Origin of the sequence: Pseudomonas sp. UBA4194, assembly GCF_002379585.1 — a bacterium.
Lineage (GTDB): Bacteria > Pseudomonadota > Gammaproteobacteria > Pseudomonadales > Pseudomonadaceae > Aquipseudomonas.
The window spans coordinates 1-57,671 of the sequence record NZ_DFUE01000086.1 but is presented as its reverse complement, the minus strand read 5'-3'; the positions used below and the strand labels follow the sequence as shown (position 1 = coordinate 57,671).

The following is a 57,671-nucleotide window of genomic DNA, read 5'->3' as shown; positions in this document are numbered from 1 at the left end:
GCTGGCTTGCAGGCGCTGGGCCTGGCGCAAGGATTCGCGCAGGATGCGCCGGTCCAGGTCGTTGAGGCTGGCCGGGTCGACCCGGTTGGACCAGGGCAAGTTCTGGCGCGTCTGCAATTGATGCTGCTGCATACGGGTCTGCTGGATGAAGTGATAGGCCTCTTCGTAGGCGGCGCCGTCCAGAGCGTCGATCACTTCCTTGCCCACCAGCTGACGCAGGCGCTCCAGGGTATTGCTGGCCTCGATGCCATTGGCCAGGGCCAGCAGACGCGCGCCGTCGACGAAGGGCGTCAGGCCTTGCACCTTGAGGTCCAGGGTGGCCGCCTTGTCGCTGCCCTGGCGGGTCAATACGAAGTCGCGAAAGCGTCCTACAGGGGGCCGCTGGCGCAAGGCATTCTCTGCCAGCATGCGCTGGAACAGGCGGTTGTCGGCGACCTGCACCAGCACGCTCTGGCGCAGTTGGGCGCACGGCTTGTCGTCGCCCCACACCGTGCGCAGGTCAAAATAGATGCTGGAGTTGAGCAGGTTCTCCGGTGTGGCCTCGCGAATGAACGCCGCAAAGCGTCGCGCCCATTCAGCCCGCGACAGGCACAGCTCGGGGTTGCCGGCCATGATGTTGCCCTTGCACAGGCTGAAGCCGCACTGGGCCAGGCCCTGATTGATGTGGTGAGCCAACGGCAACAGCTTGCCGCGGATCTCGGCGGCGTGGGCCGCGTCGTCGGCCTCGAACAGGATGCCGTTGTCCTGGTCGGTGTACAGGGTTTGCTCGCGGCGGCCCTCGCTGCCGAAACACAGCCAGCTGAAAGGCACACCGGGGTCACCGCGCTCTTCCAGGGTCAGCTCGATAACGCGGCACACGGTGTGGTCGTTGAGCAGGGTAATGATCTGGGTGATCTGGGTCGATGACGCGCCATGGGCCAACATGCGTTCCACCAACTGGCTGATCTCTCCGCGCAACGCCACCAACTGTTCGATACGGCCGGCGTTGCGAATGGTGCGCGCCAGGTGCACCAGGTCGACCCGCTGCAGGGAAAACAGGTCTCGCTCCGACACCACCCCACACAGGCGGCGATCCTTGACCAGGCAGACGTGGGCAATATGCCGCTCGGTCATGGCCACGGCGGCGTCGAACGCACTGGCCTCGGGGCTGAGGTGAAAAGGCTCGGGAATCATGTAGCGGGCAATGGCGGCGCCGAAATCGGTGGCGGCATCGGCCACCGCCTGGCGCAGGTCGCGCAGGGTGAAGATACCTTGTGGCGCCTTGCGAACATCGACGATCACGATGCTGCCCACTTGCTGTTCGTGCATCAGCCGCACCGCTTCACGCAGCGGCGTATCGCGGTCGCAGATCACCGGGTGGCGCATGGCGAGGTCGCCCAGGCGGGTATTCAGCGAGTACTGGGTGCCCAGGGTTTCAACGGCCCGGCGCTGCACCTGTTGGTTGACCTGGTCGAGCAGGCTGCTGACCCCGCGCAGGGCGAAGTCGCGAAACGGATTGGACAGGGCGAACAGCTTGATGAATGCCGGCTTGTTCAGTTGCAGGCAGAAGGTATCCTCAGCCGCCAGGTGCTCGGTGCGCGTCGCCCGCTCACCCAGCAGCGCAGCCAGGGGGAAGCACTCACCGCTGGCGATCTCGAAGGTGGTTTCGGTACCGCGTCGGGCGCTGTGCGGGCGCTCGCCCACCACACGACCCTGTTTGACGACATAGAAGTGTTCGATAGGCCCGTCGGCCGGTTTGATGATGCTTTCGCCGCTGGCGTAGAAACGCAGCTGGCACTGCTCCACCAGAAACGCCAGGTGGGCGTTCTCCATTTGATTGAAGGGTGGGAAACGTTGCAGGAACTGCATGGTCCCATGGATGTTCTGCAACACCGCTGTTTTCCCGGCCTGGGTAAAGGCGTCGGTTTTGCTCATGACCACTACCGGCTATTTGTTCTTGTCGTGACGCCATGGTCGGCTTCGCGGCGGCGGGTGCCCATTGGACGTAAGTCTAAAAAAACCGCTCAGGCTTGGCATCCCACGCTGCATGCCGCACCTTATGCATCCAGCAAGGTGCGCCCAACGAGCCTTTGTCCGGCACCGGCCGATGCAGTGCACAGGTTGGCCTTGAATAAGAGACACGTATGTCCGAGCAAGATTTATTGAGTGATGACGAGCGTGAAGCGCTCAGCGAACTCAACCTCATCCCCGACCTGCCGCCCCAGCGGGCCTTGGTGGTGGACGACGACAAGGATTCGCGCGAGGTGCTCGCCGAGATCCTGCAGTTGCAGGGGATCGAGTGCCTGACTGCCGACAGCGCCATGACTGCCATGGCTCAGTTGCGCGGCAATAAAACCATTGGCCTGCTGATCACCGACCTGCGCATGGGGCCGGAGTCGGGGCTGGATTTGATTCGCGAGGTACGCGAGTCGGAGCGTGCGGCGTTGCCGATCATCATTATTTCCGGCGATGCCAATGTGAAGGATGCGATCGCGGCGATGCATTTGAGCGTGGTGGATTTTCTGCTCAAGCCGGTCGACAGCCGATTGCTGGTGGAGCTGGCGCGCAAGGAGCTGGGGCTGGCGTAGACCTGCCGGCCCCATCGCGGGTAGAACCCGCTCCCACAGAGACCTCATTGGCCAGCCATTGCCACCAATCCATCTGGAAGCACCATTGGCCAGCCCTTGCCACCATCCATCTGGAAGCATTGGCCAGCCTTCTGGGAGCAGCAGTGGCCAGCCCTTGCCACCAATCCATCTGGGAGCAGCAGCCAGCCATTGCCACCATTCCTTGTGATGGCAACTGTAGCCAGCAAACGACGCCAATCCCCTGTGGGAGCGGGTTCTACCCGCGATAGGGGCGCTGCGGTCTACAGCCCGTTCGCCGCCTTGAACTCCCGCCGCCGACGGTGCAACACCGGCTCGGTATAGCCATTGGGCTGCCGCGCGCCCTCTACCACCAACTCCAGCGCCGCCTGGAAAGCGATATTGCTGTCGAAGTCGGGCGCCATCGGCTTGTACAACGCATCGCCGGCGTTCTGCCGGTCCACCACCGGCGCCATGCGCTTGAGGCTTTCGATCACCTGCTGCTCGCTGGCAATGCCATGACGCAGCCAGTTGGCCAACAGCTGGCTGGAAATGCGCAAGGTCGCGCGGTCTTCCATCAGGCCGATGTCGTTGATGTCCGGCACCTTCGAGCAGCCCACGCCCTGATCGATCCAGCGCACCACGTAGCCCAGAATCCCCTGGGCATTGTTGTCCAGTTCGTTCTGGATCTCTTCAGCGCTCCAGTTCGTGTCAGCCGCCAGGGGCAGGGTCAGGATGTCATCCACCGACGCCGGCGTGCGCTGAGCCAGTTCGGCCTGCCGCGCGAATACGTCGACCTTGTGGTAATGCAGCGCGTGCAGGGCTGCCGCGGTGGGCGAGGGCACCCAGGCGGTGTTGGCACCGGCCAGCGGGTGGGCGATCTTCTGCTCCAGCATGGCGGCCATCAAGTCCGGCATGGCCCACATGCCTTTGCCGATCTGTGCCCGGCCCTGCAGGCCGGTCTTCAAACCGATGTCGACGTTGGAGTTCTCGTAGGCAGCGATCCACTTCTCACCTTTCATGGCCGCCTTGCGCACCACGGCGCCGGCCTCCATGGAGGTATGGATTTCGTCGCCGGTACGGTCCAGAAAACCGGTGTTGATGAACACCACACGTTCGGCAGCGGCCTGGATGCAGGCTTTGAGGTTGACCGTGGTGCGCCGTTCCTCGTCCATGATGCCGACCTTGAGCGTGTTGCGCGGCAGCGTCAGCACCTCTTCGATACGGCCGAACAGTTCGTTGGTGAAGGCGGCTTCTTCCGGGCCGTGCATCTTCGGCTTGACGATGTACACCGAGCCCGTGCGGCTGTTGTTGCGCCGGGTGTTGCCGTTCAGGCTGTGCATCGCCCCCAGGCTGGTCAGCAAGCCGTCGAGAATGCCTTCCGGCACCTCATTCCCTTGGGCATCGAGAATGGCATCGATGGTCATCAGATGACCGACGTTGCGCACGAACAGCAGGGAGCGACCGTGCAGGCTGACTTCGCCGCCTTGAGGCGCGGCGTAGTGACGGTCCGGGTTCATGGTGCGGGTAAAGGTCTGGCCGCCTTTGCTGACTTCTTCGGCCAGATCGCCTTTCATCAGGCCCAGCCAGTTGCGATAGATCACCACCTTGTCATCGGCGTCCACTGCGGCCACCGAGTCTTCGCAGTCCATGATGGTGGTCAGGGCGGCTTCCATCAGCACGTCCTTGACCCCGGCCGCATCGGTCTGGCCGACCGGGCTCGTGGCATCGATCTGAATCTCGAAGTGCAGGCCGTTGTTCTTCAGCAGCACCGCAGTCGGTTTGGCGGCATCACCCTGGTAGCCGATCAACTGGGCATCGTTGTTCAGCCCACTGTTGCTGCCGCCCTTGAGCGTCACCACCAGCTTGGCGTCGACGATCTTGTAGGCGGTGGAGTCCACATGGGAGCCAGCGGCCAGCGGCGCGGCCTGGTCGAGAAAGGCGCGGGCGAAGGCGATGACCTTGTCACCGCGGACCTTGTTGTAGCCTTGGGTTTTCTGCGCGCCGTCCGCCTCGCTGATCGCATCGGTGCCGTAGAGCGCGTCGTACAGCGAGCCCCACCGGGCGTTGGAGGCGTTGAGAGCGAATCGCGCGTTCATCACCGGCACCACCAGCTGCGGGCCGGCCATGCGTGCGATTTCGTCGTCGACATTCTGCGTGCTGGCCTGGAAGTCCGCGGCTTCTGGCAGCAGATAGCCGATGTCCTGGAGGAAGGCTTTGTAGGCGGCGGCATCGTGTGCCTGGCCCTGTCGCGCCTGATGCCAGGCGTCGATGCGCGCTTGCAGGTCGTCGCGCTTGGCCAGCAAGGCTTTGTTCTTGGGAGCGAGGTCGTTGATGATCTTTTCGGCCCCGGCCCAGAACTGCTCGGGACCCAGGCCAGTGCCGGGGATGGCTTCGTCGTTGACGAAGTCGAACAGGACCTTGGCGACCTGAAGGCCCCCGACTTGAACGTGTTCAGTCATTGCTTGCCTCACTCTGCTTGGAAATCCGCTCTGTAACAGCCATTCACGGTAGGTTGTGCGGGGTATGTAGTGCGCAAATTCGGATACTACATGATGCGCTGGGGTTGTGAAAATCCGGCTTGAATCGTTTTGCTCGTGACCCTGCTCGATCATCGAGTCACAGGGTGAAATCACATGTTCTAAAAAGTGTATGCAATTGTTCCATAAAAACGCTCAAACCGTACACAGGTTTCTGGCTCGCGCCTCTTGGCTACACTGCAAGGTGTAACCTGTATTGCCTACGCTGTTCAGCCCGCCATCAGGAACCGCCCCAATGGATCAACTTGTATTGACCGTTTACGCCCAGGACAAACCCGGGCAGCTCGACCGCCTGGCCCAGTGCATCCTGACCCATGAAGGCAACTGGCTGGAGAGCCGGCTGTCGCGCATGGCCGGGCAGTTCGCCGGCATCGTCAGCGTGGCGGTGGCGCCGGCTGCCGGGGCGGCGTTGCGGGCTTCACTGGCCGAGCTTGCCGGCCATGGCATTCAGGTGATCGTCGCCGATGGCGGCGTTCAGCCAAGCGCGGAGTGGCGACCGATCGCCATGGAGCTGGTGGGCAATGACCGCCCCGGCATCGTGCGTGACATTACCCGCTTGCTGGCCGAGCACGGGGTGAACCTGGAACGGCTCGTGACCGATGTACGGCCCGCGCCGATGAGTAACGAGCCACTGTTCCATGCCGAAGCGGTGTTGGCGGTGCCGCTGGATGTGGAGATGGGGGCGTTGCAGGGACAGCTGGAGGCGTTGGCCGATGAATTGATGGTGGAGCTGGTGTTGCAGTCATCGGGTTGAGGCGTGGGGCGCGAGCACTGACAGCCGTGAAAATGTTATCCCAGAAAAACCTGAACCCACCTGTGGATAACCTGTGGCGACGCCTCTGCAGCCCGCGCCGGCTGCGGGCTTCAAACGTCTGATCAAAAATCGAACAAATTCAATCGCTTGTGCACAAACGGCGTGGACCAGCCTGTGGATAACCTCTGAGCCAACCGCTGCAGCCCAGGCAGTGCAAGGCCTGCAGTCGGTTGGTCGATTTTTGATCAGCTGCGACGACGCATATTCAGCCAGATATCCACACTGTAAACCGCCAGGCCGGCCCAGATGAAAATGAACGTGACCAGGGTGGCAGGCGCCAGGTGCTCTCCATAGACATTCACGGCCAGCAACAGCACCAGGGTCGGTGCCAGGTACTGCAGGAACCCCAGGGTGGTGTACGGCAGGTGCCGCGCCGCCGCGTTGAAGCAGATGAGCGGCACCAGAGTGATCGGTCCGGCGGCCATTAGCCACAGTGCTTCACCGGTGCTCCAGAACGCAGGCTGAGCGCTGACCGCATCACCGTGCCAGAGCAACCATCCAGCCGCCAGGGGCACCAGCAACCAGGTTTCGATGACTAGGCCGGGCAGGGCGGCCACCGGTGCACGCTTGCGGATCAGGCCGTAGAAACCGAACGTCAGGGCCAGTGCCAACGACACCCATGGCAGGCTGCCGACCTGCCACAGTTGCTGGAGCACGCCGGTTGCGGCCAACGCCACTGCCAGCCACTGCAGCCGGCGCAAGCGCTCGCCGAGAATCAGCAAGCCCAGCAGTACGTTCACCAGGGGGTTGATGTAATAGCCCAGGCTGGCTTCGAGCAGCCGATCGTTATTGATCGCCCACACATAGACCAGCCAGTTGGCCGCGATCAGGCTACCGCTGCCCACCAGGATGGCCAGGCGCACGGGATGGTCACGCAACTCACGCCACCAGCCGGGGTGTTTCCACACCAGCAGCAGCAACGAGCCGAGCACGGCCGACCACAGCACGCGCTGGGCGATGATCTCGACGGCGGGGTAGTGGGAAACGGTCTTGAAGTAGAGGGGGATGAAGCCCCAGCAGATGTAGGCGCTCAGGCCCAGAATATAGCCCCGGCGGGGGTTGGCGGTGTGCATGGCATCCTGCTTTGTGTGCGGTTTTTATTGGGGAGGAACTGTTGCATATTTGCGGGAGCGGGACAATTCGGGAGGAGGGGATGAACGGTCCCCTCTCCCTCAGGGAGAGGGTTAGGGTGAGGGGACCCTTCACCACCGACCCAACCCCTAGAACAACTTCAAAGGCTCTTCATGCAACGCTGCCAATTGCTCCCGCAGCGCCAGCACCTGATCGCCCCAGTACCTTTCCGTCCCGAACCAGGGAAAACTGCGTGGAAACGCCGGGTCTTCCCAGCGTCGCGCCAGCCAGGCGCTGTAATGCATCAGGCGCAGGGCGCGCAGCGGTTCGATCAAGGCCAGCTCGCGCGGATCGAAATCGTGAAACTCTCGGTAGCCATCCATCAATTCCGACAGCTGACTCAGGCACTCCTGGCGATCGCCGGCCAGCATCATCCACAGGTCCTGCACCGCCGGCCCCATGCGGCAGTCATCGAGATCGACGATATGGAACACTTCGTCGCGGCACATCATGTTGCCGGGATGGCAATCACCGTGCATGCGAATGTTCTTGTGCGGCGTGGCCTTGTACACCTCTTCGACTCGCTTGAGCAGGTCGCGGGCCACTGACTCGTAAGCTGGCAGCAGGCTGCGCGGTACGTGATTGCCTTCCAGCAGGGTGGTCAGGGAATCGTGGCCGAAGTTCTGCACACCCAAGGCTTCACGGTGCTCGAACGGACGAGTCGAGCCCACTGCATGCAGGCGCCCGAGCAATTGACCCAGGCGGTACAGCTGGTCGAGGTTGCCGGGCTCCGGCGCGCGTCCGCCGCGGCGTGGGAACAGGGTGAAGCGAAAGCCAGCATGCTCGAACAGGGTTTCCCCGTTGTGCACCAACGGCGCGACCACCGGTACTTCGCAGTCGGCCAATTCGGCGGTGAAGGCGTGTTCTTCGAGGATGGCGGCGTTGGTCCAGCGATCGGGGCGGTAGAACTTGGCGATCAGCGGCTGGCTGTCTTCGATGCCCACCTGATAGACGCGGTTTTCGTAGCTGTTGAGCGCCAATACCCGAGCGTCGCTGAGAAAGCCGATGCTTTCGACGGCGTCCAGGACCAGGTCAGGTGTCAGTGTTTCAAAAGGGTGAGCCATGCGAACTCCTGCGCGCGGCAGGCTGCCGCGTCCGGCCACCCATGGTAGCGCAGACGCAGCGACAATGGGCGCCGAATCAGGCGCCGATCACCCCACCGTCTTCACGGCTGATGGCAATCACCGACGAGCGTGGCTTGCCGTTCGGCAGGTGCTCGGGGAAGGTCGAACCGCCGGCTTCACCGGGATGCTGGATGCCGATGAACAGGGTGCGTTGATCAGGTGCGAAACTCACCCCGGTCACTTCGCAGCCGACCGGGCCGACCATGAAGCGGCGGATCTCACCGGTAGCAGGGTCGGCGCAGAGCATCTGGTTGTTGCCCATGCCGGCGAAGTCACCCTTGTTGGTGGTGTCGCCGTCGGTCTGCACCCACAGTCGACCGGCGTCGTCGAAGGCCAGGCCATCCGGGCTGTTGAACATGTTCTGCGGATTGATGTTGGACGAGCCGCCCTTGGCCTGGCCGGGGTGAACGCTGGGGTTGCCGGCGACCAGGAACAGGTCCCACTCGAATGTCATGGCGCCGTGCTCGTCACCCGCTTCGCGCCAACGCAGGATCTGCCCGTAGACATTCTTCTCGCGGGGGTTGGGGCCGCCGACCGGCTGACCGTCATCGCCGCGTTTGACGTTGTTGGTGAGGGTGCAATACACCTGGCCGTCTTTGGGGCTGACCACGATCCACTCGGGGCGGTCCATGCGCGTGGCTTGCATGGCGGTGGCTGCCAGGCGTGCGTGAATCAGCACTTCCGCCTGACTGGCGAAGCCGTTGCTGGCGTCCAGGCCATGTTTGCCGTGGGTCAGTTCCAGCCACTGGCCGCGGCCCTTGGGATGGTCGGTATCGCCGTCGCCGTTGTCGAAACGGGCCACATACAGGGTGCCGTGGTCGAGCAAGTCGCGGTTGGCCTTGGGGTTGTGGTGGTCGATACGGTCACGGCTGATGAACTTGTAGATGAACTCGCCGCGCTCGTCGTCGCCCATGTACACCACGGCATGGCCATCCCTGGTTTCGGCCAGGGCCGCGTTCTCGTGCTTGAAACGGCCCAGCGCGGTGCGCTTGACGGGCATGGCAGTAGGGTCGAACGGATCGACTTCGACCACCCAGCCGTGGCGGTTCAATTCATTGGGCGTCTTGGCCATGTCGAAGCGCGGATCGTGGGGGTGCCAGTCGATCTCCTTGCTCGCTGCCACCACACCGTAGCGCTTCTGCGCCGGGGTGAACGCCAGGTTGGCATCGGTGCTGCCGAAGCAGTCGGTGAAGTTCTCTTCGCACGTCAGGTAGGTGCCCCACGGAGTCTTGCCGTTGGCGCAGTTCTGGAACGTGCCATGGACCAGCTTGCCGGTGATGTCGGCGGCGGTCTTGAGCAGGGCATCGCCGGCGGCTGGGCCGCTGACCCGAATCGGCGTGTTGCCGTGCACACGGCGGTTGTACTGCGAGCCCTGGACGAAGTGCCAGTGGCCGCTCTTGCGCTGGATCTCGATCACCGACAAACCTTCGCAGGCCAGGGCCTTGTGCACCTCGGCGGCAGACTTCGGCGCGCCGCCATGGGCGTACAGGTAGCGGTAGTTGGTGTATTCGTTGTTGATCGCCAGCAATGCGCGGTTGGCATCATTGGGGAAGGGGAACAGGCTCATGCCGTCGTTGTTGTCACCGAACTGCACTTCCTGGTCTTCGGCGCTGCCGTTGCCGCTGGGGTCGAAGGCCGGGCCACCGGCCTGCAGCGGCTGGCCCCAGCTGATCAGTACGCTGGCTTTGTAGCCAGGCGGCAGGCTGATGTCGTCGGCGGTGGCTGCGGCGATACTGGCAAAGCCCAGCAGCGTGCTGTTGCCAGCGCTGACGCTGGCGGCCAGGGCGCTGCGGGTCAGCAGGTTGCCGCCCAGAAACAGGGCCGCGCTGCACAGGGCGCCAGCGCCGATGAAGCGGCGACGGCTCAGCCCGGTGATCTTTTCAAGGTCGGTGGCTTGGTGTTCTTCTAATAGGCTCATGATGATCTCCCTTCAGGTCAGCGAGTACCTTAAGGAGGGATTGTGACGATCCGATTGCAAAAAGGTTGCGCAGTCGTTCAAACCGCGCATTTTCATTGTCGGCCGTCATGTGGGCGTTGTGTCACGGCCCCGCGTCAGCGGGCCACTTCACCAATGTCCAGCGCCTTGGGCAGCAGCTTGTTGGCGTAGAACAGGTCAGCAGTGGCCTGCTGCGCCTGGATGACGGTGTTGTCCACAGGCAGCACCGGTGACGGCGGACGGTTATCCACATAGCGTGCCACCACCGCCCGTGGCAGGCCCATGGACTGGGCCAGCAGGTCGATACTCTGCTCGGGCTCACTGCGAGTCAGCGCCTCGGCTGCGCTCAGCTCCGCCAGCAGGCTGTGGATAAACTCGCCATTGGCCTTGGCGAATTCGCGTCGCGCGGTATAGACGGGACCGCCGAGCCCCAGGCCTGTGCCATCGGCCAGCAAGCGTGCCTGGCCATCGCTCAGGGCCAATGACGAATAGGGTTCCCAGATCGCCCAGGCGTCGACGCTGCCTTGCTCGAACGCCGCCCGGGCATCGGCCGGGCTCAGGTACACCGGCTGGATATCCCGATAGTTCAAGCCAGCCTTGTTCAAGGCCCGCAGGATCAGGTTGTGGGCGCTGGAGCCTTTCTGGAAGGCAACCTTCTTGCCCTTCAGATCCACGACCTCGGCGATGCCGCTGCTGCCCTTGACCAACAACGTCTCGGCCTGGGGCTTGGCCGGTTCCGCGCCGACGTACACCAGGTCGGCCCCAGCGGCCTGGGCGAACAGCGGCGGAATGTCGCCGGTAGAGGCCACGTCCAGGCTGCCGATGTTCAGGGCTTCGAGCATCTGCGGCCCGGCGGGAAATTCGATCCACTGCACGTGGGTGTGAGCGAAGCGTTTCTCCAGCAAGCCGTGCTGCTTGGCCAGCACCAGGGCGATCGAGCCTTTCTGATAACCGATGCGTACGTCGGCGGGGTCAGCCCAGGCCGCTGCAGTGGCCGCCAGCAGCGCCAGCGCCGCGCACAGGCGAGCGATAGTGTTCATGTGGTCGTCCCTTATTGCGCCGTGGAGGGCTTTTCCCAGAGGTTGATGCCGCCTTCCACTGCATACCGATCGATCTCGGCCAGTTCCTCGGCACTGAATGTCAGGTTATCCAACGCGGCAACGTTCTCGATGATTTGCTCGGGGCGGCTGGCGCCGATCAAGGCGCTGGTCACGCGGGGATCGCGCAGGGTCCAGGCCAGTGCCAGCTGCGCCAGGCTCTGACCGCGGCGTTTGGCGATTTCGTCGAGCGCACGCACGTGGGCGAGGTTGGCCTCGCTCAGATGGCTGGGCAGCAACGAGCCGCCGCCCGGGCGATTGACCCGCGCGTCAGCGGGTACACCTTGCAGGTATTTGTCAGTCAGCAGACCCTGGGCCAGAGGGGTGAAGGCGATGACACCGGTACCCAGCGCGTCGGTGACCTGCAACAGGTCCTTTTCCACCCAGCGATTGAGCAGGTTGTAGGCCGGCTGGTGGATCAGCAGCGGCACTTTCCACTCCTTGAGCAGCGCGGCGATCTCCTGGGTCTTGACCCCGGAGTACGAGGAAATTCCGATATACAGGGCCTTGCCCTGTTGCACCGCGGTGGCCAGGGCGCTGGCCGTTTCCTCCAGCGGCGTATCGGGGTCGAAGCGGTGCGAATAGAAGATATCCACATAGTCCAGGCCCAGGCGTTGCAGGCTTTGGTCCAGGCTGGCCAGGATGTATTTGCGCGAGCCGCCACCTTGACCGTAAGGGCCTGGCCACATGTCCCACCCGGCCTTGCTGGAAATGATCAGTTCGTCGCGGTAGTGCTTGAAGTCTTCGCGCAGCAGGCGGCCGAAATGGGTCTCGGCACTGCCATAGGGCGGCCCGTAGTTATTGGCCAGGTCGAAGTGATTGATGCCCAGGTCGAAGGCGGTGCGCAGCAGGCTGCGCTGCGTGTCGATGGGGGTGCTGTCGCCAAAGTTGTGCCACAGCCCCAGGGACAGCGCGGGCAATACCAGGCCACTGCGGCCGACGCGGCGGTAGGGCAGGCTCTGGTAGCGGTTTTCGGCAGCGATGTAGGTCATGAAAGCCTCGTCATGCAGTGTGAAACAGCGCCGGAATCAGCGCGCGGTGATGTCGGGCAGGCCCAGATGCTCGCGCAACGTGGTGCCTGTGTATGCGGTACGGAACAGGCCGCGACGTTGCAGCTCGGGCACCACCTGCTGGGCGAAATCCTCGAGTCCGCCGGGCAGGTGCGGCACCAGCACGTTGAAGCCGTCCGCGGCATCGCTGTGAAACCATAGCTGCAATTGATCGGCGATCTGTGCCGGCGTGCCGATCAGGTTGAAATGCCCGCGGCCGCCAGCGATGCGCCGGCCCAGTTGCGCCAGGTTGAGGTGCTCGCGCTGGGCCAGCTCGCTGAGCAATTGCTGACGGCTGCGCTGGCCGCTGTCGGTCAGGGGCAGCTCGGGCAGCGGTCCGTCCAGCGGGTAGCCGGACAGGTCGAAGTTGCCCAGCATGCGGCCCAGCAGGGCCACTGCGACTTCAGGCTGCACCAGGTCCTGGAATTCTTCGAATTTGGCGTGAGCCAGTGCCTCGGTTTCGCCGACCACGACGAACACCCCTGGCATGATCTTCAGTTCATCGGCGGTGCGGCCGAAGGTGGCGGCACGGCTCTTGAGGTCGGCGTAGAACGCTTGCGCGGCGGACAGCGAAGGCTGTGCGGTAAAAATCACATCGGCGGTGCGCGCGGCCAGCTCGCGGCCGGCGTCCGAGGAGCCGGCCTGCACCACTACCGGCCGACCCTGGGGCGAGCGGGCGACGTTGAGCGGCCCCTTGACCTTGAAATGCTCGCCGACATGGTTCAGTTCATGGCGACCGGCCGGATCGTAGTATTGGCCGCTGGCCTTGTCGCGGACGAAGGCCTCGGCGCTCCAGCTGTCCCACAGGCCAGTGACCACCTGATGGAATTCTCGCGCCCGGCTGTAACGCTCGGCGTGGCCGATGTGTTCGTCGCGGCCGAAGTTGCCGGCTTCGGCGGCGGCATCGGAGGTCACCAGGTTCCAACCGGCGCGGCCGCCGGACAGATGATCCAGCGAGGCAAACTTGCGTGCTACGTGGTAGGGCTCGTTGTAGCTGGTGGTGACGGTGCTGATCAGGCCGATGCGTTCGGTGACCACGCTCAATGCCGAGAGCAGGGTCAAAGGCTCGAAGTGATCCGAGCGAGCCATCTGGCTGGCGCTGTCGCCGGTGGCTGCCGCGACGCTGTCGGCCAGAAACAGGGTGTCGAAGCAGGCCGCTTCGGCCACCTCGGCCAGGTGCCGGTAATGCCGGAAGTCGAGCCCGGCATTCGCCGGCACCTGGGGATGTCGCCAGGCAGCGACGTGGTGCCCGGTGGCCATCAGAAAGGCACCCAGTTTCATCTGTCTGCCACTCATGTCAGAAATCCTTGCGCAGTTGCACGCCGAAATAGCGCTCGTCGTCACGAGGCACGGCGCGGTAGATGTAGCCGCTGCCGCTGGCCAGCATTGGCGAGTACGACTTGTCGGCCAGGTTCTTGCCCAGCAGCGCGACACGCCAGCCGTTGTTGTAGTCGGCCAGGGCGATGCTGGCATTCCAGATGCCGTAGGCACCCTGCCGGGTGTCCGGATTCTGGCTGATGTCGTACTGCACTTCGCTCTGCCAGCTGTAATCGGTCCCCAGCTCCACGTCCAGGCCATTGGCCAGGGGAATGCTGTAGTCGGCGCGCACGTAGCTTTTCCAGTCGGGGCTGTAGGGCAGGGTCTTGCCGTCGACGTTGCACGACGCCGCCGCGCCGGCCGGGCAACTGAACTGGTCGATGCGCGCCTTGGTGTAGGCCAGAGCGCCGGACAGTTTGAGGTTCGGTGTGGCCTGCAGGGCGTAGTCCAGTTCGACACCTTCGGTGCTGACGCTGCCGGCGTTGATCAGGCGGGTGACCACTTGACCGGCCACGGTGTCGAAGAAGTTGGCCTGATAGTTGTCGTAATCGCTGTGGAACACCGCCAGGTTGGTGGTCAGGCGATTGTCCCACGCACTGGCCTTGATGCCTGCTTCCCAAGTGTTGGAGGTTTCCGGCTTGAGGGCATCGGTGTCGCGCGGCTGCATGTTGAAGAACACGTTGTAGGCCGGGCCCTTGTAGCCGCGCGAATAGGTCACGTAGGCCATGACGTCGTCGCTGAGGTCGTACTGCACCCCCAGCCGCCCGGACCAGCCATCCTCATCCACCGAGCCTGAACTGCGGGTGGCCGGTTGGATGCCACTGACCGTGGTGGCCGAGGTCGAGGCCCGGCGGTGGTCGTACTCCAGGTCGTCATGGGTCCAGCGCAGGCCCGCGATGCCACGCAGCCGGGAAGTGAAGTTCAAGGTGGTTTCACCGAACACCGAGTAACTGTCGCTGGTGGTGCTGTAATCGGCCACGCCGCGTTGTACGCCGGTCGGTGTCACCAGGGAGCGGCGGTAGGTCTCCTCATCCTTGCCATGCATGTAGAACAGGCCGCCCACGTACTCGACGAACTCGCCTTTGGGCGAGGCCAGACGCAGCTCCTGGGAATACTGGTCATAGCTCAGGTCACCTTTGTCTTCGGTACCGGGGAATGCGGTGCTGACGGTCGCCAGGCGGTCGCCGTCCTGCCATTGGGTGTTGTCCCAGCCGCGCCAGGCGGTGATGGAAGTCAGCGTGTAGTCGCCCAGGTTCCAGTCCAACTGTGCCGACAGGCCCTTGTTGATGTCCTCGACATGGCTGCGGTAGTCGCTGACGATGTTGCGGCTGTGATTGCTGGCGTCTACCGGCGCCAGGGCACTTGCGAAGCCGGGGGTCAGGGCCTTGCTGACCACGCCGTTGGGGGCGTCGTCGTGGCTTTGCATGTAGTCGGCGGCAAGGGTCAGGGTCAGGTCGTCGCTGGGGGTGAACACCAGCTTGCCGCGGATGCCCTTGCGGTTGTAGCCGTTGACCTCATGGCCATTGGCGCGGTTGTCGACGTTGCCGTCATAGCTGCCGAACAACGTGGTGAGCGAGCCCTTGAGGGTGTCCGGAATCAGGCTGCCGCCGATACCGAAGCGAGTGCGGCTTTCGTTGCCGCTGTAGTACGACTGATCGATGTAGCCGTGAGTCTCTTCGGTAGGCGCCTTGGTGACGATGTTCAGCACGCCAGCCGAGGCGTTCTTGCCGAACAGCGTGCCTTGGGGCCCGCGCAGCACTTCGATGCGTTCCAGGTCCAACAGGTCCAGGGTGGCCTGACCGGGACGGCCGTACACCACGCCATCGATGACCGTGGCCACGGTGGGCTCGACACCCGGCGACGTGGAGATGGTGCCCACGCCGCGAATGAACAGCGACGTGTCCTTGTTCGAGGCACCGGTGCGGAAGTTAAGGCTGGGCACCTGTTGCACGATACTCGCCACGCCGTTGCGGTTGTCCCGTTCCAACTGCTCGCCATCGACCACCGATACGGCCACTGGTACCTTCTGCAGCGACTCGGCGCGGCGGGTGGCGGTGACGGTCACCGCCTGCAGGCTGACGGATTCGCCGTCGTTCTGGGCGGCGAAGGCAGGCGTCGCGGCCAATGCCAGGGCGGCGGCGATGGCCTGGGACAATACTGAAGTCGTGATCGCGAAAGGTTGACGCTGTTGCATGGCGGCGGTCGCTCGAACGTGGGCTGAATGTTGTTTTGGATCAGCGCAGCATTCGCTCGAGCGAGTAGCAGACAGATGATTTGGTTAGCGCTAACATGGCCAATAGTGAAGATCGCCGGTTATGCGGTCAAATACCGTAATTTCTACTCTTTATATTTTCTGGTTATTAGAGGCCGTCGGGTGACCGAATCCAAGACCCCCCGTAAACGCCGTGGCGCAGGCCGCGTCACGCTTACCCGCGTAGCGGCCCATGCGGGCGTGTCGGCCATGACGGTATCGCGCTATTTCAACCGTCCCGACCTGGTTTCGGCCGAGCACCAGCGGCGCATTGCCCTGGCAGTGAGCGAGTTGGGCTATGTGCCGAACCTGGTCGCTGGCGGGTTGGCGTCGGCGCGGGGCAAAATTGTCGGCATGGTCATACCGAATATCTCCGGACCGATCTTCGCCAATACCATTCAGGGATTCAGCGACACCTTGAGTCGCCATGGGTACCAACTGCTGCTGGCCTCCAGCTACTTCAGCGCCGAGCAGGAAGAAAGTGCTGTGCGCGCGTTTCTCGGCTGGTCCCCGGCGGCGCTGGTGCTGACCAGCCGCTTCCATAGCGCGGGTACCGAGAAAATGCTCGCCGAGGCGGATATACCACTGGTGGAGACCTGGGATTACCAGCCCGAGCGCGCGCCGATGCAAGTCGGCTTTTCGCATTTTCAGGTGGGCGTCAGTGCCGCCCGCTACCTTCACGGCTTGGGCTATCGGCGAATCGCGTTCGTGCAGAACAGCGCTGCGGGCGACTTCAGCGCCCTGGAACGTCGAGACGGCTACGCCGCCACATTGAGCGAACTGGGCTTGGCCGCTCAGGTATTTGCACCCGATGCCGCGCTGGCGCCGTTCGAGGCCGGCAAGCAGGCCATGCATGCCCTGATGGCTCGCCCGTTGCGCCCGGATGCGATCATCTTCGCCAACGACAACCTCGCCGCCGGCGGCCTGCTCGCCGCCCAGCGCGCCGGGCTGCGCATCCCCCAGGATTGCGCGGTGATGGGTTTCGGTGACTATCCCTTCGCCGAAATGCTCATGCCGAGCCTGACCACCATCAAGCCCCCGGCGCTGGAGATCGGCGTGCTGGCGGCCACCCGGGTGCTGCAAAGCCTGGGCGTGCTGGCCGGCGAAGCGCCGCCTCAGAACATGCTGACGTGCGAGCTGATGCCGCGAGAGAGCACCTGAAGTTCGGAAACACAGTGCTTTTGCACGCCTGTCTAAAAATGAAACACTGGAATGCATTAGCTAACATGGCGGGCTAAGCTAGAATTCAGCCAAACCCGTATGGAGTCACTGCTTATGGCCATTCACAACATTCACGATGCCAAGAGCAATCTGTCGCGCCTGCTCGAACAGGCGGCAGCCGGTGAAGTGGTGGTTATCGCCAAGGCAGGTAAGCCAATAGCCAAACTGGTCGCTTATGATGCGCCACTGCCCGATGAAGCAAAGCGTATAGGTTTCATGGTTGACCTTGTGGTTCCCGAAGACTTTGATGAGCTCGACAATGACGTCGCCGACCTCTTCGAGGGCAAGGTGTGAAGCTACTGCTGGACACGCATATTCTGATCTGGGTGGCTCAGGACAGCCCGATGCTCTCGCCGAAAGCGCGAGCATTGATCGCGAATCTAGATCACGAGCTGTACTTCAGTGCAGCCAGCCTGTGGGAGCTGGCGATCAAGAACAGCCTCAGCCGCACAGGCTCGGTGATCGATACGGCGCGTCTGCGTCGCCAACTGCTGCTCAACGGTTACACCGAGCTGCCCATTACGTCAGCGCATGCAATGGCGGTGGAAAACCTGCCGCCCATCCACCGTGACCCGTTCGATCGACTGCTGTTCGCCCAGGCGAGTACCGAGAGCCTGCAGCTGTTGACCGCCGATGCGCTGCTGGTTCAGTACGGTCCGCCCACCGTTCAGGTCTGAGCACCGCTACAAAATCAGATCCAGATGCAGATACTCGGCCACTGTCTGCGCCGTGGGGCTTTTCAGGTAAGGGACGCGGCCCAGGCACGGGGCGGGCAGGCGTTCGGCCAGGGTGGCCAGGTTTTCTTCCAGGCGCGCGGTCTTCGGGTCGACGATATTGGCCACCCAGCCGGCCAGGTGCAGGCCGTCGCGGGCGATGGCTTCGGCGCTGAGCAGGGCATGGCTGATGGCGCCCAGGCGCACGCCGACCACGAGGATGACCGGCAGCTTCAATGCCATGGCCAGGTCGGACAGGTTGGCCTGGTCGGACAGTGGCACCCGCCATCCCCCAGCGCCTTCGATCAAGGTGAAGTCGGCGTTCTGCGCCAGCACCTGGCGCATGGGCGTCAGCAGCGAACTGACGGTCAGTGCGACACCGGCTTCGCGGGCCGCCAGATGCGGTGCGATGGCCGGCTCGAAGGCGACCGGATTGACCTGCTCGTACTTGAGCTTGATCGAACTTTCGGCCATCAGCGACAGCGCATCGCTGTTGCGCAAGCCCTTGGGCGTGACCGCGCAACCTGAAGCCACCGGCTTGGCGCCCAGGGTGCTCAGGCCTTTCAAGCCTGCGGCGTGCAGCAGGCCGGCAGCCACGGTGGTTTTGCCGATATCGGTATCGGTGCCGGCGATGAAGTAACTGGCGCTCATCAACTGTGTCCTTGGTCGGCGGGTTTGCGCAGCACAGCGTAGACCACTTGGTAGGTCGCTGGCAGCCCCGCCGGGGTGCGAAAGGCTTCATAGGCCTGGATCAGCCCCAGCATGCGCGCGCGCCCCGTAAGGCCGCCAGGGCGCCCGGGGTTGAGATTGTGCGCGCCCAGGGCTTTGAGCTCATGGGTCAGGCCGCGCACGTCGGCGTAGTGCAGCACGTGCGGCAGGCTTTCCAGGCTCAGCACCTGCAGGCCGCTGGCGGCGCACAGGCGCCGATACTCGTCCAGTTCGCGGAAGCGGTTGACGTGGACCATGCCATCGACCGCTCGCCAGCTCTGGCGCAGTTCGCCAAGCGTGCCCACGCAGAGGCTGGCGAAGGCCAATACACCGCCCGGCTGCAGGGTTCGCCAGGCCTGGGCCAGCACCGCGGCGAAATCGCTGCACCATTGTACGGCCAGGCTCGAGTAGATCAGGCCGCAGCTCTGATCGCGCAGCGGCAGGTGCTCGGCGTCACCGGCCACGTAGCAGTGGGCGCCGCCCTGTGGACGGGCATGGGCGAGCATGCCTTCGGCGATATCCAGTGCTACCCCTTCGGCGCCCATGAAGCGCTGCGCCAGCGCCCGGCTGAAATAACCGGTGCCGCTGCCCAGGTCCAGCCAGCGCGAGGGTTGCAGATCGGCCGGCAGGCGGTCCAGCAGCGCATGACCCACGTCACGCTGCAATTGCGCAACGCTGTCATAACTGGCCGCCGCCTTTGAAAAAGACGCCGCCACCAGACGTTTGTCCGGCGCCTCGATTGTGCGAAGCACATTCATTTCAATCATCCCCACTTTCATGCAGAAACGCCTGGATCGCGCCGGCCACCCCATGCGGGTCCTCCAGCAGGAAGGCGTGACTGGCCTGCTCGATCAAGCCGATCTCGACATCGGGCAACAGCGCCAGCAGTTCGCCTGCCACCTGGGCAGGTACCAGCGAGTCCTGTCCGGCGAACAGGTGCAGTTGGGGCCCGGCAAAGCGTTGCAGTGCCGCGCGGGTATCCAGGCTGGCCAGCACGCGCAAGCCGTCGACCAGATGCGCTGCAGTGGCCAGCGGCGCGGCGGCGCCGAGCAGGCGAGAGAGTCCGCGCGGATCCTGTGAACCTTGAGCGCAGAGCAAGGCGAAGCGCTTGAGGGTGGCTTTCGGATCAACTTCGCAACCGCTCAGGAAGGCCGTGAAGGTTGCCTCAGGCATGGCGCTGAGCCAATCGTGGTGGGCGACGAAGCGGCTGTTGCTGGCCAGGGTCACCAGCCCGCAGCAACGATCACCTCGGCGCGCCGCCAGTTCGGCGGCAAGCATGCCGCCCATGGACCAGCCGCCCAGCCAGGTATCCTCGGGTATGGCATCGTCCAGCTCGTCGAGCCAGTCCTCGAGATCGGCACTGTCGGGCTCGGGCAAAGGTTGCAGGTGCACGCGCAAATGCGCGTCCAGGCCCTGCAGCGCAGCGGCCAGAGGTTCGAGGGGCGAGGTTCCCAGTGCCCAGCCAGGCAACAGGATCAGACGATCACGCATGGTCAGCCTCCAACAGCGGATAGCACTCGGCCAAGGCTTCGAGCAGCCGTTGCACCTGCGCCTCGCTATGGGCCGCCGAGAGGGTCACCCGTAGCCTGGCGCTGCCGGCAGGCACCGTCGGTGGGCGGATGGCCGTCACCAGCAGGCCGCGCTCGCGCAGCAGACGCGACAGCTGCAGGGCCCGCCGTGCGTCACCTATGAGGATAGGCTGAATGGGCGTGAAGCTGTCCATCAGCGTCAGGCCCAGCTGGTGGGCACCCTGGCGGAACTGGGCGATCAATGCGGCCAGGTGCTCGCGGCGCCAGTGTTCGCTGCGCAGCAGTTCCAGGCTGCGCAAGGTGGCGCAGGCCAGGGCCGGTGGCTGGCTGGTGGTATAGATATAGGGGCGGGCGAACTGCACCAGGGTTTCGATGAGTTCCTCGCTGCCGGCCACGAACGCACCCGAAGTGCCGAAACCCTTGCCCAGCGTACCGATCAGCACAGGCACATCGTCCAGGCCCAGGCCGAAATGCTCGACGATGCCGGCGCCTGTGGCGCCCAGCGTGCCGAAGCCATGGGCATCGTCGACCATCAGCCATGCACCCCTGGCCTTGGCGGTGGCGGCCAGGGTCGGCAGGTCGGCGATGTCGCCGTCCATGCTGAACACCCCGTCGGTCACCACCAGGGTGTTGCCGCAGGCTTTGTCCAGCCGACTGCTCAGGCTGCCGGCATCGTTGTGCAGGTAGCGACTGAAACGAGCGCCGCTGAGCAGGCCCGCATCCAGCAGCGAGGCATGGTTGAGACGGTCTTGCAGTACCGTGTCGCCTTGCCCGACCAGCGCGGTGACCGTGCCCAGGTTGGCCATGTAACCGGTGGAAAACAGCAACGCCCGAGGTCGGCCCGTGAGTTCAGCCAACGCCTCTTCCAGCGCATGGTGGGGGCTGCTGTGGCCGATGACCAGGTGCGATGCACCGCCGCCCACCCCCCAGCGTTCGGCGCCATCGCGCCAGGCCTTGATCACCTGCGGATGGTTGGCCAGGCCCAGGTAGTCGTTGTTGCAGAAAGCCAGCAGTGGCTGGCCGTCGACCACCACCTGCGGCCCTTGTGGGCTTTGCAGCAAGGGCCGCTGACGGTACAGATCGGCGGCACGGCGTTCGGCCAGGCGCGCCTGGAGATCGAAGGGCATGGGGGCCTCGATGACTGGGAAATGAACGCCGGCTTCAGAAGCCGGCGTGTCGATCACGCCGAAGCGGCGTCGTAGAACAGCTCGCTGCTTTTCTGTTCTACCAATGCCTGCTCGATAGCCGCCTGATGCACTTCATCGGCGTGCTCCTGGCCGGCCTCGGGCTGGATGCCCAGACGGGCGAACAGCTGCATGTCCTTGTCGGCTTGCGGGTTGGCGGTGGTCAGCAGCTTGTCTCCGTAGAAGATCGAGTTGGCACCGGCGAAGAACGCCAGGGCCTGCATCTGCTCGTTCATCGCCTCGCGGCCAGCTGACAGGCGCACATGGGACTGGGGCATCAGGATGCGCGCCACGGCCAGCATGCGAATGAAGTCGAAGGGGTCGATATCCTCGGCGTTTTCCAGCGGCGTACCGGCGACCTTCACCAGCATGTTGATCGGCACCGATTCCGGGTGCTCCGGCAGGTTGGCCAACTGGATCAGCAGGCCGGCGCGATCGTCCAGCGACTCGCCCATGCCCAGGATGCCGCCTGAGCAGATCTTCATCCCCGCATCGCGCACATAGGCCAGGGTCTGCAGGCGCTCGCCGTAGGTGCGGGTGGTGATGATGCTGCCGTAGAACTCCGGCGAGGTGTCCAGGTTGTGGTTGTAGTAGTCCAGGCCCGCGTCGGCCAGCGCCTTGGTCTGGTCTTCGTCGAGGCGACCCAGGGTCATGCAGGTCTCCAGGCCCATCGCCTTGACCCCAGCGACCATCTGCAGCACGTACGGCATGTCTTTGGCCGACGGGTGCTTCCACGCCGCGCCCATGCAGAAGCGGGTGGAGCCGATGGCCTTGGCGCGAGCGGCTTCCTCGAGCACCTTCTGCACTTCCATCAGCTTTTCTTTTTCCAGACCGGTGTTGTAGTGGCCCGACTGCGGGCAGTACTTGCAGTCTTCGGGGCAGGCACCGGTCTTGATCGACAGCAGGGTCGAGACCTGTACGCGGTTGGCATTGAAATGCGCACGGTGCACGGTCTGCGCCTGAAACAGCAGGTCGTTGAACGGCTGCACGAACAGCGCCTTGACCTCGGCCAGGGTCCAGTCGTGACGAAGGGTTGCAGTTGTGCTGGCGCTCATCGGCGATTCCTTGTTTATGCTTGGGCTGGCGCAAGGAACGGTGGAATGTCCACAGGCGCGGCACGGCTATTGAGTCGAATGCTGGCATGATTAAGGAAGCGTTATGGGCTGTCAACCGCTATGGAATAGTCAGGTTTACAACTGGTTAAAAAACATTCAGGTTTGTTTGCTGTGTGATGAGCCGTCCGATAACCCCTACGGTGCCTGCGAAGCCTGTGAGCGCGAATTGCCTTGGCTCGACGAGCAATGCGCGGTGTGCGCGCTGCCGCTGGCAATGGCCGGGCTGACCTGCGCCCCGTGCCGGCGTCGGCCACCGGCCTTTACCAAGGTCGAAACGCCTTGGCATTACGGCTTCCCCATCGACAGCCTGATCAGCCGTTTCAAGCACAGCAGCCAGTGGCCGTACGGGCGCTGGTTGGCCGAAATGCTGGGGCACTGGCTGCTTCATCGTTTCAACGAGGACCTGCCTCGGCCGCAGTGGCTGCTCCCTGTGCCCATGGGCCGCAAACGACTGCGCCAGCGAGGTTTCAATCAGGCCGAGATGCTCGCCGGCTGGCTGTCTTCGGCGCTGCATATCCCTTGCGACGCAAGCCTGGTGCAGCGCCCGCGGGAAACCCAGGCCCAGCAAGAGTTGGGGGCCAAGGCGCGGCGAAGCAACCTGCAGGCGGCCTTCGCGCTGCGCCCTGGGGCGTGCGTGAAAGGCCTGCACGTGGCGCTGGTGGACGATGTGCTGACCACAGGGGCCACCGCCCAGGCCCTGGCGACCCTGCTGCGCAGCGCTGGCGCGGCCCGTGTCGATGTTTACTGTCTGGCGCGCACGCCCAAGCCCGAGTAGCCTTGTTCCATGACCTTGCCCACAGTGCTGACCCAACATATCGCCCGCCGCCCGCAACGCATCGAGTTGCTGCGCCATATCGCCGAGCAGGGCTCGATCACCCGTGCCGCCAAAGCCGCGGGGCTTAGTTACAAAGGCGCGTGGGATGCCATCGATGAACTGAACAACCTGGCACTCACCCCGCTGGTCGAGCGAGTGGTGGGCGGCAAGGGGGGCGGGGGGGCGCGGCTCTCTGGCGAAGGACAACGGGTGCTGCGCCTGTACCAGAAGTTGCAGGCGCTGCAGGCTCAGGTCCTGGTGGCCGCCGAGGATGCCGGCGATCTGGATCTGCTCGGTCGCCTTATGCTGCGCACCAGCGCCCGCAATCAGTTGCACGGCCGCGTCGCAGGCATCGTCAGCCAGGGCCGCAACGATCTGATCACGTTGGACCTGGGCGGCGGCTTCAGCCTCGGCGCGCAGATTACCCATGACAGCACCCTGACCCTGGAACTGGAAGCGGGCACTGCCGTGGTGGCGCTGATCAAGGCGGGCTGGTTGCACGTGCAGCCCGTGGGGCAGGCGGTCGCCCACGGTTGCAACGACCTTCGCGGCCATGTCGAGCAGATACTCGATGACGCCCAGGGCCCCAGCGAAATCCGCGTGACCCTGGCCAATGGTCAGACGCTGTGTGCACTGGCCCAGGCGTGCGCCGTCAAAGTGGGCGAGGCGGTCTCGGTAAGCTTCGACCCCGCCCACGTGCTGCTCGGCACGCCGCTCTAGCGTTCGCGCTCCGGCGCCTCGAAACACCCGGTGTTTATCATTCGTCGCTGCACTGCGAGAGGCGGCCCCGGCTGCTTGTCAGGCGGGTATTGACTTTGAAACAGCGTAAACGTATGTTTCAAACAGCTGTTTGATAGCGGCAACGTGTCGCAGGTCAAACCCCCCCGGAATTCATCTGCAGAGGTTTCTCGCTATGCCTGATTACAAGGCCCCCTTGCGTGATATTCGCTTCGTACGTGACGAACTGCTTGGCTACGAGGCGCACTATCAAAGCCTTCCAGGTTGCCAGGACGCAACGCCGGACATGGTCGATGCGATCCTGGAAGAAGGCGCGAAGTTTTGTGAGCAGGTGCTGGCGCCGCTGAACCGTGTGGGGGATATCGAAGGCTGCACCTGGAGCCCGGAAGGGGTGAAGACCCCCACCGGTTTCAAGCAGGCCTATCAACAGTTCGTCGAAGGTGGCTGGCCGAGCCTGGCCCATGATGTCGACCACGGCGGCCAGGGCCTGCCCGAGTCGCTGGGGCTGGCGGTCAGTGAAATGGTCGGTGGCGCGAACTGGTCCTGGGGCATGTACCCCGGCCTGTCCCACGGCGCCATGAACACCATCTCCGCGCACGGCACCCCAGAGCAGCAGGAGGCCTACCTGACCAAGCTGGTGTCCGGCGAATGGACCGGCACCATGTGCCTGACCGAGCCGCACTGCGGTACCGACCTGGGCATGCTGCGCACCAAGGCCGAGCCTCAGGCCGACGGCTCGTACAAGGTCTCCGGCACCAAGATCTTCATTTCGGCCGGTGAACACGACATGGCCGACAACATCGTCCACATCGTGCTCGCCCGCCTGCCCGATGCCCCGGCCGGTACCAAGGGCATCTCGTTGTTCATCGTGCCCAAGTTCCTGCCCAACGCCGACGGTTCGGTTGGCCAGCGCAATGCCGTGAACTGCGGCTCGCTGGAACACAAGATGGGCATTCACGGCAACGCCACCTGCGTGATGAACTTCGACGCCGCCACCGGTTACCTGATCGGCCCGGCGAACAAGGGCTTGAACTGCATGTTCACCTTCATGAACACCGCACGCCTGGGGACCGCGCTGCAAGGTCTGGCCCACGCCGAAGTGGCGTTCCAGGGCGGTCTGAAATACGCCCGTGACCGCCTGCAGATGCGCTCCCTGACTGGCCCCAAGGCGCCGGACAAGGCCGCCGACCCGATCATCGTGCACCCCGATGTACGGCGCATGCTGCTGACCATGAAAGCGTTCGCCGAAGGCAACCGCGCCATGGTGTACTTCACCGCCAAGCTGGTCGATGTGCTCAAGTACAGCCAGGACGAGGAAGAGCGCAAGCGCGCCGACGCCTTGCTGGCTTTCATGACCCCGATCGCCAAGGCGTTCATGACCGAAGTGGGCTTCGAAGCCGCCAACCATGGCGTGCAGATCTACGGCGGGCATGGTTTCATCGCCGAGTGGGGCATGGAACAGAACGTGCGCGACAGCCGTATTTCCATGCTGTACGAGGGCACCACGGGTATCCAGGCGCTCGATCTGCTGGGCCGCAAGGTCCTGATGACCCAAGGTGAGGCGCTCAAGGGCTTCACCAAGATCGTGCACAAGTTCTGCCAGGCCAACGAAGGCAACGAAGCGGTCAGCGAATTCGTCACGCCGCTGGCGCAATTGAACAAGGAATGGGGCGAACTGACCATGAAGGTCGGCATGGCGGCCATGAAGGACCGCGAGGAAGTCGGCGCGGCGTCGGTGGACTACGTGATGTACTCCGGCTACGCCTGCCTGGCCTACTTCTGGGCCGACATGGCGCGCCTGGCGAGCGAGAAGCTGGCGGCGGGCGAGGGCGATGCGGCCTTCTACAAGGCCAAGGTACAAACTGCACGCTTCTACTTCCAGCGCATCCTGCCACGCACCCGTGCCCATGTGGCGACCATGCTTTCGGGCGCGGGCAACCTGATGGACATGGACGAGGAACATTTCGGCCTGTCCTACTGACGGCGGCTTTGACCTGCCTGGGCAGGTTCATGCGGCGGTGACCGCAGCGGGGCGCAAGCCATCGCTGCGGTCACCGCCGTTTTGGTTTGCATGATTCAACAATTTCCGCACCCGGCCGATACAAATGCAGGCACAATGCCATACTGGATCTGCCGGGTCGGAGCAAACCCTTGCCACGTTCAACCGCCATACGTCTGAGCCACTTCCTGCCCTCGCTGCTGTTGCTGCTGGCCGGGTTGGCGGCCGCTTACGTCCGTGATCTGAATGTGTTCTTCACGTCACTGTTCAATGTGCTGCCCACCTTGGTGCTGCTGCTCGGCGGTACGTACTGCGCCGTATACCGTCGCCAGCGCGAACTGTTTCTGATGGCGACGGTGTATATCGCCTACTACCTGCTCGACACCCAGACCGACTACTACCGTGACAATGCGAGCCTGCGCGACGACGCCGCCGTGGTGTTCCATCTGTGCTGCTTGCTGCTGCCGATCCTGTATGGGCTGTACGCGGCCTGGCAGGAACGCACGCACCTGTTCCAGGACATGGTCGCGCGGGTTGCCGTGTTGCTGGCCGTGGGCGGTGTGGCCCTGGGGCTGGAACAGAGCTTCCCCGAGCCCTTGCTCAACTGGCTGGCAGAAATTCGCTGGCCCGCCCTGCACGGTCAATGGATGAGCCTGATCCAGTTGGCCTACCCAACGTTCTTCATCGCCTTCGTGGTGCTTGCGGTGCAGTACGTGCGCCAGCCGCGGCCCTTGCATGCGGCGCAGTGGGTAGGTCTGCTGGGCCTGTTCTGGGCCCTGCCGAAAACCTTCATCCTGCCGTTCACGCTCAACATCATGTGCAGCCAGGTCATGTTGATGATCGCCGTGGCGGTGGCCCACGAGGCCTATCAAATGGCTTTTCGCGACGAGCTGACGGGGTTGCCGGGACGCCGAGCGTTGAACGAGCGGATGCAGCGGTTGGGGCGCAACTATGTGCTGGCGATGACGGATGTGGATCACTTCAAGAAATTCAACGACACCCATGGTCATGACGTCGGCGATCAGGTGTTGCGGCTGGTGGCCAGCAAGCTGTCCAAGGTGACCGGCGGCGGACGCGCCTATCGCTATGGCGGCGAGGAGTTCGCCCTGGTATTCGCTGGCAAGACCCTGGAAGAGTGCCTGCCGCACTTGGAGGCGGTGCGCGAGTCGATCGCCACCTATAACATTCGGCTGCGCAACGCCGATCGCCCCAATGATGACCAGCAGGGTCGCCAACGCCGCCGCGGTGCCGGCTCGGACAGTGTGTCGGTGACCATCAGTATCGGCGGTGCCGAGCGCCTGCTGGAACACCGGGGGCCGGAAGAGGTGCTCAAGTCCGCTGACCAGGCGCTGTACTCGGCCAAGAGCGCAGGGCGTAACTGCGTGGTGGCCTTCCAGCAGAACCGGCGGGGAGCGGTCAGGCACTGATCGGCAGGAGGGGGCATCCGTTGTCTGTTCCGGCCCCATCGCGGGTAGAACCCGCTCCCACAGGGGATTTGGGTGGGCCTGGTCCATTTGCAGGGTTTACACAACCCCCTCTGTGGGAGCGGGTTCTACCCGCGATGGCGTCCGCAAGATCCCCCACCCAACCCCTGACTGATCCTGACCTATCAGTCATAAACGGACGCTATGTCTCCAAAAAGTTGTTGGGCTACACTGGCGCCATTCCGTGTCCCGATTCCTTTGCGAGGTTGCCATGGCTGACTATAAAGCGCCCCTGCGCGATATGCGCTTTGTTCTCAACGAAGTTTTCGATGTCGCCAGCCTGTGGGCGCAACTGCCTGGCCTGGCCGAGGCGGTCGATGTGGAAACGATGGACGCGATCCTCGAGGAGGCGGGCAAGGTCACCGGCAAAACCATCGCGCCGCTGAGCCGCAGCGCCGACGAGGAAGGCTGCCACTGGAACGACACCGTGGTCACCACCCCGGCCGGCTTCATCCAGGCTTATGGCACCTACGCCGAAGGCGGTTGGGTTGGCGTGGGCGGCGATCCGCAGCACGGTGGCATGGGCATGCCCAAGGTGGTTTCCGCGCAGGTCGAGGAAATGGTCAACTCCGCCAGCCTGGCTTTCGGCCTCTACCCGATGCTGACCGCCGGCGCCTGCCTGTCCATCAACGCTCACGCCAGCGAAGAACTCAAGGCCACCTACCTGCCCAACATGTACTCGGGCCAGTGGGCCGGTTCCATGTGCCTGACCGAAGCCCATGCCGGCACCGACCTGGGCCTGATCCGCACCAAGGCCGAACCCCAGGCCGACGGCAGCTACACGGTCAGCGGCACGAAGATCTTCATCACCGGTGGCGAGCACGACCTCACCGAAAACATCATTCACCTGGTGCTGGCCAAGCTTCCCGACGCACCCCCCGGCCCCAAGGGTATCTCCCTGTTGCTCGTGCCCAAGTTCATGGTCAACGCCGATGGCAGCCTGGGCGCCCGCAACGCCGTGAGCTGCGGCTCGATCGAGCACAAGATGGGCATCCAGGCCTCGGCCACCTGCGTGATGAACTTCGACGGCGCTGTCGGCTACCTCGTTGGCGAGCCGAACAAGGGCCTGGCGGCCATGTTCACCATGATGAACTACGAGCGGCTGGGCGTCGGCATCCAGGGCCTGGCGTCGGCTGAGCGCTCCTATCAGAACGCCGTGGAATACGCCCGCGACCGCCTGCAGAGCCGCTCGCCCAGCGGTGCGCAGAACAAGGAGCAGATCGCAGACCCGATCATCGTGCACCCCGATGTGCGCCGCATGCTGCTGACCATGAAGGCCAGCAACGAAGGCGGTCGAGCCTTCTCCACCTATGTCGCCATGCAACTGGACACGGCCAAATACAGCGAGGATGCCGCCACGCGCAAGCGCGCCGAAGACCTGGTGGCGCTGTTGACGCCCGTGGCCAAGGCATTTCTCACTGACCTGGGGCTGGAAACCACGGTGCATGGCCAGCAGATCTTCGGCGGCCATGGCTATATCCGTGAATGGGGTCAGGAGCAACTGGTGCGCGACGTGCGCATCACCCAGATCTACGAGGGTACCAACGGCATCCAGGCTCTGGATCTGATGGGCCGCAAGGTAGTGGGTTCGGGTGGGGCGTTTTATCAGCTGTTCTCCGACGAAATGCGCGCGTTCATCGCCAGTGCCGACGGCACGCTCGCCGAGTTCAGCAGACCGTTGGCAGCGGCTGTGGATAACCTCGATGACCTGACCAACTGGGTACTGGACCGAGCGCGCAGCAACCCCAGCGAGATCGGCGCGGCGTCTGTGGAGTATCTTCAGGTGTTCGGCTACACCGCCTACGCCTACATGTGGGCGCTGATGGCCCGAGCGGCGCTGGGCAAGGAATCCCAGGACAGCTTCTATGCCAGCAAGCTGGGCACCGCACGATTCTATTTCGCCCGGCTGTTGCCACGCATCCATTCGCTGACGGCATCGGTGAAAGCCGGGAGCGAGTCGCTGTTTCACCTGGAAGCGGAGCAGTTCTAACGATGTAAGCTTTGGCTTACATATCGTGGTGTCGTTTGGCTATATCGCTGGATTGGATCCGAAGTTAATCTTGTTTCCAAGGACGTAGCGCAGGATGCGCCTAGAGATAACAGGGACACGTAGGATTTCTGCCAGGGTGGCGGATGGAAATGGATGTCTTGGGAAACAGTCTGCAAAACCCCGCTTCGGCGGGGTTTTCTTTTTTCTGGGGTTTGGGTTTGGATCGGTGGGGTCTGATCCCCTCACCCCAGCCCTCTCCCTGTGTTCGTACCGGGGACATGGTGGACACATTGTTCGGACACATGGTGGACACTTTTTAATATGACGCATCGCTCACTAGGAGATGTGATGTGTCTTGGAAAGAGGTGTCCGCCGTGCAACTTCGCACCGCATTCGTATCGTTGGCGCAGGCCCCTGGAGCTAACCTCAGGGCCCTGTGCAAGCAGTTCAGTATCAGTCCCACGACTGGCTACAAGTTGCTTCGTCGATTCGAGAGTCTCGGGGAGAAAGGGTTGGAGGAGCGCTCTCGGCGTCCGCGGTCCTCACCTAATCAGTCCACTGTCGAGGCCGAGCGACTCATCCTTGCGCTCAACATCGAGCACCCAGGCTGGGGCGCTCGCAAGCTCAAAAGCTTCCTTGAGGCGCGCAACCACGCAATGCCCGCCGTCAGTACGGTGCACGCCATCCTTAAACGCAACGAGCGCATAGATCCAGCTGCCGCGCTTATCAAGCCGTTTATCCGCTTCGAGCATGAGCGACCCAATGACCTGTGGCAGATGGACTTCAAGGGCCACGTGCCGATGCGCGTTGGTCGCTGCCATCCCCTGACCGTGCTGGATGACCACTCCCGCTTTTCCTTGGCGATCGCGGCCTGTGGCGACGAGCGAGCGCGCACTGTGCAGGGCCATCTGATCGAGCTGTTCCGCCGTAGCGGGCTTCCCAGGCGCATGATGATGGACAACGGCGCGCCTTGGGGCGACGAGCCTGACGCCTACACCTGGCTTGAAGTCTGGCTCATGCGCCAAGGCATACAGGTCGGGCACTCGCGCCCTTATCACCCTCAAACTCAAGGCAAGCTTGAGCGGTTACACGGCTCACTGAAAATGGAGTTACTCGACAGGCTTTGCCTGATCGATCTGGTGACCGCGCAGCAGACGCTGGATATCTGGCGAGAGATGTACAACAACGAGCGTCCCCACGAATCGATCGGGCTGATGGTACCGGCGTCGCGCTACACGCCCAGTCTGCGGCGTTACCAGGAGCACCAGCCAGAAATCGAGTACGACCGGGGCGCTGATGTAAGGAAGGTCCAAGGCAAGGGAGAAATCTACTGGGAGGGCTGTGTGCTGCGCTTGGGCAGAGCCTTTATCGGAGAGCGGGTTGGGATCATGGAAGGTCGTGAAGATGGCAAATACGATGTCCTGTGGGCAGGACATCGTATCGCTCAAATTGACAGGCAGGCCAAGACTGTAATATCAGGGAAATCGCTCCGCTAACTGTCCACCATGTCTCCGAACGAGGGGGGAAAAAGTGTCCACCATGTCTCCGGTACGAACACCCTGAGGGAGAGGGGGCAGTACGGTGGTGTTGCGGATATAGGTGATCTGCTTTTAGCTCCCTCTCCCCCAGGGAGAGGGCTGGGGTGAGGGGACCAGACGCCACCCATCCCCCCACATCCCCCACCCTACTTCCCCGCCGGCTTCAACAACGCCTGCGCTGCCTTCGCCAGATCCGGCGGGAGGAAGTCCTTGTCCGGGTTGTAGTCAGCCTTGAGGTACCGCGCCAGATCCTGCAGATCCCCCGGGCTCAATGTCCCCGCCGCCTGTTTCAACCGCAGGTTGTCGAGAATGTAGTCGTAGCGCGTGTTGTTGTAGTCGCGTACCGAGGCATACAGCTGGCGCTGGGCATCCAGTACATCGACGATATTGCGCGTACCCACCTGATAGCCGATCTCGGTGGCCTCTACCGAACTCTGGTTGGAGATGATCGACTGCTTGCGCGCCTGTACCTGCTCCACATCGGTGTTCACCGCCCGGTGCAGGTTGCGGGTGTTTTCCACCACCTGGCGGCGCAGGCTCTCGCGTTGCTGCTCGCTCTGGGTCAGCCGTGCGTACGCCTCGCGTACCTGGGAGCTGGTCAGTCCGCCACTGTAGATCGGGATGTTCACCTGTACGCCGATGCTGCGCTGGGACACGTCGCTGCCGTAGGACACGCCCTGGATAGGCGCCGGGTTGCTGAACCCCAGATTGTCGTTGTCACCCTTCTGATACTGCGCCACGGCGTCCACCGTGGGCGCGTGCCCGGCCTTGCGCTGGCGCAGGGTTTCTTCGGCGGCATCAACGGCGTAGTTGCTGGCCTGCAGGTTGAGGTTCTGCTGTGACGCCGTGTCCACCCAGGCCCGCGCGTCGTTGGGAATCGGCGCCAGCACCGGCAATGTGTGGACGATGCCCTGAATCGAGTTGTACTCGCGGTTGGTCAGGGTGATCAGCGCCTGGAACGCGTCGTCCACCTGGCGCTGGGCAATGATCCGATTGGCCCGCGCAGTGTCGTAGCTGGCCTGGGATTGCAGGGTGTCGGTCTTGTCCGACAGGCCGACGTTGAAGCGCTCCTGGGATTGATCCAGCTGGCGCTTGAAGGCGTTTTCCTCGGCCCTGGCGGTGGCCAGGTTATCTTGCGCGCGCAACACGGAAAAGTAGCTCTCGGCGCTTTGCAGGATCAGATTCTGCTCGGTGGCCGAAAGCTCCAGTGCCGCCTGCTCATCCACGGCCTTGGCGGCCTTGAGCTGGAACCAGCGGTCGGCGCGGAACAAGGGCTGGCTCAGTTGTGCGCGGTACGAGGTGCCGCTGCGGTTGTACACCGCCGAGGGCTGATCCAGCGATGTGCGGGTGTTGTTCACGTCCATGCCACCGGACAGGTTGGGCAGCAGCCCGGCGCGGGCCTGGGGCACCAGTTCGCTGCGGGCCGCATAGTCGGCGCGAGAGGCAGCGAGGTCGGCGTTGTTGAGCACCGCTTCCTGGTAGACGCTGACCAGGTCGGTCATGCTCGCCAGCGGCGCCTGTTGCGCCAATGCCAGGCCTGGAATTGCACTGGAAACGGCCAGGGCCAGCGAGAGTGTGCGCAGCATGGGGCAATCCTTGGTCTGAAAAGAGTGTCTGGGGCAGGGCGAGTGTAGATCGCGGCGGGTCTGGCAACAATCGGGCAGACCGGCCAATTATCCAGACATGCACGCGGGGCTTGGCGTTCCCTGCCCAGGGCGTCTATGCTGTGCACGTTCTTGTCGGGGTGCCTTGCGAAGAGGCTGAGATCGGATAATCCGGATCCCGTTGAACCTGATCAGGTTAGCGCCTGCGTAGGGAACAAGATTTCTCGTCCTCCCGGCGAGTCCTCTTGTGCTTCGTCCGGGATATTGCGCATTTTTTGCACAGCACCTCTCGTACAAGCACAGCATCCGTTCACAGGGTGCGTCCGTGCCTTTCAGGTTCGCTCCGACATTCCACTGCTGGATGCTGTCTGGAGAGCCTGTGATGAGTACAAAACTAAAAAACACCGCCCATTTGAGCGAGTCGGCCCAGGTCGATCAACAATCGGTTCAGCCGTTTACCCGTTCCCGCAAAGTCTATGTGCAGGGCTCGCGCCCGGACATTCGTGTGCCCATGCGCGAGATCAGCCTCGATGTCACGCCGACGGATTTTTCCGGAGCGAACGGCGGTGGGGAGATCAACGCGCCGGTTACCGTTTATGACACTTCCGGCCCCTATACCGATCCCAGCGTCAGCATCGACGTGCGCCAGGGTCTGGCCGACGTGCGCTCGGCCTGGATCGACGACCGCGGCGACACCGAACGCCTGCCCGGCCTGAGCTCGAACTTCGGCCAGCAACGCCTCAACGACGAAGAACTGACCCAACTGCGCTTCGCCCACGTGCGCAACCCGCGCCGGGCCAAGGCCGGGGCCAATGTCAGCCAGATGCATTACGCTCGCCAGGGCATCATTACCGCCGAGATGGAATACGTCGCCATCCGCGAAAACATGAAACTGGCCGAGGCCCGCGCTGCTGGTCTGCTCAAGGACCAGCACAAGGGCCACAGCTTCGGCGCCAGCATTCCCCAGGAAATCACCGCCGAGTTCGTCCGCGAGGAAGTCGCCCGGGGTCGCGCGATCATTCCTGCCAACATCAACCACACCGAGCTGGAGCCGATGATCATCGGCCGTAACTTCCTGGTGAAGATCAACGGCAACATCGGCAACAGTGCCTTGGGCTCCTCCATCGAGGAGGAAGTGGCCAAGCTGACCTGGGGCATTCGCTGGGGCTCGGACACGGTGATGGACCTGTCCACCGGCAAGCACATCCACGAAACCCGCGAGTGGATCATCCGCAACTCGCCGGTGCCGATCGGCACGGTGCCCATCTACCAGGCCCTGGAAAAAGTCGGCGGCGTGGCCGAGGACCTCACCTGGGAGCTGTTTCGCGACACCTTGATCGAACAGGCCGAACAAGGCGTGGACTACTTCACCATTCACGCCGGCGTGCTGCTGCGCTACGTGCCGCTGACCGCCAAACGGGTGACCGGTATCGTCAGCCGTGGCGGCTCGATCATGGCCAAGTGGTGCCTGGCGCACCATAAAGAAAACTTCCTGTACACGCACTTCGACGAGATCTGCGAAATCATGAAGGCCTATGACGTCAGCTTCTCTCTGGGTGATGGCCTGCGCCCCGGTTCCATTGCCGACGCCAACGACGAGGCGCAGTTCGGTGAGCTGGAGACCCTTGGCGAACTGACCAAGATCGCCTGGAAGCACGACGTGCAATGCATGATCGAAGGCCCTGGCCATGTGCCGATGCAGTTGATCAAAGAGAACATGGACAAGCAGTTGGAGTGCTGCGACGAGGCACCGTTCTACACCCTGGGCCCGCTGACCACGGACATCGCGCCGGGCTACGACCACATCACCTCGGGCATCGGTGCAGCCATGATCGGCTGGTTCGGCTGCGCCATGCTCTGTTATGTGACGCCCAAGGAACACCTGGGGCTGCCGAACAAGGATGACGTCAAGACCGGCATCATCACCTACAAGATCGCCGCCCACGCCGCGGACCTTGCCAAAGGGCATCCCGGTGCGCAGCTGCGCGACAACGCCTTGAGCAAGGCCCGTTTCGAGTTTCGTTGGGAAGACCAGTTCAATCTGGGCCTGGACCCAGACACGGCGCGGGCCTACCACGATGAAACCCTGCCCAAGGACTCGGCCAAGGTCGCGCATTTCTGCTCGATGTGCGGGCCCAAGTTCTGCTCGATGAAAATTACCCAGGAAGTGCGTGAGTACGCGGCGAATCAGAAGATCGAGGCGGTGGACCTGAGCGTGGAGCAGGGCATGCGCGAGCAGGCGCAGCGATTCAAGCAGGAGGGGAGCCAGTTGTACCAGAAAGTCTGACGGCGTCTGGTCCCCTCTCCCCAACGGCTTTTAGCCCCCTCTCCCTCAGGGAGAGGGCTGGGGTGAGGGGACCCTTCACCACCACCCCAAACCCAACCACCCACCCGAGCATCCCCAAATTGACCACCCCCAACAGCTACTCCCCCGATCTAGCGGTCCCCACCGCCCAGCGCGTACTGGGCGGCCGTGATCTGTTCTCGTTGTGGTTCTCCCTGGGCGTCGGCCTCATGGTGCTGCAGACCGGCGCCTTGCTGGCCCCCGGTCTGGGCCTGTCCGGCGCGTTGGCGGCCATTGCCTGCGGCACCCTGGTCGGCGTCTTGCTGCTGGCCTCGGTAGCCGTCATCGGCAGCGACACCGGCCTGTCCGCCATGGCTGCCCTGCGCCTGACCCTGGGCCGCGGCGGCGCCAGTGCGCCAGCGCTGCTCAACCTGCTGCAACTGATCGGCTGGGGCTCGTTCGAAATCATCGTCATGCGCGACGCCGCCAGTCTGCTGGGCGCACGGGCCTTCGGCGACGGTAGCCTGTGGACCAGCCCACTGCTCTGGACCGTGCTGTTCGGCGGCCTTGCCACGCTGCTGGCGGTGACCGGCCCGCTGACCTTCGTGCGCAAGGTCTTGCGCAAATGGGGGATCTGGCTGCTGCTGGGCGCCTGCCTGTGGCTGACCTGGAACCTGTTTGCCAAGGCCGATCTGGTTGCGTTGTGGAACACCGCCGGTGACGGCTCCATGCCCTTGGCCGTGGGCTTCGACATCGCCATCGCCATGCCGCTGTCCTGGCTGCCACTGATCGCCGACTACTCGCGCTTCGGCAAGCGGGCGCGCAGCGTATTCGGCGGCACGGCGGTGGGCTTCTTCATCGGCAATTTCTGGCTGATGAGCCTGGGCGTGGCCTACACCCTGGCCTTCGCCCCGAGCGGCGAAGTCAATGCGCTGCTGTTGGCACTGGCCGGCGCGGGCCTGGGTATACCGCTGCTGCTGATCCTGCTGGACGAGTCCGAAAACGCCTTCGCAGACATCCACTCGGCTGCGGTCTCCACCAGCCTGCTGTCAGGTCTGAAGGTCGAGCACCTGGCCCTGGCAATCGGCGTGCTGTGCACCTTGATCGCGTGCTTCGCACCGCTGGCGCAGTACCAGAACTTCCTGTTGCTGATCGGCTCAGTGTTCGCGCCACTGTTCGGCGTGGTGCTGGTGGACCACTTCATCCTGCGCAAGCGTGCGGTTCCGGCAGCCCATTCGGCGCTGCGCTGGACCGCGTTGCTGGCATGGCTGGGCGGCCTGTCAACCTATCACCTGCTGGCCAACCTCTACCCCGAGGTGGGCGCGACCCTGCCAGCATTGCTGCTGGCTGGGCTGTTGCAGTACCTGCTCGGCCGGGCGATCAGCCGCGGCCCGGAAACAGCTCAGGCTTGATCACGCCGTTGAGGCGCGGATAGGCGATCCTCAATTCCGGGTGACCCATGGCGTACGGGGCGATGGAGTACACGTCGTACTTCAGGACCACGGCGCCATAGGTCAGGGCAATGTTCGGGGTTTGCTGGAACGGCCACTGGCGAATGAACTCGGCATCCTTGTCCAGCTTGGCGCCCACCAGCCAGCCGCGATGGGCTTCCTCGGCCGCTTGCCAGAAGGCACGTTCCTGACCTGGCACCAGCATGTCCTGCAAGGTCAGCTCGCGATGTTCGCGGCGCGACCAGTTGATGAAGCCACGTCCCGGCATGCCGTGGGCGCCACCGGTGGACAGGTAGCTCGACACCTCGATCACCACGATACCGTCATGCTGCTCGCGTACCTTGGCTTGCAGATAGCTGCTGTAGCCAGGCTGTGCGCTGCGCAGGAACTGTTCCTCGTAAGCCTTCAGGGTACTGGGCAGCTGGGCGTCCGGGGTGTTCATGGTCATCTTGCGCAGGCGCTGGTCGATGGCGGCGTCCAGGCCAGGCTCGTCGGGAAAGCGCACCACGTCGATGTTCACCAGCGGGCAATCCTGCGCCGAGCAGCCAGGCTTGAGGTGTTCGAACGCGTCGCGCTCGGCTTTCAGAGGCGCACGGTAGTTGGGCTGGAACAGGCTCGAACAGGCGCCCAGGGTCAAAGCGAGGCAGGCCATGGAGGTGAGCTTCAAAAACGACATGGTGGTCCTTGGCTAGGAGACGGAATTGTCGTGGTTGGACTGTCGGTCAGGCCTTCAGTTCGCCACGGCCGATAATCTTAATGCCTGGGCCGCCAACCGCCTATCCTGAGGCTTGAAGGTTATCGTCAAAGGGGCTGCAAAGCGGCTTGATCGCAGTTAGGATGGCCCGACGCTGCACGCACGAGTACGAGGTTTTCCATGGCAGATGCATCCCATTCGGTGCCCACGGCGGTCGAGATCGTCAAGCGCGAGCCTTGCTTCAAGGGCTTCTACAAACTGGACAAGCTGTTCCTGCGTCATGAGCTGTTCAATGGCGGCATGAGCAAGGAAATCAGCCGCGAACTGTTCGTGCGCCACGATGCCGTGTGCATGCTGCCCTACGATGCCAAGCGCGACGAACTGATCCTGATCGAACAGTTTCGGGTCGGTGCCATCGGCAAGGTCGACAACCCCTGGCTGATCGAAATGGTCGCCGGCCTGATCGACAAGGACGAAGCGCCCGAGGAAGTGGCGCGACGCGAAGCGGTGGAGGAAGCGGGCCTGGACGTGCAGGCCCTGTGGCCGATCACCAAGTACTTTCCCTCGCCGGGTGGCAGTGACGAATACGTCCATCTGTATCTGGGCCGTTGCTCCAGCGAAGGGGCGGGCGGTCTGCACGGGCTGGAAGAGGAAGGTGAAGACATTCGCGTGAAGGTCTGGGCGTTCGACGACGCTCTGCAAGCCGTGCGCGACGGCAGAATCATCAACGCGGCGGCGATCATTGCCATCCAGTGGCTGGCACTGAACCGCGACGAAGTCAGGGGGCTGTGGTCGTGAACCTGTTGCGCGAGCGCTACCGTGTCGATCTTGTCGGGCTGCAGGCGGCCTGCGAGGCCAACTATGCCCGCCTGATGCGCCTGCTGCCGGACATGCGCGAGCAGCAGCTGTCGCGCCGCATCGCCATGACCCAGGCCGACCAGATGCTCGGTGTGCTCACCCTCGAGGTGCTGCTGGCGTGCCCCTATACCACCACTCTGCGTGTACGTCAGGAACACAGCCTGCCCTGGCTGCCGGTGCCGCAGATGGAAGTGCAGGTGTATCACGATGCGCGCATGGCCGAGGTCATCAGTGCCGAACATGCACGTCGGTTTCGCAGCGTGTATCCCTACCCCAACGAGTCGATGCACCAGCCTGACGAAAAGGCTCAGCTCAACTTGTTTCTCGGTGAATGGCTGAGCCACTGCCTGGCTTGCGGACATGAGTACGAGGCGGTCCGCTAGGCCGGGTTGTACCTGCGCTGCCAGGGTGATTGCCCGATTGTCGCTTCCCCACCATAATCCAAGCGATCCCCCTGCCAGGAGACGGCCTTGCCGAGCGTATCTTCCCTACCTGCCGATTCCCCGGTGTTGCTGGTGCAACTGTCGGACAGCCACCTGTTCGCAGACGCCGGCACGACGCTGCTGGGCATGAATACACGTGCAAGCTTCGCGCGAGTGGTTGAACAGGTGCTGGCCGAGCAGCCGCGCATTGACCTGATGATCGCCAGCGGCGATCTCTCTCAGGACGGTACGCTGGAATCCTACGAGGTCTTCAAGCAGATGACCGCGGCCATCCCGGCACCGGCACGCTGGTTCGCCGGCAATCACGACGAGCCTCATGGCATGGAAGCGGCCGCCAGGGGCACCGAGTTGCTCGAGCCTGTGGTGGACATCGGCAACTGGCGAGTCACGTTGCTCAACTCCGCAGTGCCCGGCTCGGTACCCGGATACCTGGCCGATGACCAGTTGCAGCTGCTGGCCCAGGCGCTCAGCGAGGCGCCGGAAAAGCATCACCTGATCTGCCTGCATCACCACCCGGTGCCGATCGACTGCCAGTGGATGAAAGACATCGGTCTGCGCAATCCCCACGCGCTGTTCGAGGTGCTGGAGCGCTTTCCCCAGGCGCGGGCATTGCTGTGGGGGCATATCCACCAGGAAATAGACCAGGAGCTCAATGGCCTGCGGCTATTGGCTTCGCCGTCTACCTGCATTCAGTTCAAGCCGCGCAGCGAGGACTTCGCCCTGGATACGCTGGCGCCGGGGTATCGCTGGTTGCGGTTGATGCCCGACGGGCACATCGAAACCGGTGTGTCGCGGTTGCAGGGGTTCGAGTTCGAGCCGGATTTCAGTTCAACCGGGTACTGATCCGGATCTGCGGCGACGCTATCGCGGGTAGAACCCGCTCCCACAGGTGATCTCACTGTGCCAAGAGCGTGCGCGCCTATGTGGGAGCGGGTTCTACCCGCGATAGGACCAACACCCACCCAACTGACACACACTGATGGCCCGCCTCCAGCGCCGACAGGGTAAACTGCGCCCCTCTCATTGTTCCGTGGGCCCCTCCATGCCAGGTTCGATTCTCTACATTCATGGTCTCAACAGCTCACCGGCCTCGCAGAAGGCGTCACAGATGAGCGCCTTGATGGCCCGTATCGGTTGCGCTGCACAGCTGCGGGTGCCCGCCTTGCATCATCACCCGCGCCAGGCCATTGCCCAGCTCGAAGCGGCCCTGGGCGAGCTGGACGCGCCGTTGCTGGTGGGAAGTTCGCTCGGCGGCTACTATGCGACTCACCTGGCCGAACGGCATGGCTTGAAAGCCCTGTTGATCAACCCTGTGGTCAATCCGCATCGCCTGTTCGACGGATACCTGGGCACCCAGACCAATCACTACACCGGTGAGCAGTGGCAGCTCACGCAAGACCACGTGACGGCGCTTGCCGAGCTGGAAGTGCCGGCGCCAGTGGATGCCGAGCGTTACCAGGTCTGGCTGCAGACCGGTGATGAAACCCTGGATTACCGCCAGGCCGAAGCGTTCTACCGAGCCTGCGCCCTGCGCATCCAGGCCGGTGGCGACCATGGTTTCCAGGGCTTCGCCGAGCGTCTGCCGGCGCTGCTGAGTTTTGCCGGCGTCGAGGCCGAGCGGTACCAGGCCATCGATTTTTCGCAACTTTGATCTTTTTTTTCACGAACGACTGACGACGAGACCCCATGGCCAATCCCAGCGCTAGCGCCTATAACGCAGACGCCATCGAAGTCCTCTCGGGCCTCGACCCGGTGCGCAAACGCCCGGGCATGTACACCGACACCAGCCGACCGAACCACCTGGCCCAGGAAGTCATCGACAACAGTGTCGACGAAGCCCTGGCTGGCCACGCGCGTTCGATCCAGGTGATCCTGCACGCCGACCATTCCCTTGAAGTGTCCGACGACGGCCGCGGCATGCCGGTGGACATCCACCCCGAGGAAGGGGTCAGCGGCGTCGAACTCATCCTCACCAAGCTCCACGCCGGCGGCAAGTTCTCCAACAAGAACTACCAGTTTTCCGGTGGCCTGCACGGGGTGGGTATCTCGGTGGTCAACGCCCTGTCCAATCAGGTGCGGGTCAGGGTCAAGCGGGACGGCAACGAGTACCAGATGACCTTCGCCGATGGCTTCAAGGCCACCGACCTGGAAGTGGTCGGCACCGTCGGCAAGCGCAACACCGGTACCAGCGTGTACTTCGCGCCGGACCCCAAGTACTTCGACTCACCCAAGTTTTCGGTCAGCCGCCTCAAGCATGTGCTCAAGGCCAAGGCCGTGCTGTGCCCCGGGCTGCTGGTCAGCTTCGAGGACAAGGGCACCGGCGAGAAGGTCGAGTGGCATTACGAAGACGGCCTGCGCTCCTATCTGGTGGATGCGGTGACCGAGTTTGCCCGCCTGCCCGACGAGCCGTTCTGCGGCTCCCTGGCCGGCAACAAGGAAGCGGTCGATTGGGCCCTGCTGTGGTTGCCTGAAGGCGGTGACAGCGTGCAGGAGAGCTACGTCAACCTGATTCCCACGGCCCAGGGCGGCACCCACGTCAATGGCCTGCGCCAGGGCTTGCTGGATGCCATGCGCGAATTCTGCGAGTTCCGCAACCTGCTGCCGCGCGGTCTCAAGCTGGCGCCGGAAGACGTCTGGGAGCGCATCGCTTTCGTGCTTTCGATGAAGATGCAGGATGCCCAGTTCTCCGGCCAGACCAAGGAGCGACTGTCGTCCCGTGAAGCGGCGGCTTTCGTTTCCGGCGTGGTCAAGGACGCCTTCAGCCTGTGGCTCAACGCCCATCCCGAACTGGGCATGCAGCTGGCCGAACTGGCCATCAGCAACGCCGGGCGGCGCCTCAAGGCGAGCAAGAAGGTGGAGCGCAAGCGCATCACCCAGGGCCCGGCATTGCCAGGCAAGCTGGCCGACTGCGCAGGCCAGGACCCGGCCCGTTCCGAACTGTTCCTGGTGGAAGGCGACTCCGCCGGCGGCTCGGCCAAGCAGGCTCGGGACAAGGAGTTCCAGGCCATCCTGCCGCTGCGCGGCAAGATCCTCAACACCTGGGAAGTGGACGGCAGCGAAGTGTTGGCCAGCCAGGAGGTGCACAACATCGCCGTGGCCATCGGCGTCGATCCGGGCGCCGCAGACATGAGCCAACTGCGCTACGGTAAAATCTGCATCCTCGCCGACGCCGACTCCGATGGCCTGCACATCGCTACCCTGCTGTGCGCGCTGTTCGTCCAGCATTTCCGTCCGCTGGTGGACGCCGGCCATGTCTACGTCGCCATGCCGCCGCTGTATCGCATAGACCTGGGCAAGGAAATCTATTACGCCCTGGACGAAGCCGAACGCGACGGCATTCTCGACCGCCTGGTGGCCGAGAAGAAACGCGGCAAGCCGCAGGTCACCCGCTTCAAGGGGCTGGGCGAAATGAACCCGCCGCAGTTGCGCGAAACCACCATGGACCCGAACACCCGGCGCCTGGTGCAGCTGACCCTCGACGACTTCGCCGGTACCACCGAAATGATGGACATGCTGCTGGCCAAGAAACGCGCCGGCGATCGCAAGAGCTGGCTCGAATCCAAAGGCAATCTGGCCGAGGTTTTGGCTTGATCAGAGCGGCACTCACAGCGCTGTTCGCGCTGGCCCTGCCGGCGCTGGCTCAGGCGGGGTCGCCGACTGCGGCGCCCGAGTTGACCCTGCTCGGCGAGCACACCGTCGATGGCATGCCGGCCGGCAATCTGTCGGGTTTGGCGCAGTGCCGCGGGGCGTTGTGGGCGGTGTCGGACCGTGACGACCAGGTGATGTACCGACTGAACACTTCGACGCCCGACTGGCACGCCGCGGCCGTTGGTTTCGAGGCGCCTGCGGTACCGTCCAGCGAGCTGCCGCTCGGCCTGCGCATCCGCGCCTGGGCCGCCTCGTCCGTTCGAGGCGGCGACCTGGACTTCGAAGGCATCAGCTGTGACGCCCAGGGCAATCTATATCTGGTCAGCGAAGCCCACGCCGCGGTGCTGCAGGTGCCGCTTGCGGGCCAGCCGCAATGGCTGCGCCTGGACCCCGGCCTGGTTCGTCAGGCGCGGGGGAGCGGCATGTTGCTGCGCTTCAATGCGCTGTTCGAAGGCCTGGCGATCAACCCCGGCGGGGATCGTCTGTGGCTGGCAGCCGAGCGCGAAGGGCGTGGTCTGCTGGTAACGCACAAACGACAGACCACCTGGGATTGCGACGGCGGCTGCGTGCTGCTCAGCGAGTCCGGGCTGGAGACGCTGCCGGCGCAGTTGTCCAGCCACACCCAGATGCCGCGCGACTTCTCCGATGTCACCTACTTCGATGGCAAGCTGTTTACCCTCGAACGCAACGCCTACCGGATCTGCCGCCGGGACGCCAACAGCGGGTCGCTGGAGCGCTGCTGGTCGTTCGCGGCCGAGGCGTTGCTGCCCTCGCGCCGCTATGATGCCCCCTACGGCCTGACCGAGGCCCTGGCCATCGATGTCGACGGTGCCTGGGTCGGCACGGACAACAACCAGTGGAGCCGCGCCGACGGCGAACGTCGCCCAGTGGTCTGGCGCTTCGCGGCCCCGGCCGGTGGCTGGAGCGCGGCGCCATGAGCCAGGCGACACCGGGCAGGCGGGCTGGCAAGGTGCTGATGCTGCTGGCCTGGGCGGCGGGGCTGTACCTGGCCACGCAGTTCTTCGGCGACTGGGAACAGCGTCGGCAGAACCCCAACCAGCACGTCACGTCCCAACACGGTGACGGCTATATAGAAGTGCAGTTGGCGGGCAATGGCCAGGGCCATTTCGTCAGCGCTGGCACGATCAACGGCCAGCCGGTGCAGTTCATGCTCGACACCGGCGCCACCGACGTCGCGCTGCCCGAGGGCGTCGCCCGTCGGCTTAACCTGAGCCGCGGTGCGCCGGTCTCGGTGAGCACCGCCAATGGTCGTGCCGAGGGCTGGCGCACGGAGATTGCCACCCTGCAACTGGGCGATATCCAGTTGCACAACGTACGCGCCCTGGTGGTGCCCGGCTTCGAGGGCAACCAGGTGCTGCTGGGCATGAGTGCCCTCAAACAACTTGAATTTACCCAGCGCAGCGGCAACTTGTTGCTGCGCCAGACCACGAAATGATGAGGCCCGCATGAGCGACTCCCTTGATCTCAGCCTTGATGGCGTAGAACGCCGCTCACTGGCTGACTTCACCGAACAGGCCTACCTCAACTACTCCATGTACGTGATCATGGACCGTGCCTTGCCGCATATCGGCGACGGCCTCAAGCCGGTCCAGCGACGCATCGTCTATGCCATGAGTGAGTTGGGGCTGGACGCCGACGCCAAGCACAAGAAGTCCGCCCGTACAGTGGGTGACGTGCTCGGCAAGTTCCACCCTCACGGTGACTCGGCCTGTTACGAAGCCATGGTGCTGATGGCCCAGCCGTTCAGCTACCGCTACACCCTGGTGGACGGCCAGGGTAACTGGGGTGCGCCGGACGATCCGAAGTCCTTCGCCGCCATGCGCTACACCGAGGCGCGACTGTCGCGTTACTCCGAAGTGCTGCTCAGCGAGCTCGGCCAGGGCACCGCCGACTGGGTGCCGAACTTCGACGGGACCCTGGACGAACCTGCGGTATTGCCGGCGCGACTGCCCAATATCCTGCTCAACGGCACCACCGGTATCGCCGTGGGCATGGCCACCGACGTTCCACCGCACAACCTGCGTGAGGTGGCCAGCGCGTGCGTGCGCCTGCTCGACGAGCCCAAGGCAACGGTCGAGCAGCTGTGCGAGCACATCCAGGGACCGGACTACCCGACCGAAGCGGAGATCATCACCCCGCGCAGCGACCTGCTGAAGATCTACGAAACTGGTCGCGGCTCGGTGCGCATGCGCGCCGTCTACCGCATCGAGGATGGCGACATCGTCGTCACCGCGCTGCCTCATCAGGTCTCCGGCGCCAAGGTGCTGGAGCAGATCGCTGCGCAGATGCAGGCCAAGAAGCTGCCGATGGTCGCCGACCTGCGCGATGAGTCGGACCACGAACACCCTTGTCGCATCGTCATCATTCCCCGCTCCAACCGGGTCGAAGTCGACGAGCTGATGCAGCACCTGTTCGCCACCACCGACCTGGAGTCGACCTACCGCGTCAACGTCAACATCATCGGTCTGGACGGCCGTCCACAGTTGAAGAACCTGCGCGCGCTGCTGGTGGAATGGCTGGAGTTTCGCGTCAACACCGTGCGCCGCCGCTTGCAGTTCCGCCTGGACAAGGTAGAACGCCGCCTGCACCTGCTCGATGGTTTGCTGATCGCCTTCCTCAACCTGGACGAAGTGATCCACATCATCCGTACCGAGGATCATCCCAAGGCCCGGCTGATCGAGCGTTTCGCCCTGACCGAGATCCAGGCCGACTACATCCTCGACACCCGCCTGCGCCAGTTGGCTCGCCTGGAAGAAATGAAGATCCGCGGTGAGCAGGAAGAGCTGGCCAAGGAGCGCGCCAAGCTGCAAGCGCTGCTGGGCAGCGAGAGCAAGTTGAAGAAGCTGGTCCGCGCCGAGCTGATCAAGGACGCTGAAACCTACGGTGACGAACGCCGGTCGCCGATCGTGCAGCGCTCCGAGGCTCGCGCACTGTCGGAAAACGAATTGATGCCCACCGAGCCGGTCACTGTGGTGCTGTCGGAAAAAGGCTGGGTGCGCTGCGCCAAGGGCCATGACATCGATGCCACCGGGCTCTCCTACAAGGCGGGCGACGGTTACAAGACCGCTGCCGCAGGGCGCTCCAACCAATTTGCCGTGTTCATCGACTCCACCGGCCGCAGCTACTCGGTGGCGGCACATACCCTACCGTCTGCCCGTGGCCAGGGCGAACCGTTGACCGGCAGGCTCACGCCGCCGCCGGGGGCCAGCTTCGAATGCGTGATGTTGCCCGACGACGAGGCCTTGTATGTAATCGCCTCCGATGCCGGCTACGGTTTCGTGGTCAAGGGCGAAGACCTGCAAGCCAAGAACAAGGCGGGCAAGGCGCTGATCAGTCTGCCAAACGGCGCCAAGGTGATCGCCCCGCGTGCGGTGGCCGACCGCGAACGGAACTGGCTGGCAGCGGTGACGACCGAGGGTCGCTTGCTGGTGTTCAAGGTCAGTGACCTGCCGCAGCTGGGCAAGGGCAAAGGCAACAAGATCATCGGTATTCCCGGCGATCGCGTGGCCAGTCGTGAAGAGTATGTGACAGACCTGGCGGTGGTGGCCGAAGGCGCTACGCTGGTGCTGCAGGCTGGCAAGCGCACGCTGTCGCTCAAGCCTGACGATCTGGAGCATTACCGTGGCGAGCGCGGACGACGGGGCAACAAACTGCCTCGCGGCTTCCAGCGGGTCGATGGATTGGTGGTGGAGAACCCATAGCCCAAAAGCGTCTTGTGGGAGCTGGCTTTCGACGTCGTGTGGCAGCTGGCTCGGCCTGCGACGGTTCCCACGGCTTTTGGTTTTTTGCCGCCGTTCGACGCACAAGCGCTGGAGTCAAATCGCATTTTCGCGGATGATAGGGCCTTTCGAGGAGCCGACCGAGTCGCGCCCCGAACGAATTCGTTGGGAACTACTGCGGGCGCCGTGTGGTGCCCGCCTGGATGAAATGATGAATTTTTTGCGCCTTCCTGTGGTGTTATTGCTGAGTGGCGTGTTGGGTTTGGCAGGGTGCGCCGTGCATCAGCCAGTGGCCCTTTACCAGCTCGATAGCGGCAATCCAGGGCAACCGAAAGAAACGAAAGGCATGGCGGTCCTGTTGGGGCCGGTGTCGGTCGCCGATTACCTGCAACGTGAAACCCTGCTGCAACGGCAGAAGGACGGCAGCTTGACCGCCGCTACCGATGGCCGTTGGGCAGGTAGCTTGTCCTCTGATATCGACCAGTTGCTGCTGCGTCAGGTCGCCTGGCGGCTGGACAGCCAGCGCGTCGTGCTGGCACCGACGGCGGCGAACTTCACGCCGGATGCGCAGGTATTGCTGTCCATCACGCGTCTGGATTCAGGCAGCGCTCAGCCGGCCATCCTCGATGCGCAGTGGCGGGTACTGGATCGCCGCGGTCAGGTACGTGACAACCGTATCGTGCACCTCGAAGAGAAGCACGATGGTGGTACGGCCGCCCAGGTTCAGGCCCAGGGCGTCCTGTTGCAGCGCCTGGCCGAGCAGTTGAGCGTGGCGCTCAAGCCATTGGCCAACCAGCCGGTGATTGCCGAGGAGCCGCGCAAGGCCGCCCCGGCGCAGGTGCGCAAGGAAGAGGAAAAGCCAAAAATTCCGATGGCCACACCGATTCGCACGGACCTGGAAGTGTTCAGGTTCTGATCTGAAGTATGTAAAAAGCCCGCTGTGAAAGCGGGCTTTTTTGTGGGCTCGGGATTTGTGCTGAAGGCTCCCCTCACCCCAGCCCCGGTCTCAGCTGATCCGCGCCAACTGTCGTTCCAGCAGCGACGGATAAGGCTCCAGCAACCGCTCCACACAACAAGCCCCTTCGGGACTGGCGATTGGGCGGATTCGGGCGCGCTGGCGGATCAGCGGGTCGTCGCTGATCTCGCGCACCACCAGCAGCAGGTTGCGACTGTGCTGCGACAGCGCGAGGGCATCCTGGGCCGACTCGGTCAGCAGCAGGTCGATTGGATTTAGGCCGTACACCTCGTCACTCAGCACCAGGCCCAACTGCAGCTGCAGGGTGATCCCGCTGTCGGCGACCTCTACCTGCAAGGCATGACCCAGGGCGCGCAACAGCTCGCCACAGCAAATGGCATTGGTGAGGTAATCCTCGCCACTGTTTTCGCTGTGGAACAGCATCAGGGTGCTGCCGTCGTTGAGCGTGTGCACTTCACTTTCATACAGCGAAGCCGCCTGTTCCAGGCAATCGCGATAGCGCTCCAGCAGCTCGGTCAGGCGCGCGCGCGGCAAGCGCCGCAATTGCTCCTGGGCACCCAGTTGCACGGCCAGCACGGCGCTTTGCGTCTTGACCTTGACCACGGGTGCGACCGGCGGCCGAGCGACGGCGGTCGACGTTTCGCGCAGGTCCGAGAACGGGTCGTCGCCGAAGTCTTCCTCATCCTCGTCGGCCATGATCTGCCGGGTCACCGGTTTGGCCGGCAGGGCAGGGAAGGGGCCTGGCTTGGCCGCGCGGGGGGCCGGGGTGGGCGGCTGTTCCTGCTCGTACTCTTCCTCCATTTCCGGCTCGGGCTCGGGCTCCGGTTCGCGGGGCTCTGGGGCCAGCTGTGCGTGCAGCTGGCGGGCCAGGTCGCCGATCTCGTCGGTGCGCTGGGTGGCCGGGGTGAATTCATCCGGGTTGCGCAGCCAAACCCGCAGTTGCAGCAGGGGCGTGGAGATATAGCGCCCCAGGCGCAGGCTCAGGGCCAGGGCCAGCACCAACAGAATACCGCCCAGGATCGCCATGCTCTGCAGGCTGATGGTCAGCGGCTGCTGGAACTGGTTCATGTCCAGGCTGATGCGCAATTGCCCGGCAGGCACGTCCTGGAAATTGATCTTGGTTTCGTACAAACCCTGGCTCTGCCCCAGCAGCCCGCTTTTCGGGCGCTGGCCGGCTTCGGCCAGAATGCGGTTGTCCGGGCTGAAGATGGCGGCATGGGCCACCAATGGATTCTTCACCAGGTTGTTGAGCAGCACGTTGAGGCTGAGGATGTCGTTGGACACCAGCAGCTCGGTGGCGGACGTGGCCGTCTGCGTGGTCAGGCTCTGCCCCACCGCGTCGGCCTGCTCGTGCATGGCCTGCTTGAACTGCAAGCCCATCACGCAGGCGTAGATCACCAAGGCGATGGCAACCAATACGATGTTGGTGAAGGCGATGCGCAGGGCCAGCGGCACACGTCGGTGGCGCAAAGCCCGGAAGATCAGCAGGAAGAAGTTGTCGGTTTTGACTGGCGTAGGCCGGTTCACTGAGCGCGGCTCTTTTGTCCGTGAAGTTGTGGCGCAGTATAACGACGACCCTCCAAGCGGCAAAGCGCTGGCTGTGCCCGATGGTCACTGAATCGGGGTAGAATGCGATTTTTTTCATGAAAGAGGCTGCGTCTTGCGCGAAATCGTCCTGATCAACATCACCGCCCAGGAGCGCCCGGGCCTCATTGCAACGTTGAACGCCGCGCTGGGCGAGGGCCATGCCTTCGCCGATGGCGAGCGCAATCCCGCGGCGGCTCACGTGTTGACGGTGATGGGGCGGGCGGTAGATCCCCAGGCGTTCGTGCGGGTGCTACCCCTGCTGTCCGAGCACGGCCTGGCGCTGGCCGGTGTGGAGCGGTTGTCCAATCCTGAAGGGGCCAACGCCTGTTTCGAGCTGACCTTGACCGGTGACCTGCTGGAACCGCTGAAATGGCGGGCGCAGGTATTGAACCTCAGCCAGGAACTGGGTCTGGACATCGTGCACCAGGCGGAGTCGGTCCATCGACGTCAGCCGCGTCTGGCGGTGTTCGACATGGACTCGACCCTGATCGAGGCCGAGGTCATCGATGAGCTGGCCAAGGCCGCGGGTATCGGCGAGCGTGTAGCGACCATCACCGAACAGGCGATGCGTGGCGAGATCGACTTCCGTGCCAGCTTCACCGCGCGCATGGCATTGCTCAACGGCCTGGACGTGGCCGTGCTGGATGACATCGGCGCCCAGTTGCGCCTCACCGAGGGCGCTGAACGCCTGTTTGCAGAGCTCAACCGCATGGGCGTGAAAACGGCCATTCTTTCCGGTGGCTTCACCTACTTCGCCAAGCAGGTGCAGGCCAAGCTCGGCATCACCTATGTCTTCGCCAACGAACTGCAAGTGGTCGATGGCAAGTGCACGGGCGTGGCCGTCGAGCCCATCGTCGACGCCCAGCGCAAGGCCGACCTGCTGCGGGAGCTGGCGGCCCAGGAAGGTGTGACACTGGAGCAGACCGTGGCTGTGGGCGATGGCGCGAACGATCTGGCCATGTTGGCGATCGCCGGGTTGGGCGTGGCGTTTCGCGCCAAGCCGCTGGTGCGTCAGTCGGCGCGCCAGGCGATCTCGGTGTTGGGGTTGGATGGGGTGTTGTATTTGATGGGGCGGCGGGACGGTTGATTGGGTTGCCTTGGGGGAGAGGGGCGACTTTGGACGCGGCTTACGCCGCTGCTACGGTTAGAGGTCTTTCCATAGGGAATCGAAGTCTTCTTCCGGCGCTACTTCGCCCGGCACGGCGCCAACCGGTTTGACCTGTTCCAGATGGCGGTACTCGAACTGGTTGAAACTGCCGGTACTGGTCAGCTTGCGGCTCAGCCCTGCCGGGCGCTCCTCGCCGTTGGTGTTGATGATCACCTTGTTGCCTTCCTGAAACGGCATGCGCGGCGCCAGCAGTGAAGCTGGAATGTCGATGGCGCGGATTTCCGGCAACAGCAGCCCGCGCAGGAACTGGCTGTTTTCTTCACTGGTGCGCACCAGTTGCAGGCCACATGGCTGTGCGTGCGGGGCCACCAGCTCGATGCCCATCTGCGTGCCGCCACTGCGTACCTGCCTAATCCAGCGCACCACCGCCACGCTCCAGCCTTGGGACGGCGCATCCTGGATGCCGATCATTTCCCCAGCCTGCAATTGCGGCGGCACTTCCCTGGGCCAGGCCAGGCAATAGCCGCCGGGGCTGTGATTGATGATCTGCAGCGCGTAGGTCGGGTAGTTCTGGTCGTTGTTCGATGCGCCGGCCGCGCTGGTGCCTTCGCTGCGGGGCAGGTCGTACTCGATTTCCTCGTAGTCGCTGCGATCGCTGCCAAGGGTACGGTTCCAGTTCTGCGTGGCAGCGCCGGGCACGAATTGCGCGCTCTGGCCGGCCGCCGGACGCTTGAGCACTTCGCTGAAGGCGCGCTCGCCGCCAATGTAGAAGTGCAGTGCGCTCATGCCGATGCACAGGGTCAGGTTGCCCTGGCCTGGCGTGCGCTGGAACGTACGCTCGGACACGTCGCCCCAGGCGGCGGCCAGATGCTGCAACAGGTCGATACTGAAATTGCTGGGTATGAGTCGCGATTGCGCGCGCTGTTCGGCAGACATGTCCAGGTATTGCTTGATCGCATCGACCAACGCAATGGGGTCCAGCCCTACCAGTTGCGGCAGTTGTTCTTCGGTGAACAGGGTCTTGTAGCGCGGCGGGCCATCGACGCCCGGCGCCAGCGCGAACAGGCTGGTCGGCGCCTGGGCAGGTTGCACGCGCACCAGGGCAGCCCAGGGTTCGAGCACCTCGGCTAGCCGGGTAATGGCGTTCTGGCGCATCTGATTGCAGCGCGAACTGCCCAGCAGCAGGGCGGCGGCGTAGGTTTGTTGCACCGTCAGGGCCCGACCATTGCTCGCCAGGGCATCGTTGACGGCGGTGTTCTGCAGGCCATGGACCAACGCAGCCTGGTAAAGCTGATGCAGTTCCAGCCAGACCCCGTCCGGAACCGGGCAGTACAGCAGGCTGGCCCGTACCAAGGGGCCATTGAGGCAATGCATGGCGCGTTGCGTGGCGGTGGCCAGCAATGTGCCGCGGTCCTTTGCATACTTGCTCGAGACCCGCAGCACGATCTGCTTGTAGCCGATCGCCAAGTGGTTCTGCAGCGCTTGGCAGAGGTTGGCGACTTTGCGCGCGCGCTCGTCCAGCACGATGGTCTGGTTGAGAAAATGGCGCTCCAGGTGCTTGCACACGAAGTACACCTCGGGCCGCAGCAACTCCAGCAGTTGCAGACGGTTCTCGGAGGGTGTCAGCAGCTGGTTCAGTTCGCCCAGGCCTTGATAGAGCAGCCTTGCGGTTTCCCCCAGGTTGGCCTTGGGCAGCGTGGCAATCCAGCGCTTGAGGTCGCGCGGGGTGGCTTCGCAGAACGTCAGGCTCAGCTGCGATGGCGTCGGCGCGCGCAACAACAGATGGGGGCTTGGGCGGGACATCGATTGCTTCCTGGTTCAACCGGAGCCTGGGTTCAGGGCTCGCACAACGAATGATGAACGGCCATTCATTTGGCCATATTCATTGGACTCTATCAGCTATGGATAACAGCCGCAGCCTTGGTGTTCCCCAAGGCTGCGCCAGCGCCCTGGCGGGCGCCACCGAGCATCTTTCACTGCACCGCAGGAAGACCGATGCCCTGGCCCATGCTGACCGGTGACAGGTTGGCCAGGTGATGGGCCCATTTCACCTGCTCGGGACCGAACAGCACGACCACCGTGGAGCCCAGTTTGAAGCGGCCCATCTCGGCACCTTTTTCCAGATGGATCGGCGCGCGGGCGGCTTCGTCGTAGCGCACTGTCTTGAGTTCACGCTTGGGCGGCGTCACCAGGCCGGCCCATACGGTTTCCACCGAGGCCACGATCATCGCGCCCACCAGCACCATGGCCATCGGCCCGCGCTCGGTGTCGAAGATGCACACCACGCGCTCGTTGCGGGCGAACAGCTCCGGGACGTTTTCAGCAGTGGTCTGGTTGACCGAGAAAATACGGCCCGGGACGTAGATCATTTCGCGCAACGTGCCGGCCAGCGGCATGTGCACGCGGTGGTAGTCCTTGGGCGACAGGTAGATGGTGGCGAACTCCCCGCCCATGAACGGCGCCGCATTGGCGGGGTCGCCGCCCAGCAGTTCCAGCACGCTGAAGCTGTGGCCCTTGGCCTGGAAGATACGCCCATGCTCGATCGGGCCCAGCTGGCTGACGGCTCCGTCGGCGGGACTGAGGATGGCACCAGGGGTGGGGTCCAGTGGCCGTACGTCAGGCTTCAGGGCGCGGGTGAAGAAGGCGTTGAAGTTGTCATAGGCGGTCAGGTCTTCGACCAGGGCCTGGGACATGTCGACGTTGTAGCGCTTGGCGAACCAGGCGGTGAAGGCATTCTTGAACCAGCGCGCGCGGCATTCGGCCACGCAGCCCGCCAGGCGCGAGAGCAGATGGTGAGGCAGCAGGTACTGGGAAATGATGAACAAGCGGGATTTCATTGAGTGTCCTTAAACTTCGACGGGGGTGTCGGGGTGGTTGCCCCATTCGCCCCAGGAGCCGGCGTAGCCCTTGACGCGGGGATAGCCCAGCGACTTGGCCACAAGATAGGTGAAGCCAGAGCGGTGGTGGGTCTGGCAGTGGGTGATGATTTCCTTGTCGGCGGTCAGGCCCAGGTCGTTGAGGACGTCGGCGATGTCTTCGCGGATGCGCAGGTTGCGCGCCGGGTCCATGCCGGCAGTCCATTCGAAATTGACCGCGCCGGGCACATGGCCATTCTTCGCGGCGAGGGCTTTCTCGCCCGAATACTCCAGCGGCCCGCGGGCGTCCCACACTGCCAGGTCGGCTGCGCCCAGGCGGCTCTGCAGGTATTCGCGAGTCGCTGTGGGTTCGTCGTGCAGGGTCAGCTTGACCGGCCCGCCGGCGCTCGCCGGCACGTCCTGGCTCAGCGGCAGGTGCTGCGCGTCCCACGCCAGTACGCCACCGTTCAGATAGTGGTAGCGCCGGTGGCCGATGACGTCGAGCATCCAGATGAACCGCCCGGCCCAGCCGCCGCCTTCGTCGTCGTAGACTACGTAGACCGCGTCGGGGTTGTGTCCCAGTTCGCCGAACAGCGCTTCCAGTGAAGCCAGGCTGGGCAGCAGGCCCGGTGCCGGCGGCTGGCCGAGCTGGGTGCGTTTGGGGTCGACGAAGCGCGCCCCCGGAATGTGGCCGGCGGCATAGCGGGCCGGGCTGGTCAGGTCCACCAGTATCAGGTTGGCGTTGCCCAGCCGCGCGTGCAGCTCGGCGGCTTCGATCACCAGCGCCAAGCCAGAGAAATCAGGCATGTGAGGTCTCCAGACCAAGACAGAGTGGCGATTGTAGCGCAAGCCTCAGCGGCTGCGGTTGGTAAAGGTGGCCAAGGCGCGCTCGATACATTGCCCGGTTTTACCGAAAGCCTGCACGCTGACCTCGGCCAAAGGCCCGCCGCCCTGGTCGGCGACCAACAGCATCACGACCCGGCCGTTGTTCGTCAGCGAGCGCAGCAGCAGGTGCTCGCCGCGGAACAGCCCACGCAAGGTGGCCGGCAGCAGCGCCCAGAACTGCGCATGGTTGCCAGCTCCCAGGCGGAGCTGCGTGGGTTGCGCCATGAGCCGTTGCAATACGGTGCTGTTCTCGATGGTCAGGCTCAGCGCGGCGGCTTCCTTGGGCAGGCCGGCGATCTGGTGCACGCGCAGGCTGGTCAGGGTCTTGTCGACCATCAGCAGCATCGCCCGCTGCATGCCGCAGGCTACCAGCGCGTCTCGGGCGCAGGTGGTCAGGTGCATGGCATTGTTGAAGGGAGTCGGTTCGGCCAGCAGTTCGCCGCACAGCTTGCGCCACGTCACCAATGCCTCGGGGCTGGGCGGTGGCGCGGGTTGGGCGTCGCGGGGCTGGTGTTCCACGTGCCAGGGCCACAGCAGCGAGCGTGCCGGGTGCCACAGGTCGGGCATGGCGTGCAGGCGGGCGCTCAGCACGGCGTGTTGATGGATCTGCTGCTGCACCTGTTCCAGGGGGGCCTGGAGGTACAGGCTGGTGAGGTATTGCCAGCGGGTCATGTGGGCGTTGACCCAGGCATGCTGCGCGGCCAGGGCCAGACCGTTGGCCAGCAGAATGGTGTTGGCTGGCTGGTTGAGCCAGCGCCGCAAGGCCGGGTCGTCATCCAGTTGCTGTTGCTGGCGCAGGCGATGCTCGTTGTCCCGGGCGATATGCAGCACCTGGACCAGTGACTTGCGTTCGCTGAGCAACAGGCGATAGCCATGCAGTACCCAGGCCGGCAGCCGCCACTGCTCTGCGAGGGCCTGGCACAGGCGCACCAGGCGCACGCCAAACAACTCCAGCTCGACCTTGGCCGCCGGCTCGTGCTGGTGCACCACCCGCTGCTCCCATTGTTCGAGCAAGGCGGGGTAGGTGGCGGCCAGCGGCCACAGCGGAGACAGGAACAGCAGGCTGCCCCAGTGGATCTCCTGCCACAACCGCGCCAGGCGGGCGGCGAACATGCCGTTGGCCTGCTGGCTGGCGTGCTGGCTGATCATCTGCAATTGGCGCAGGGCCAGGGGAATGTCCTGAGGCTCCTGGGCAGGCAGTTGCGCCAGCAGTTGTTCGGTGCGCGCCAGCCCCAACCGATTCAGCGCCACCTCCAGGCTTTCGGCCGGCTCCACCAGGCTGCTTGCACCATGGCGGTTGGCTTCGCGCATGACGCTCAGTACCAGCGCGGGGCTATGCTGCATCAGGTCGGCAATGTCGCGCAGCGACCGGCGCCGATCACTGATCGCGGCGCGTACCTTGTCATGGCTGAGCCTGGGAATCGGCAGGCGTACGCTGTCGAGCAATGTGAGCCAGGCGTCGAGGTTGTGCGGTTTGGCGTTGGACACGATGCTTACCCGAGTGGAGTAAAGGGCCGAACTGGCTTTTGAATACTTGTGGCTATAGTCTGGCGCAGTTCTGCCGATAAGGAGAACAACAGATTGAACATCGGCTTGCGCCGACCCTCACACCGACTTTCTAAGTGCTTCTTATCCATGGCTAAAATTATCGGCATGATCGTCGTGTTCGCAAGCGTGCTCGGCGGATACGTTCTCTCCCACGGCCAGTTGGCCGCGCTGATCCAGCCTTTCGAGGTGATGATCATCGGTGGTGCAGCGCTGGGTGCCTTCCTGCAGGCCAACCCCGGCCCGACCACCATGCACGTGCTGAAAAAGTCGTTGTCGATGTTCAAGTCGCGTTTCACCCACGCGTACTACCTGGAAGTGCTGAGCCTGATCTACGAGATCCTCAACAAGAGCCGCCGCGAAGGCATGATGGCCATCGAGGCCGATATCGAAGACGCCGCCGCCAGCCCGATCTTTGCCAAGTACCCGACCATCCTCAAGGATGAGCGCATGATCGCCTTCATCTGCGATTACCTGCGCATCATGTCCTCGGGCAACATGGCGCCTCACGAGCTCGAAGGCTTGTTCGACATGGAATTGCTGAGCATGAAGGAAGAGCTCGAGCACCCGTCCCATGCGGTCACCGGTATTGCCGATGCCTTGCCGGGCTTCGGTATCGTGGCAGCTGTATTGGGCATCGTGGTCACCATGGCCTCGCTGGGTGACGGCGACAAGGCTGCCATCGGTGGTCACGTGGGCGCTGCGCTGGTCGGTACCTTCCTGGGTATCCTGGCCGCCTACGGTTTCTTCGGCCCGCTGGCCACCTGCCTGGGCCACGACGCCAAGGAAGAGATGAACGTGTACGAGGCGATCAAGGCGTCGCTGGTGGCCTCGGCCTCGGGCATGCCGCCTTCGCTGGCCGTGGAGTTCGGCCGCAAGGTGCTGTACGGCGCCCATCGCCCCAGCTTCGCCGAACTCGAACAAGCCGTTCGCGGTCGCTGAGTCATGGAAAACAACCAGCCGATCATCATCAAGCGCGTCAAGCGCTTCGGCGGCGGGCACCACGGCGGGGCGTGGAAGATTGCCTTCGCCGACTTCGCCACGGCGATGATGGCGTTCTTCCTGGTGTTGTGGCTGCTGTCCAACGCCACACCCGAGCAGAAGATTGCCATTGCCGGTTACTTCAAGGATCCGATCGGCTTCACCGAAAGCGGTACGCCCTACGTCATCGACCTCGGCGGCTCGCCACAGTTGTCGCCTGAGCAGACGCTGAACCCCGAAGTCGACGTAACTCCGCCCAAGCCGGAAACCTCGAATCAGGTGGATGCCGAGCAGGCCGAGTCAATGGCCGAACAGGTCGAGAAGGAGCGGCTCGAGCTGCTGCTGCAGGAGCTGCAGAACAAGGTCAACGAGAACCCTGAATTGCAGAAATTCAAGGACCAGATCCTGTTCGAGATCACTCAGGATGGCCTGCGCATCCAGATCATGGACGCCGAGAACCGACCCATGTTCGACCTGGGCAGCGCGCGGTTGAAGCCGTATTTCGAAGACATTCTGCTGGCCATGGCCGACACCATCAAGGCGGTGCCGAACAAGATCAGCGTCAGTGGCCACACCGATGCCAAACCCTACGCCGGCAGCGCCAGCGGCGGCTTCGGCAACTGGGAGCTGTCGTCCAACCGCGCCAACGCCGCACGTCGCGCGCTGGTAGCCGGCAGCTACCCGGAGGATCAGGTGGCGCGGGTGGTGGGCTACGGATCGTCGTCGCTGTTTGATCGCAAGAACCCACTGAACCCGATCAACCGCCGTATCGATATCATCGTGCTGACCAAGAAAGCCCAGCGCGATATTGAAGGCGAGCAACCACCGGCTGAAACGCCGGCACCGAACGCTACGGCGCCGGCCGGCCAGCCTGGCGCCTCGGCCATCGATCCGACTGCGCCCGTGCAACCCCGTGAACTGCGCCAGCGGATGAATCTGTTCGAAGACGGCTCCCTGAAGATGGATGAGCCGGGCAAGCCTGGCCAGTAACCCAGGGTCGTCGCGGTCTAGAAGCCGCGACCAATCCGTTCTCTGAGCCCCCTGTGGATATCCATTGCGCGGACGTCGGTCGGTTGGCTGGCGCTTCTGATCGGCATCTTGAGTGCGGCTTCGCGATGATAGGCCTCTATCAGGAAGTCCAGCTGCTGAGGCCGGCTCAGGATGGGCCAATGCTCCAGGTATTCGGGCAGGGCTTCGTCACCGACCTGATAGAAGCACACGCGCTTGTCCAAGGCGCTGGCTTCGCCCACGGCGAAGGGTATCCACCAACGCCACGCACCGGCGCGCGACAGGACCAGCATCAGGTGAGTGCAGCCGCGCACATGGCCGGTGACGGTTTCGGTGACATGCAGTGTGCTCAGGGACTCGAAATCCAGCACGTCCATGCGTACTTCGATGCCGGCTCTGCGCAGATGCTTCCTGACCCTCAGGGCATGGCCGTAGTCATCGTGCCGGTAGCCGATGAACACGCTCATTGTGGCCGGCTCAGCGGGGTGTTCAGGGCGACGGGCAGTGTGCGGGGAACTGGTCGGGGCATGGTCGGCCTCCATCATCGATGCTGGAGGGTCAACGATTGTTCATGCACGCCCCACGGGCAAGAGATGTCAGCAAAAAGAGAAACCCCCTACCAGCGCAGGTAACTTTTCCTACACTCCGCAGCGTCCGTGACCTGTAGCAGCGGCGTAAGCCGCGTCCGGCCCCCCCGCGATCCACCTGACACTCCACGGTGTCCGTGACCCGGCTCACGCCGGTGCTACAGGCTTGCGGCGTACGCCGCGTCCATCGCCCCCGCGCTCCGCCTGACACTCCAAGGCGCCCGTGACCCGGCTCACGCCGGTGCTACAGGCTTGCGGCGTACGCCGCGTCCATCGCCCCCCGCGCTCCGCCTGACACTCCACGGCGCCCGTGACCCGGCTTACGCCGGTGCTACAGGCTTGCGGCGTACGCCGCGTCCGTCGCCCCCCGCGCTCCACCTGACACCCCACGGCGTCCGTGACCTGTAGCAGCGGCGTAAGCCGCGTCCGGCCCCCCCGCGCTCCACCTGACACCCCACGGCGTCCGTGACCTGTAGCAGCGGCGTAAGCCGCGTCCGGCCGCCCCGCGATCCACCTGACACCCCACGGCGCCCGTGACCCGGCTCACGCCGGTGCTACAGG

The 57,671-nt window shown here is 63.8% G+C and carries 47 protein-coding genes and 1 riboswitch (1 of these 48 running past the window's edge); of the genes, 25 read left to right on the top strand and 22 right to left on the bottom strand.

The features are described from left to right. A protein-coding gene (locus B3397_RS21325; protein ID WP_296253777.1) for a DUF294 nucleotidyltransferase-like domain-containing protein crosses the window boundary here: on the bottom strand, positions 1–1,914 show its 5' portion. The gene continues 24 nt to the left of window position 1, outside the view; the window shows 1,914 of its 1,938 coding nt (coding positions 1–1,914); its start codon is at positions 1,912–1,914; its stop codon lies off the left edge, out of view. A gap of 209 nt (positions 1,915–2,123) precedes the next feature. Between B3397_RS21325 and B3397_RS21320 the strand changes: the two genes are divergently transcribed. Then, positions 2,124–2,567, top strand: coding sequence for a response regulator (locus tag B3397_RS21320; RefSeq protein WP_296253774.1), 444 nt, complete (start codon positions 2,124–2,126; stop codon positions 2,565–2,567). A gap of 281 nt (positions 2,568–2,848) precedes the next feature. On the opposite strand, the gene B3397_RS21315 is transcribed toward B3397_RS21320, so the two are convergent. Beyond that, positions 2,849–5,026 carry a malate synthase G gene (locus B3397_RS21315; protein WP_296253772.1) on the bottom strand — a complete coding sequence of 726 codons (2,178 nt, stop codon included), beginning with the start codon at positions 5,024–5,026 and terminating at the stop codon, positions 2,849–2,851. A gap of 313 nt (positions 5,027–5,339) precedes the next feature. Between B3397_RS21315 and B3397_RS21310 the strand changes: the two genes are divergently transcribed. Next, a complete protein-coding gene (locus B3397_RS21310; RefSeq protein WP_296253771.1) occupies positions 5,340–5,858 on the top strand; it encodes a glycine cleavage system protein R in 519 nt (172 codons plus the stop codon). Between the two features lie 245 nt (positions 5,859–6,103). Here the strand turns inward: B3397_RS21310 and rarD are convergent, their stop codons facing one another. From rarD to B3397_RS21275, 7 genes are all read right to left on the bottom strand, one after another. After that, positions 6,104–6,991 carry an EamA family transporter RarD gene (gene rarD / locus B3397_RS21305; RefSeq protein ID WP_296253770.1) on the bottom strand — a complete coding sequence of 296 codons (888 nt, stop codon included), beginning with the start codon at positions 6,989–6,991 and terminating at the stop codon, positions 6,104–6,106. 147 nt (positions 6,992–7,138) lie between these two features. Beyond that, positions 7,139–8,113: a serine/threonine protein kinase gene (locus B3397_RS21300; protein ID WP_296253769.1), complete on the bottom strand. Its 975-nt coding sequence runs from the start codon at positions 8,111–8,113 to the stop codon at positions 7,139–7,141. 76 nt (positions 8,114–8,189) lie between these two features. Further along, positions 8,190–10,091 carry a PhoX family protein gene (locus B3397_RS21295; protein ID WP_296253768.1) on the bottom strand — a complete coding sequence of 634 codons (1,902 nt, stop codon included), beginning with the start codon at positions 10,089–10,091 and terminating at the stop codon, positions 8,190–8,192. A gap of 134 nt (positions 10,092–10,225) precedes the next feature. Next, entirely contained in the window at positions 10,226–11,149 is a 924-nt protein-coding gene (locus B3397_RS21290) for an aliphatic sulfonate ABC transporter substrate-binding protein (protein ID WP_296253767.1), read from the bottom strand. Between the two features lie 11 nt (positions 11,150–11,160). After that, on the bottom strand, positions 11,161–12,198 hold the full coding sequence (gene mgrA / locus B3397_RS21285; RefSeq protein WP_296253766.1) for an L-glyceraldehyde 3-phosphate reductase: 1,038 nt from the start codon (positions 12,196–12,198) through the stop codon (positions 11,161–11,163). 36 nt (positions 12,199–12,234) lie between these two features. Further along, a complete protein-coding gene (locus B3397_RS21280) occupies positions 12,235–13,551 on the bottom strand; it encodes an LLM class flavin-dependent oxidoreductase (RefSeq protein ID WP_296253765.1) in 1,317 nt (438 codons plus the stop codon). A 1-nt stretch (position 13,552) separates the two neighbouring features. Then, positions 13,553–15,766 carry a TonB-dependent receptor gene (locus tag B3397_RS21275; protein ID WP_296253764.1) on the bottom strand — a complete coding sequence of 738 codons (2,214 nt, stop codon included), beginning with the start codon at positions 15,764–15,766 and terminating at the stop codon, positions 13,553–13,555. A gap of 180 nt (positions 15,767–15,946) precedes the next feature. Between B3397_RS21275 and B3397_RS21270 the strand changes: the two genes are divergently transcribed. The 3 genes from B3397_RS21270 (at position 15,947) to B3397_RS21260 (ending at position 17,721) form a co-directional block, all read left to right on the top strand. Further along, complete coding sequence (locus B3397_RS21270) at positions 15,947–16,984, top strand: LacI family DNA-binding transcriptional regulator (RefSeq protein ID WP_296253763.1); 1,038 nt, start codon at positions 15,947–15,949, stop codon at positions 16,982–16,984. A 114-nt stretch (positions 16,985–17,098) separates the two neighbouring features. Beyond that, positions 17,099–17,338 (top strand): type II toxin-antitoxin system Phd/YefM family antitoxin, encoded by a 240-nt coding sequence (locus B3397_RS21265; RefSeq protein WP_296253762.1) that lies wholly within the window; start codon positions 17,099–17,101, stop codon positions 17,336–17,338. Next, positions 17,335–17,721 carry a type II toxin-antitoxin system VapC family toxin gene (locus B3397_RS21260; protein WP_296253761.1) on the top strand — a complete coding sequence of 129 codons (387 nt, stop codon included), beginning with the start codon at positions 17,335–17,337 and terminating at the stop codon, positions 17,719–17,721. Before B3397_RS21265 ends, B3397_RS21260 begins: the two co-directional genes overlap by 4 nt. A 6-nt stretch (positions 17,722–17,727) precedes the next feature. On the opposite strand, the gene bioD is transcribed toward B3397_RS21260, so the two are convergent. The 5 genes from bioD to bioB are packed head-to-tail and all read right to left on the bottom strand — an operon-like array spanning position 17,728 to position 22,233. Next, positions 17,728–18,408 carry a dethiobiotin synthase gene (gene bioD, locus B3397_RS21255; RefSeq protein ID WP_296253760.1) on the bottom strand — a complete coding sequence of 227 codons (681 nt, stop codon included), beginning with the start codon at positions 18,406–18,408 and terminating at the stop codon, positions 17,728–17,730. After that, on the bottom strand, positions 18,408–19,232 hold the full coding sequence (bioC, locus tag B3397_RS21250) for a malonyl-ACP O-methyltransferase BioC (RefSeq protein ID WP_296253759.1): 825 nt from the start codon (positions 19,230–19,232) through the stop codon (positions 18,408–18,410). The genes bioD and bioC overlap by 1 nt, the downstream gene beginning before the upstream one ends. After that, on the bottom strand, positions 19,225–19,956 hold the full coding sequence (locus B3397_RS21245; protein WP_296253758.1) for an alpha/beta fold hydrolase: 732 nt from the start codon (positions 19,954–19,956) through the stop codon (positions 19,225–19,227). The genes bioC and B3397_RS21245 overlap by 8 nt, the downstream gene beginning before the upstream one ends. Next, positions 19,949–21,121 carry an 8-amino-7-oxononanoate synthase gene (gene bioF, locus B3397_RS21240; RefSeq protein WP_296253757.1) on the bottom strand — a complete coding sequence of 391 codons (1,173 nt, stop codon included), beginning with the start codon at positions 21,119–21,121 and terminating at the stop codon, positions 19,949–19,951. The genes B3397_RS21245 and bioF overlap by 8 nt, the downstream gene beginning before the upstream one ends. A gap of 53 nt (positions 21,122–21,174) precedes the next feature. Then, positions 21,175–22,233, bottom strand: a complete 1,059-nt coding sequence (gene bioB, locus B3397_RS21235) for a biotin synthase BioB (protein ID WP_296253756.1) — start codon at positions 22,231–22,233, stop codon at positions 21,175–21,177. Positions 22,234–22,336: 103 nt separating this feature from the next. On the opposite strand from bioB, the gene B3397_RS21230 reads away from it, so the two are divergent. The 6 genes from B3397_RS21230 (at position 22,337) to B3397_RS21205 (ending at position 30,814) form a co-directional block, all read left to right on the top strand. Then, positions 22,337–23,068 (top strand): ComF family protein, encoded by a 732-nt coding sequence (locus tag B3397_RS21230; RefSeq protein ID WP_296253755.1) that lies wholly within the window; start codon positions 22,337–22,339, stop codon positions 23,066–23,068. Between the two features lie 9 nt (positions 23,069–23,077). Further along, on the top strand, positions 23,078–23,827 hold the full coding sequence (locus tag B3397_RS21225; protein WP_296253754.1) for a TOBE domain-containing protein: 750 nt from the start codon (positions 23,078–23,080) through the stop codon (positions 23,825–23,827). 193 nt (positions 23,828–24,020) lie between these two features. After that, on the top strand, positions 24,021–25,826 hold the full coding sequence (locus B3397_RS21220; RefSeq protein WP_296253753.1) for a phenylacyl-CoA dehydrogenase: 1,806 nt from the start codon (positions 24,021–24,023) through the stop codon (positions 25,824–25,826). A gap of 170 nt (positions 25,827–25,996) precedes the next feature. After that, positions 25,997–27,271: a GGDEF domain-containing protein gene (locus tag B3397_RS21215; protein ID WP_296253752.1), complete on the top strand. Its 1,275-nt coding sequence runs from the start codon at positions 25,997–25,999 to the stop codon at positions 27,269–27,271. Positions 27,272–27,539: 268 nt separating this feature from the next. Beyond that, entirely contained in the window at positions 27,540–29,318 is a 1,779-nt protein-coding gene (locus B3397_RS21210; RefSeq protein ID WP_296253751.1) for an acyl-CoA dehydrogenase C-terminal domain-containing protein, read from the top strand. Positions 29,319–29,668: 350 nt separating this feature from the next. Further along, complete coding sequence (locus tag B3397_RS21205) at positions 29,669–30,814, top strand: IS481 family transposase (protein WP_296253750.1); 1,146 nt, start codon at positions 29,669–29,671, stop codon at positions 30,812–30,814. 188 nt (positions 30,815–31,002) lie between these two features. On the opposite strand, the gene B3397_RS21200 is transcribed toward B3397_RS21205, so the two are convergent. Next, positions 31,003–32,442, bottom strand: a complete 1,440-nt coding sequence (locus tag B3397_RS21200) for a TolC family outer membrane protein (protein WP_296253748.1) — start codon at positions 32,440–32,442, stop codon at positions 31,003–31,005. A gap of 144 nt (positions 32,443–32,586) precedes the next feature. Continuing rightward, positions 32,587–32,691, top strand: a riboswitch (TPP riboswitch). 151 nt (positions 32,692–32,842) lie between these two features. Here B3397_RS21200 and thiC point away from each other — a divergent pair. Continuing rightward, positions 32,843–34,747, top strand: a complete 1,905-nt coding sequence (gene thiC, locus B3397_RS21195) for a phosphomethylpyrimidine synthase ThiC (RefSeq protein WP_296253746.1) — start codon at positions 32,843–32,845, stop codon at positions 34,745–34,747. 119 nt (positions 34,748–34,866) lie between these two features. Further along, a complete protein-coding gene (cytX, locus tag B3397_RS21190) occupies positions 34,867–36,156 on the top strand; it encodes a putative hydroxymethylpyrimidine transporter CytX (protein WP_296253744.1) in 1,290 nt (429 codons plus the stop codon). On the opposite strand, the gene B3397_RS21185 is transcribed toward cytX, so the two are convergent. After that, positions 36,125–36,871 (bottom strand): RsiV family protein, encoded by a 747-nt coding sequence (locus B3397_RS21185; protein ID WP_296253743.1) that lies wholly within the window; start codon positions 36,869–36,871, stop codon positions 36,125–36,127. The genes cytX and B3397_RS21185 overlap by 32 nt on opposite strands. Before the next feature lie 198 nt (positions 36,872–37,069). On the opposite strand from B3397_RS21185, the gene B3397_RS21180 reads away from it, so the two are divergent. The 9 genes from B3397_RS21180 to B3397_RS21140 all read left to right on the top strand — a co-directional run bounded on the left by B3397_RS21180 (position 37,070) and on the right by B3397_RS21140 (position 46,494). Further along, on the top strand, positions 37,070–37,687 hold the full coding sequence (locus B3397_RS21180) for an NUDIX domain-containing protein (protein ID WP_296253742.1): 618 nt from the start codon (positions 37,070–37,072) through the stop codon (positions 37,685–37,687). Then, positions 37,678–38,130, top strand: coding sequence for a DUF1249 domain-containing protein (locus B3397_RS21175; protein ID WP_296253741.1), 453 nt, complete (start codon positions 37,678–37,680; stop codon positions 38,128–38,130). The genes B3397_RS21180 and B3397_RS21175 overlap by 10 nt, the downstream gene beginning before the upstream one ends. Positions 38,131–38,217: 87 nt before the next feature. After that, complete coding sequence (gene cpdA / locus B3397_RS21170; RefSeq protein ID WP_296253740.1) at positions 38,218–39,033, top strand: 3',5'-cyclic-AMP phosphodiesterase; 816 nt, start codon at positions 38,218–38,220, stop codon at positions 39,031–39,033. Positions 39,034–39,232: 199 nt separating this feature from the next. Continuing rightward, a complete protein-coding gene (locus tag B3397_RS21165) occupies positions 39,233–39,841 on the top strand; it encodes a YqiA/YcfP family alpha/beta fold hydrolase (RefSeq protein ID WP_296253739.1) in 609 nt (202 codons plus the stop codon). A 35-nt stretch (positions 39,842–39,876) separates the two neighbouring features. Further along, positions 39,877–41,781 carry a DNA topoisomerase IV subunit B gene (gene parE / locus B3397_RS21160; protein ID WP_296253738.1) on the top strand — a complete coding sequence of 635 codons (1,905 nt, stop codon included), beginning with the start codon at positions 39,877–39,879 and terminating at the stop codon, positions 41,779–41,781. Beyond that, positions 41,778–42,776 (top strand): esterase-like activity of phytase family protein, encoded by a 999-nt coding sequence (locus B3397_RS21155; RefSeq protein ID WP_414704423.1) that lies wholly within the window; start codon positions 41,778–41,780, stop codon positions 42,774–42,776. The genes parE and B3397_RS21155 overlap by 4 nt, the downstream gene beginning before the upstream one ends. Continuing rightward, complete coding sequence (locus B3397_RS21150) at positions 42,773–43,294, top strand: retropepsin-like aspartic protease family protein (protein WP_296253737.1); 522 nt, start codon at positions 42,773–42,775, stop codon at positions 43,292–43,294. The genes B3397_RS21155 and B3397_RS21150 overlap by 4 nt, the downstream gene beginning before the upstream one ends. A 10-nt stretch (positions 43,295–43,304) precedes the next feature. Beyond that, positions 43,305–45,560, top strand: coding sequence for a DNA topoisomerase IV subunit A (parC, locus tag B3397_RS21145; RefSeq protein ID WP_296253736.1), 2,256 nt, complete (start codon positions 43,305–43,307; stop codon positions 45,558–45,560). 229 nt (positions 45,561–45,789) lie between these two features. Further along, the gene (locus tag B3397_RS21140; protein WP_296253735.1) at positions 45,790–46,494 is read left to right on the top strand and encodes a PqiC family protein; all 705 of its coding nucleotides are present in this window, start codon (positions 45,790–45,792) and stop codon (positions 46,492–46,494) included. 90 nt (positions 46,495–46,584) lie between these two features. On the opposite strand, the gene B3397_RS21135 is transcribed toward B3397_RS21140, so the two are convergent. Further along, complete coding sequence (locus B3397_RS21135) at positions 46,585–48,081, bottom strand: histidine kinase (RefSeq protein WP_296253734.1); 1,497 nt, start codon at positions 48,079–48,081, stop codon at positions 46,585–46,587. Positions 48,082–48,214: 133 nt separating this feature from the next. On the opposite strand from B3397_RS21135, the gene serB reads away from it, so the two are divergent. Next, positions 48,215–49,228 carry a phosphoserine phosphatase SerB gene (gene serB / locus B3397_RS21130; protein WP_296253733.1) on the top strand — a complete coding sequence of 338 codons (1,014 nt, stop codon included), beginning with the start codon at positions 48,215–48,217 and terminating at the stop codon, positions 49,226–49,228. 57 nt (positions 49,229–49,285) lie between these two features. Here the strand turns inward: serB and B3397_RS21125 are convergent, their stop codons facing one another. The 4 genes from B3397_RS21125 to B3397_RS21110 form a co-directional block, all read right to left on the bottom strand. Continuing rightward, complete coding sequence (locus B3397_RS21125) at positions 49,286–51,052, bottom strand: molecular chaperone (RefSeq protein WP_296253732.1); 1,767 nt, start codon at positions 51,050–51,052, stop codon at positions 49,286–49,288. A 170-nt stretch (positions 51,053–51,222) separates the two neighbouring features. Beyond that, positions 51,223–52,086: an archaetidylserine decarboxylase gene (gene asd / locus B3397_RS21120; RefSeq protein ID WP_296253731.1), complete on the bottom strand. Its 864-nt coding sequence runs from the start codon at positions 52,084–52,086 to the stop codon at positions 51,223–51,225. 9 nt (positions 52,087–52,095) lie between these two features. Beyond that, the gene (locus tag B3397_RS21115) at positions 52,096–52,911 is read right to left on the bottom strand and encodes a rhodanese-like domain-containing protein (protein ID WP_296253730.1); all 816 of its coding nucleotides are present in this window, start codon (positions 52,909–52,911) and stop codon (positions 52,096–52,098) included. Positions 52,912–52,956: 45 nt separating this feature from the next. Then, positions 52,957–54,477: an HDOD domain-containing protein gene (locus tag B3397_RS21110; protein WP_296253729.1), complete on the bottom strand. Its 1,521-nt coding sequence runs from the start codon at positions 54,475–54,477 to the stop codon at positions 52,957–52,959. 147 nt (positions 54,478–54,624) lie between these two features. Here B3397_RS21110 and motA point away from each other — a divergent pair, with 147 nt between their 5' ends. Together motA and motB are read left to right on the top strand one after the other, a co-directional pair. Beyond that, positions 54,625–55,476, top strand: a complete 852-nt coding sequence (gene motA, locus B3397_RS21105; RefSeq protein ID WP_296253728.1) for a flagellar motor stator protein MotA — start codon at positions 54,625–54,627, stop codon at positions 55,474–55,476. A 3-nt stretch (positions 55,477–55,479) separates the two neighbouring features. After that, the gene (motB, locus tag B3397_RS21100) at positions 55,480–56,505 is read left to right on the top strand and encodes a flagellar motor protein MotB (protein ID WP_296253727.1); all 1,026 of its coding nucleotides are present in this window, start codon (positions 55,480–55,482) and stop codon (positions 56,503–56,505) included. 17 nt (positions 56,506–56,522) lie between these two features. On the opposite strand, the gene B3397_RS21095 is transcribed toward motB, so the two are convergent. Then, positions 56,523–56,990, bottom strand: coding sequence for a molecular chaperone Tir (locus B3397_RS21095; RefSeq protein WP_296253726.1), 468 nt, complete (start codon positions 56,988–56,990; stop codon positions 56,523–56,525). Positions 56,991–57,671 lie beyond the last annotated feature (681 nt).

Excerpts from the sequence above, each read along its gene's own strand:
- B3397_RS21320 (WP_296253774.1), top strand. The coding sequence starts at position 2,124 with ATGTCCGAGCAAGATTTATTGAGTGATGACGAGCGTGAAGCGCTCAGC.
- B3397_RS21315 (WP_296253772.1), bottom strand. The coding sequence starts at position 5,026 with ATGACTGAACACGTTCAAGTCGGGGGCCTTCAGGTCGCCAAGGTCCTG.
- B3397_RS21310 (WP_296253771.1), top strand. The coding sequence starts at position 5,340 with ATGGATCAACTTGTATTGACCGTTTACGCCCAGGACAAACCCGGGCAG.
- rarD (WP_296253770.1), bottom strand. The coding sequence starts at position 6,991 with ATGCACACCGCCAACCCCCGCCGGGGCTATATTCTGGGCCTGAGCGCC.
- B3397_RS21300 (WP_296253769.1), bottom strand. The coding sequence starts at position 8,113 with ATGGCTCACCCTTTTGAAACACTGACACCTGACCTGGTCCTGGACGCC.
- B3397_RS21295 (WP_296253768.1), bottom strand. The coding sequence starts at position 10,091 with ATGAGCCTATTAGAAGAACACCAAGCCACCGACCTTGAAAAGATCACC.
- B3397_RS21290 (WP_296253767.1), bottom strand. The coding sequence starts at position 11,149 with ATGAACACTATCGCTCGCCTGTGCGCGGCGCTGGCGCTGCTGGCGGCC.
- mgrA (WP_296253766.1), bottom strand. The coding sequence starts at position 12,198 with ATGACCTACATCGCTGCCGAAAACCGCTACCAGAGCCTGCCCTACCGC.
- B3397_RS21280 (WP_296253765.1), bottom strand. The coding sequence starts at position 13,551 with ATGAGTGGCAGACAGATGAAACTGGGTGCCTTTCTGATGGCCACCGGG.
- B3397_RS21275 (WP_296253764.1), bottom strand. The coding sequence starts at position 15,766 with ATGCAACAGCGTCAACCTTTCGCGATCACGACTTCAGTATTGTCCCAG.
- B3397_RS21265 (WP_296253762.1), top strand. The coding sequence starts at position 17,099 with ATGGCCATTCACAACATTCACGATGCCAAGAGCAATCTGTCGCGCCTG.
- bioD (WP_296253760.1), bottom strand. The coding sequence starts at position 18,408 with ATGAGCGCCAGTTACTTCATCGCCGGCACCGATACCGATATCGGCAAA.
- bioC (WP_296253759.1), bottom strand. The coding sequence starts at position 19,232 with ATGATTGAAATGAATGTGCTTCGCACAATCGAGGCGCCGGACAAACGT.
- B3397_RS21245 (WP_296253758.1), bottom strand. The coding sequence starts at position 19,956 with ATGCGTGATCGTCTGATCCTGTTGCCTGGCTGGGCACTGGGAACCTCG.
- bioF (WP_296253757.1), bottom strand. The coding sequence starts at position 21,121 with ATGCCCTTCGATCTCCAGGCGCGCCTGGCCGAACGCCGTGCCGCCGAT.
- bioB (WP_296253756.1), bottom strand. The coding sequence starts at position 22,233 with ATGAGCGCCAGCACAACTGCAACCCTTCGTCACGACTGGACCCTGGCC.
- B3397_RS21230 (WP_296253755.1), top strand. The coding sequence starts at position 22,337 with ATGGGCTGTCAACCGCTATGGAATAGTCAGGTTTACAACTGGTTAAAA.
- B3397_RS21225 (WP_296253754.1), top strand. The coding sequence starts at position 23,078 with ATGACCTTGCCCACAGTGCTGACCCAACATATCGCCCGCCGCCCGCAA.
- B3397_RS21220 (WP_296253753.1), top strand. The coding sequence starts at position 24,021 with ATGCCTGATTACAAGGCCCCCTTGCGTGATATTCGCTTCGTACGTGAC.
- B3397_RS21210 (WP_296253751.1), top strand. The coding sequence starts at position 27,540 with ATGGCTGACTATAAAGCGCCCCTGCGCGATATGCGCTTTGTTCTCAAC.
- B3397_RS21200 (WP_296253748.1), bottom strand. The coding sequence starts at position 32,442 with ATGCTGCGCACACTCTCGCTGGCCCTGGCCGTTTCCAGTGCAATTCCA.
- thiC (WP_296253746.1), top strand. The coding sequence starts at position 32,843 with ATGAGTACAAAACTAAAAAACACCGCCCATTTGAGCGAGTCGGCCCAG.
- B3397_RS21185 (WP_296253743.1), bottom strand. The coding sequence starts at position 36,871 with ATGTCGTTTTTGAAGCTCACCTCCATGGCCTGCCTCGCTTTGACCCTG.
- B3397_RS21180 (WP_296253742.1), top strand. The coding sequence starts at position 37,070 with ATGGCAGATGCATCCCATTCGGTGCCCACGGCGGTCGAGATCGTCAAG.
- B3397_RS21165 (WP_296253739.1), top strand. The coding sequence starts at position 39,233 with ATGCCAGGTTCGATTCTCTACATTCATGGTCTCAACAGCTCACCGGCC.
- parE (WP_296253738.1), top strand. The coding sequence starts at position 39,877 with ATGGCCAATCCCAGCGCTAGCGCCTATAACGCAGACGCCATCGAAGTC.
- B3397_RS21150 (WP_296253737.1), top strand. The coding sequence starts at position 42,773 with ATGAGCCAGGCGACACCGGGCAGGCGGGCTGGCAAGGTGCTGATGCTG.
- parC (WP_296253736.1), top strand. The coding sequence starts at position 43,305 with ATGAGCGACTCCCTTGATCTCAGCCTTGATGGCGTAGAACGCCGCTCA.
- B3397_RS21140 (WP_296253735.1), top strand. The coding sequence starts at position 45,790 with ATGAATTTTTTGCGCCTTCCTGTGGTGTTATTGCTGAGTGGCGTGTTG.
- B3397_RS21125 (WP_296253732.1), bottom strand. The coding sequence starts at position 51,052 with ATGTCCCGCCCAAGCCCCCATCTGTTGTTGCGCGCGCCGACGCCATCG.
- asd (WP_296253731.1), bottom strand. The coding sequence starts at position 52,086 with ATGAAATCCCGCTTGTTCATCATTTCCCAGTACCTGCTGCCTCACCAT.
- B3397_RS21115 (WP_296253730.1), bottom strand. The coding sequence starts at position 52,911 with ATGCCTGATTTCTCTGGCTTGGCGCTGGTGATCGAAGCCGCCGAGCTG.
- motA (WP_296253728.1), top strand. The coding sequence starts at position 54,625 with ATGGCTAAAATTATCGGCATGATCGTCGTGTTCGCAAGCGTGCTCGGC.
- motB (WP_296253727.1), top strand. The coding sequence starts at position 55,480 with ATGGAAAACAACCAGCCGATCATCATCAAGCGCGTCAAGCGCTTCGGC.
- B3397_RS21095 (WP_296253726.1), bottom strand. The coding sequence starts at position 56,990 with ATGAGCGTGTTCATCGGCTACCGGCACGATGACTACGGCCATGCCCTG.